The following is a 52,446-nucleotide window of genomic DNA, read 5'->3' on the forward strand; positions in this document are numbered from 1 at the left end:
CGTTTCTTCCCAGATCCAGAAACTCGCCAGTACAACTACCACCAAGAAAAAACACATATCTTGATGAAAGTTGAAACGCACAACCACCCAACGGCAATCTCTCCATGGCCGGGTGCATCAACAGGTTCAGGCGGTGAAATCCGCGATGAAGGCGCAACTGGTATTGGCGGTAAGCCAAAAGCGGGCCTGGTTGCTTTCTCTGTATCTAACCTTAAGATCCCGAACTTCGTTCAACCTTGGGAAACTGACTTTGGTAAGCCAAGCCGTATCGTTACTGCTCTGGATATCATGCTTGAAGGTCCTCTTGGTGGCGCAGCATTCAACAACGAATTTGGTCGTCCAAACCTGTTAGGTTACTTCCGTACTTACGAAGAGAAAGTAAACTCTCACGCAGGTGAAGAAGTACGTGGTTACCACAAACCAATCATGCTGGCTGGTGGTCTTGGTAACATTCGTGATGATCACGTTCAGAAGAAAGAGATCCCAGTAGGTGCAAGCCTGATCGTTCTTGGTGGTCCTGCGATGAACATCGGCCTTGGTGGCGGTGCTGCATCTTCAATGGATTCTGGTTCTTCTTCTGAAGACTTAGATTTTGCTTCTGTACAACGTGAAAACCCAGAGATGGAGCGTCGTTGTCAGGAAGTTATCGACCGTTGTTGGCAGCTTGGTGATGCGAACCCGATCGCATTCATCCACGATGTAGGCGCGGGCGGTATCTCTAATGCACTTCCTGAGCTAGTAGACGACGGTGAGCGTGGCGGTATCTTTAACCTACGTGACGTGCCAAACGATGAGCCGGGCATGAGCCCACTTGAGATCTGGTGTAACGAATCTCAAGAGCGTTACGTAATGGCGGTTGCTGATAAAGACATGGCAACATTCGACGCGATTTGTAAACGTGAACGCGCACCTTACGCAGTGGTTGGTAAAGCAACAGAAGAACGTGATCTGAAACTAGAAGATTCACACTTCGACAATACGCCAATCGACATGCCAATGGACATCCTATTAGGTAAAACACCTAAGATGCACCGTGACGCGAAGACGCTAAAAGCAAACAATCCTGCGATTGACCGTTCTGGTATCGAACTAAACGAAGCGGTTGACCGTATTCTTCGCCTACCAACAGTGGCAGAGAAAACATTCCTTATCACCATCGGTGACCGCTCGGTAACAGGCCTTGTAGCTCGTGACCAAATGGTTGGCCCATGGCAGGTTCCAGTTGCTAACTGCGCAGTAACTGCAGCAAGTTACGACTCTTACCACGGTGAGGCGATGTCTCTTGGTGAGCGTACGCCAGTAGCACTTCTAGACTTTGGCGCGTCAGCTCGTCTAGCGGTTGGTGAAGCAATCACTAACATCGCAGCGACCAACATCGGCGATATCAAACACATTAAATTGTCAGCTAACTGGATGTCTCCAGCAGGTCACCCTGGTGAAGATGCAGGTCTTTACGAAGCGGTTAAAGCCGTGGGTGAAGAGCTATGTCCGGCACTGGGTCTTACTATCCCTGTGGGTAAAGACTCAATGTCGATGAAGACTAAGTGGGAAGAGAACGGCGAGCAGAAAGAAGTAACGTCTCCGCTATCTCTTGTTATCACTGCATTTGCACGTGTTGAAGATGTTCGTAAGACAATTACGCCTCAGCTTCGCACTGACAAAGGTGATACTTCACTAGTTCTTATCGACCTAGGTAACGGCAAAAACCGTATGGGTGCTACAGCACTAGCGCAAGTTTACAAGCAGCTTGGTGACAAGCCAGCAGACGTAGACAATGCAGCACAACTAAAAGGTTTCTACGAAGGCGTTCAAGCACTTGTAGCGAACGACCAAGTTGTCGCTTACCACGATAAAGGCGATGGCGGTCTATTCGTAACGCTAGCTGAAATGGCGTTCGCAGGTCACTGTGGTGTTAACGCTGATATTGCAGCGCTTTTATCTGCATCAGAGAACAGCGAAGATACGCTAGCAGCACTATTCAACGAAGAGCTAGGTGCGGTAATCCAAGTTCGTAACGATGACCTAGACGCAGTACTTTCTACACTTGCTGCAAACGGCCTAGAAGCGTGTTCACACGTAATTGGTTCTGTTGAAGCATCAGACGAAGTAGTGATTAAGTCGGGCGCAGACGTTGTAATCCAACGTAACCGTACTGAACTACGTACTATCTGGGCTGAAACTACGCACAAGATGCAAGGTCTACGTGATAACCCAATCTGTGCAGACCAAGAGCACGAAGCTAAGAAAGACAACTCAGACCCAGGTCTGAACGTGAAACTAAGCTTTGACGTAAATGAAGACATTGCTGCTCCTTACATCAACACGGGCGCTAAGCCTAAAATGGCGATTCTACGTGAGCAGGGTGTTAACTCTCACGTTGAAATGGCAGCCGCATTTGACCGTGCAGGCTTCGAAGCAACTGATATTCACATGAGCGACATCCTAACGGGTCAAGCGGTACTGGAAGAGTACAACGGCCTTGTGGCTTGTGGTGGTTTCTCTTACGGTGACGTACTAGGCGCTGGTGAAGGTTGGGCTAAGTCGGTTCTGTTTAACGACTCTACGCGTGACCAGTTTGAAAACTTCTTCAAGCGTGAAGATACCTTCTCTCTAGGTGTGTGTAACGGTTGTCAGATGCTGTCTAACCTGCGCGAGCTAATCCCTGGTGCTGAGTACTGGCCACGTTTCGTTCGCAACGAATCTGAGCGTTTTGAAGCACGTTTCAGCCTAGTTGAAGTTCAGAAGTCTGATTCTGTATTCTTCAATGGCATGGAAGGCTCTCGTATGCCAATCGCTGTTTCTCACGGTGAAGGTCGCGTAGAAGTGCGTGACAACGACCACCTAAACGCGATTGAAAACTCAGGTACAGTTGCCCTACGTTACGTTGACAACAACGGTAACCAAACGCAGCAATACCCGAACAACCCGAACGGTTCGCCAAATGCTATCACTGGTTTAACAACGACGGATGGCCGTGTGACTATCATGATGCCTCACCCAGAGCGTGTATTCCGTACGGTTGCTAACTCTTGGTCTCCAGAAGGTTGGGGCGAGAATGGCGCTTGGATGCGTATGTTCCAAAACGCACGTAAGAATGTGGGTTAATCTGGTTCACAAAACCGAATAGTTTTAAAAACTAATAAAAGCGCAGACTGAAAGGTCTGCGCTTTTTTATTGGCAACTCTTTAGGAACCAGAGCGAAACAATTAACGTTTGCAGTTTGCTGTTCTAAAAAACTCCACTACGCTAAATGTTATGGAATCAATTTGTTAGGCCATGAATTTCTGTACGTGAACAGGAAGACTGCTGTTTGGCTATGCAAAAACCGAATCAATCATCGTGGCATAAGAGGGATCTATGAAAACAACAATCACAAAAGCAGTTGCAGTGGCAGCGATTGTCATGTCGTTAGCTGGGTGTGTCGGTAGTAATGCCGTTACTGGGAAATTAATGAAGTTCAACGTTGAGGTTGTAGATAACCGTTACGCTCGTGCTGGGGTCAACTTCTTGCTTGCTCCCGTTTACGCTTTAACATTCGCAGCCGATTACATCGTGTTTAACTCGATCGAATTCTGGGCGGGGAAAAACCCACTCACAGGCGCGCCTCATATCTTCGATAGTAAAGTCGATACCATGATTGATGTGAACGACAGCCTCGATGATTCACTGAAAGATGCACCACTTGGCTTTAATAATCGTCAGATCGAATGGGGTGAGATGAAACAAATCGATGAGAATACGATTCGTATGGACATCACCTACAATGATGGTCAGAAAGCCGTTTTGACGGGGGTTCGTGATGGCGACAAGGTCAGTTACTACATGGATGGTACGTTAGTATCAGAAACCTCTATTCAAGCGCTTGAGCAGTTAGCTGCCGAGAAAGTGTAACGCTTTCCGTTTTATATAGATAAAAGAAAAGCCGCTGGATTTACCTCCAGCGGCTTCGTGTTTTTTAGTATCTAGTAATTTAGCATCTAGTGCGTAGATTAGTTGTTGCTGTGTAGCTCGCTGTTCAGTTCAACAGCTGACTTGTTCGCTAGACATTCAATTTGGCCAGTAATCGAGTTACGACGGAACAGAAGATCAGAAACGCCAGCAAGGTCACGAGCTTTAATGATTTCTACTTCGTTGCCTTCTTTATCTAACATGCGAACCTTAGTACCCGCAGTCACGTAAAGACCTGACTCAACCGTACAACGGTCGCCCATTGGGAAACCAAGACCCGCATTTGCGCCTAGTAGGCAGTTTTCGCCGATAGAGATAACCATAGTACCGCCACCCGACAGAGTACCCATGATAGAAGCGCCGCCGCCGATATCAGAACCGTTACCTACAACCACACCTGCAGAGATACGACCTTCAACCATGCTTACGCCAGTTGTACCAGCATTGAAGTTGATGAAACCTTCGTGCATTACTGTTGTGCCTTCGCCTACGTGTGCGCCAAGACGAACACGAGAAGTGTCAGCAATACGAATGCCTGTTGGTACTACGTAGTCCACCATTTTAGGGAACTTGTCTACGCAATCTACAGACAGAGCACGACCCGCTAGGCGAGCTTCGATTTGACGCTCAGCCAGCTCAGGAAGATCGATAGGGCCTTCGTTAGTCCATGCGATGTTGTGCAGTAGACCGAAGATACCATCTAGTACCGTACCGTGTGGTTGAACTAGGCGGTTAGAGATCAGTTGCAGCTTAAGGAAGCCTTCAGCAACTGATGCTGGCTTCTCGTCAGTCGCAAGAACAACAAGAACAAGAGGTTGCTCAGATGCTGCTGCTTTTTCTGCGAAAGATGCGTTTGCTGCATCGTCGTTTGCTGCGAATGCTTTCGCGAGTTCTGCGCTTTGTGCTGCAGAGATTTCGATAGCTTGGTTGCCTTCAGTGTAACCTGCAACTTCACCAACAGCCGCAACAAGAGCGTCGCTTGGGTTTAGAAGTGGGTTAGGGAAGAACGCTTCAATGATTTTATTGTCGCGGTTTTTGGTTGCCGTACCGAAGGCTAGTGAAAAGTAAGCCATGTTGAATCTCCATGTGTTGAGTCTTGATTTTGCTATTTCATAACAGCGGCTCGAATAACAAGCGCTGCCGTTAGCAAAGTTAATTTAATTGCGTTCATCATAAAGAGAGCGCCCTCGTTATGAAAGGGCGCATCGGGATAAAGTCTGTAAAATGATATTGCTTGTCTTTCTGGAGATAGTTTTCTGCAATGAGAAAATGATGCAATTCAACAAAATTTGATATCAAAGTTAGATAACCAACGTTCTTTAAATGAACAACACTCTTTAGATAAATAGCGCTTTATAAGCCTGCTCAATCCCTTCAATCAACATCTGCATACCGATAACGGCGAGTATTAAACCCATCATTCGGGTTATCACGTTCAATGCACTTGGTCCGACAGCTTTAACAAATCGCTCGCCGAATACAAATAAGACATAGGTTAGGGTACATAGTAGGCCGAAAGCGACGATGGTTATGATGGTTTCATAGACCCCCTCGGTACTGGCAAAGTTCATCGCAGTGGCAATGGTGCCGGGGCCAGCGAGAATTGGCATTGCAAGTGGTGAGACGGCGATACTTAGAGCTGCGTCTTTCTGGGCGTCTGAGTTCACTTTCTCTTTTGCTTTGGCGTGTGTTGAATCGCCTTGCAGCATGTGGAAGCCAATCAAAAAGACCAAAATGCCGCCTGTGATGCGAAGTGCGTAAAGTGTGATACCAAATAGGTCAAAGATCAGTTTGCCAGAGAGTGCAAAAGTACTGACGATGATGAATGCGATAAACACTGAACGGAAAGCGATAGATTTAACGGTTTCCCTGTCATTGTCACCGGTTAATCCAAGAAAAATTGGCGTATTAGCGATTGGGTTCATGATGGCAAAAAAGCCCATGAACACAGTAATGGTATGAATGATGAGCTCTTTCATATTATTCCTTTGAAAAGATGCAGTTAAATACAAATAATTATTAGAAATAGATAGTAGAGTAAGTGTGAATAAAAAACAGCCAGCATAAGGCTGGCTGTTTGGTTTTAGTGATAGGTGTAGAGTTTTGGTCGTCTGTTATTGCTTGTTTCTCAGTTAACGGACTCTATTCTATGGATAGATCGTGGCGCTCAACGTTGTCGTTATGCGTTTTGAGATTCGCTTACTGCTACAGCCAATGCAACCGTCGCGCCGACCATTGGGTTGTTACCCATACCGATGAAGCCCATCATTGCCACGTGAGCCGGAACAGAAGAGCTACCTGCGAACTGAGCATCAGCGTGCATTCTACCCATAGTATCTGTCATGCCGTAAGACGCAGGGCCTGCTGCCACGTTATCTGGGTGCAATGTTCTACCTGTACCGCCGCCTGAAGCAACTGAGAAGTAAGGTAAACCTTGGCGAGTACGTTCTGCTTTGTAGATACCTGCAACAGGGTGTTGGAAGCGCGTTGGGTTAGTTGAGTTACCCGTAATACTCACATCCACTTCTTCTCTGTGCATGATTGCCACGCCTTCACGTACATCATCAGCGCCGTAACACAAAATCTCTCCGCGAGGGCCTTGTGAGAAGCGGCGGCGTTCTGTTTCAACAAGCTCACCTGTTTGGTAATCGTATTGAGTGCGAACATAGGTAAAACCATTGATGCGAGAAATTAAGTAAGCCGCATCTTTACCTAGACCATTGAGTATTACCTTCAATGGGTTGTGACGTGATTTGTTGACGTTGAGTGCGATTTTAATCGCACCTTCTGCAGCAGCAAAAGATTCATGGCCCGCAAGGAAAGCAAAGCAGTGACTTTCTTCATTTAGAAGACGTGCAGCCAATGCACCGTGGCCAATACCGACCTGGCGTTGCTCAGCAACACTGCCGGGTTTGGTGAATGCTTGAAGGCCTTCACCAATGATATTCGCAGCTTGTTCTGCGCTGGTGGCTTTGCGAAATAGCGCCAGTGCTGAGCCAAGGATATAGGCATCGGCAGCGCTTTCGAAAGCAATAGGTTGGGTATCCATCACTAGCGCTTTTGGGGCGACATTGTGTGATAGACAGTATTGGTTCGCTTGCTCTAAAGAGTCGAAGTTCATTTCTGCCAATACGCGAGTTACTGATTCATTAAATTGAGTGTTCATCATATCTTTCCTCTAAATTGGCAAAATTAGTGTTGGCGTGGGTTAATGGTGGTAACGGCTTCATCGAAGCGACCATAAGTCCCCGTCGCAAGGTCAGCAGCTTCATTAGCTGGCATGCCTTGGTTAATCGCCTTCATCATTTTGCCGAGGTTGAGATATTCGTAGCCAATCACTTCGCTGTGATCATCAAGTGCAAGCTTGGTCACGTAGCCTTCTGCAAGCTCTAGGTAACGAACGCCTTTAGCTGAGGTTGAATAGCTGGTGCCTACTTGGCTACGTTGTGTTTGACCTAAGTCTTCCAATGCTGCGCCAATTTCTAGGCCGCCTTCAGAGAATGCGGATTGAGTTCGACCGTAAACGAATTGCAGAAAGATTTCACGCATGGCTACGTTAATAGCGTCACACACCAAGTCAGTATTCAGAGCTTCAAGAATGGTTCTTCCTGTGAGGATTTCGGCTGCCATCGCGGCTGATTGAGTCATGCCTGAACAACCAATCGTTTCGATTAGCGCTTCTTCGATGATGCCGTTTTTTACGTTCAGCGTTAGTTTTGCTGCACCTTGTTGTGGTGCACAAGTGCCGACGCCATGGCTTAAACCAGAAATAGCGATGACATCTTTTGGGCTAACCATGGCGCCTTCAACTGGAATTGGAGCTGAAGTGTGAAGATCACCCCTTTGAATAGGGCACATTGATTGAATTTCTGAAGAGTAGTGCATAATGTTTTCTCACTGATAGAGCCATTTAAGACCTAGGGCGTTGAGAAAACAGGACGTGTTGGAAGAGGTGTGGCTAATTCACTACAGATCTTGAGTATCGATCATCCAAAGGTGTCATGAAGCTCGGTCTTAATAGACTAAGTCCATTCCAAAATGGAGGAGTAGCGATACATCCAACAGTATTACCTGTTTTCGATTCTGTAGGAGTCATTAGCACGGTTCAAAAGAACGGGCGGTTGAAGCAAAAGCTTAGGTGGAACCCCATCACCTGATGGCTATAGATTAGATCTTAATCACACTTTTGTGCAAGCGAATGTTTAGAGCGATTTCGACTATAAACAGAGTTCATTATATTTCGATAAGTATAAAAAAACGCCAATAACGAGCTCTGATTAGAGACATTATTGACGTTTTTTAGAAAACTTCAGCTAATTAAGCGGCATCTTCTTCTGCGTCTTCAACTGCTTCAAGCTTCTTTTCTTTTTTCGGAGCTGGTTTACGCTTAGCACCTAATGCGTAAAGAACTTCTTCTTTGTTCTTCGCTAGGTACATAGCAAGCTCTTCTTGCTTGCCTTCATCTTCAACTAAATCGCTTTTGCTTAATAGTTCAAAAAGCTCATCAGCCATATCCAGCATTTTGTCGTATGCGTCAGCTTCGGCTTTAGAGGTAAAAGTCATTTTCTCTTCTCCGTTGCGTTCGACCACGTACTTGACGATAACAGCCATGGTTAATCCTCTAAGTTTGATAAAATTTTACTGGCTTTTTATACAGTTTCTGATGTTAAAAGTCCAGTTGGAGCCCTAACAATGCGGCCTCAATCTTGATGTGTAGCCCAGTCTTCACAATAACTCATGAAAGATTTCAGCAGCGGGCTCTGGTATTTGTCTTTGTGTACCAGCATCCAGAAACGTCGTTTCATGTCGAGTGGGACATCGAGTGCTTTCACTCGGCCTGAGTCAATTGCTCGTTGCGCCGCCAGTCGTGATAAACACGCGAATCCAAGATTGGCAGAAACTGAATTGATGATCGCCTCGGTGGTGTTGAGTTCAAAGGATTCATACCAGTGTTCGATACGCGGTGCGACGGCACGAAGGAAAAACTCGCGAGTGCCTGAACCAGACTCACGTAAAATCCAATGACTATCTTCTAAATCGCTTAAAATCACTTTTTCTTTTGAATTGAGAGGGTGTTGATTACTAACAATAATACACATTTCATCGCTACTGAACTGGCTAGAGATCAACTCCGGATGGAGTGTTTTTCCTTCAATTAACGCGATATCCAGTTCATAATCCACCAACTTTTGGCAGATCAGCGCACTGTTTGAAATGAATAAGCTCTGATCTTGATGCTGAGTTAGCTCGCGAAAGCCAGACAGAATAAACGGTGCGACCTGATTACCAATTGTGTCACTCGCACCGACCTTTAGATTGCCACTTAAAGGCTGGTCGTCACGGAACAAAACATCAATACCAGCAGCACGATGTAATATCTCATCCGCCAAAGGAAGAAGCTTTTGTCCTTCTTGATTGAGAATTAATCGGTTATTAACCCGGTCAAATAGAGAGTGACCGAGTTGTTTCTCCATTTCGCCTAGCGCCATGCTGACAGCGGCCTTAGACAGAAACAGAGCCTCAGAGGCTGCGGTCAATGTCGAATGCTGGGTAATAGTGACAAACACTTTGAGTTGTTTGATTGAAATATTAGCCATCAGGTTCCTAGTTTTACGCTGCTGGTGGAAAGGTATCGTTCAGTATTAATGAACATTTGTTATATATAATTGGATATTGTTTAACGAAGCGCAAGCGTATTATGGCTTCAACAAGCTGATGAGTTCACAAGTTTAGTGAATTAAGTTTAAGAGAGGCTGACATGATTCAACGTATTAAATATAGATTAACAGGAGCTCCAACTCCCATGGCAGGGTTAGCACTCGCAATTGCAAGTTTAGGCTGGTGTTGGGATGGTGTTTTAGTCGCACAAGGTATTTTGCACACACCGGGTTTGGTGCAGTGGGTCAGTGCTGGTATTGCGGCGGTATTGCTTCTTGTTTTAGCTGTGAAATTTTTGATTCACGGCCACTTATTACGTGCAGATCTTGCTCACCCTGTTGTCGGCAGTGTTGTACCCACATTCGCAATGGGTTGTATGGTGGTGTCTGCTTCGTTGGCTCCAATCTCTCAATTCTTACAAGAAGCTGTGTGGCTCGCTTCGGTAGCGTTACATGTCGTGTTCTTGGTGAGCTTCTTATACCACAGAGCTAAAAACTTTGAGATTCACCACATGGTGCCAAGCTGGTTTGTGCCACCAATCGGTATTATCGTGGCAGACGTTTCTTTTTCAGGTAACCCGATCTTAGAGCCCGTTGCTCACGCGACTTTAGTCTTTGGCTTATTGGTTTATGCGGTAATGCTACCAATAATGGTTTACCGCTTGATCTTCTCTCACGAAGTGCCTGACGCAGCAAAACCAACGATTGCGATTATGGCGGCACCAGCAAGTCTATCTTTAGCTGGCTACCTAACGGTGACGGCAAATCCTTCGCCAGTGATCATTGGGTTACTCTTTGGCATTGCAGTGTTGATGACGTTTATTATCTACATCGCGTTTTTCAAACTACTTCGTCTGCCATTCAGCCCTGGCTATGCGGCGTTTACATTCCCAATCGTGATTGGTGCAACGGCGCTATTCAAATTGGCGGCTTGGATGCAAACTGTTGGTGTGGAAACTCACTATGTGGATCAAGTCTTCAACCTAGCGTATCTAGAATTGATTGTGGCAACGTTTGTAGTGGGTTATGTGGCGGTTCGTTATTACATGAATTACAAACCTCACCGTGTTCTAAGTGCGGTAGGCAGTAGATTGTAAGAAGCAATAGTTCAAAAGATAAACGGACCTTAAGTTTTCAGTATTTCATAAGCTTATATTCCTAATCCAAACACGGCACTTATGCTAATCTGGCTTTATATTGTGGCAAGATTAGCGTGAGTGCACTTTGTTTACTGTTTACCATTCCAATAAAGTCGATACTTTAAAAATCCTTCTCGTTCACTTAATTAAAAGTGACCCTTTGGCCAATCCTTTCGAAAAAGAGCAGATCTTGGTTCAGAGCCCAGGCATGTCTCAATGGCTTAAGATGGAACTCGCCAAAGAGTTTGGCGTAGCAGCAAATATCGATTTCCCACTTCCAGCAACCTTCATTTGGGATATGTTTACCCAAGTGCTTCCTGATGTACCTAAACGCAGTGCTTTTAACAAGGAAGCGATGACATGGAAGCTGATGAGTTTGCTACCCGCTAAGCTTGACCACCCTGATTTTTTACCTCTACAACGCTACCTTGAAAACGACGAAGATGATTCGAAGCTGTACCAATTGGCAGAGAAAATTGCCGATATCTTCGATGGCTACTTGGTGTATCGACCTGAATGGATGGCGATGTGGGAAGCGGGAGAGCCCGTTGCTGAATTGGTCGATGATGAAGGGCAGCAAGCTCACCCTTGGCAACCGATTTTGTGGCAAGCACTCTATGAGCAAACCCTGTCTCAAGGCCAATCAAAATACCACCGTGGGAACTTGTACCACGACTTCATTGAAGCGCTAGCTAATCAACAAGGTAAATTGCAACATCTGCCTAAACGCTTATTTGTGTTTGGTATCTCTTCGTTGCCTCCTCGTTACATGGATGCGTTGAAAGCACTCGGTGAGCAGATTGATGTGCACTTGATGTTTACCAACCCTTGCCAACATTACTGGGGCGATATTCGCGACCGTAAATATTTGGCAAGAGTTGAAGCCCAGCGTCGTAAGCAGTTTGTGTTGGTTGATGGTTTACCTAAATTGGAGGGTGAAACTTCACCATTGAAAGATGGCATTGAAGCTAATATTGAAGACGAACTGCATACCAGCCAAGCCGTGGGTAATAGTTTACTTGCGTCTATGGGGAAACTGGGCAGAGATAACCTGTTTTTACTATCTCAATCAGACTGCGAAGAGCATGAGTTCTTTATTGATGTTGAGAGAGATAACCTATTGCATCAACTGCAAGCCGATATTCTCCAGTTAGAAGAACATCAAGACGACCACATATTAGATTCCAGTAACCATAAACAGGTTGTTGAACTTGGCGATCGCTCTCTAACCGTACATGCGTGTCATAGCCCAATGCGTGAGGTTGAAGTCCTTCATGATCAGTTGTTGGCGATGTTTGATACCAACCCGACTCTGAAACCACGCGATATCATCGTGATGGTGTCTGACATTAATGCTTATAGCCCAGCGATTCAGGCGGTATTTGGTAATGCACCGGGTGAGCGTTATATCCCTTACTCGATCTCTGATAGAACCGCAGACCAAGAAAGCCCAATTCTGACCGCCTTCATGCAGTTAGTCGCGCTACCAAACACGCGCTGTCTAGCTTCTGAGTTGCTAGAGCTGTTAGAAATTCCTGCGATGATGGCACGCTTTGGTATTGACGAGTTTCAATTCGAGCAAGCCAAGCAATGGGTTGAAGAAGCGGGTATCCGTTGGGGTGTCGATGCTTCAACGGCGACAGAATTTGATTTACCTGCGACCGAGCAAAATACTTGGCTATTCGGCATTCAGCGCATGCTATTGGGTTATGCGATGTCAGACTCTGCAGGTTTGTTTGAAACTGAACACTCTCCGATTGCCGCTTATAACGAAGTTCAAGGCATTAACGCCGAACTTGCAGGTAAGTTAGCTCACTTTATCGATCGTATTGCCCATTACCGTCAACGCTTAACTGAAACTCAATCTATCGATATGTGGCGTGAAATCTTGCTGCAAATGATTGATGATTTCTTTGCGGTTGAACTGGAAGGCGAGGTGGTGCTTAAGTCGATACGTGATGCGCTTTCGCAACTGAATGAACAGCTTGATGATGCCTTGTATGAACAAGAGTTGTCGCCAAGCATTATCTATCAGTACCTCAATAATAAGTTATCGGGTGCACGTATTAGTCAGCGTTTTTTAGCAGGCCAAGTTAACTTTTGTACCTTGATGCCGATGCGTTCTATTCCTTTCAAAACCGTTTGTCTATTGGGAATGAACGATGGTGTTTACCCTCGCTCAATGCCACCAGAAGGTTTTGATCTAATGAACGGACGCACACGACCAGGGGATCGTTCTCGCCGTGATGATGACCGCTATCTATTCTTAGAGGCGATGATGTCAGCACAAGAGTGTTTGTACATCAGCTATGTCGGCCGTTCGATTAAGGATAATACTGAGCGAGTGCCATCGGTATTGGTTTCAGAGTTGATTGAATACTGCCAACAGAACTACTGTTTGAGTGACGATCAAGCCTTACCAAGTGATGATTCAGGCATCAAGCTGACTCAAGCGATCAGCTTTGAACACACCATGACACCGTTCAGCCCTGCTGCGTTTACTCAAGGTGATGCGAGCCATGTGCTGAGTTACGCCAAAGAGTGGCTTCCAGCGGCTAACCGTACCGGTGAACGCAGTGGTGAATTCAATCGTGCATTGGATGACTATTTGTTGGGTGCGACGTACCCGTTAGAACTCGATTTGGTTGAGTTACAGCGTTTTTGGCGTTTGCCAGTGCAGTACTTCTTTAATCGCCGCCTAAAAGTGGTATTTGAGCCGCCACTTCCTGTGATGGAAGACGATGAGCCATTTGTACTTAATGGTTTAGAGAGTTTCCAACTTAAGGATGCTTTGCTGCAAGTGCTGCTAGACCACCCTGAAGGCGCAGACGAAGCAGTGCGACTGTTTGTCTCTGAGCAAAAAGCACAGGGCCGATTACCGGTTGGCGCCTTTGGTGATATCGAGTTTGAAACCAACCGTGTTCAAGCGGAAGACTTAGCTAAAGAGATTCGATTTGTGAGCGGATCACCGCAACAAGATCTCGAAGTGAATATCGAATTTGATGTGTTAGGCGAAGGCAAACCTGTTCGCTTGATGGGTTGGTTAACTCAAAACTACCAATCAGGTCTAGTGCGTTTCCGTAGCGGCAAAATACGCTCTCAAGATTACTTAGCAGCATGGATCGATCATTTATGTTGCGCAGTGATGGGACACGGGAAAACGACCCATATTATTGGCTATGACAGAAAAGAGGGCGTTGTTCACCAGACGCTACAGCCTATCGGCGATGCGCAGCAGGTGAAGAGCTTGTTGGCTGAATTAGTGCGACTGTTTTATCAAGGCATGACTGCACCATTGCCTTATTTCCCGAAAACCGCATTGGCTGGTGTTGAAGCGGGCTTTAGCCGTGGTAAGTGGGTCGATGACGAAGAAAAGTCGCTCAAGAAAATGGCCGATACCTTTAATGACAGCTTCGCCTTTACGGGTGAGGGGAGAGATACTTACATCTCACGTATTTGGCCTAAGTGGGACGATGAGCTGGCTGTTGAGTCGCGTATGTATTCAACGCTTGTGTTACAGGCGGCAAGGTTGGCTGCTGCCGATCTGGAAGATCAGGAGTAAGTGGTTGTGATCGACAAGATCAATAGCGAGTGCGCTGAATTAATGAAAAACGAAAGAGAGTCGCTGGTCAGCATTTGGGATACCTGCTTTCAAGGTGAAGAGAAGCAAAGTACAGGAAATAAAGTGGCCGCCAGTAAATCATTATTAGTGTAGGGCGTTCGCTGTACGGCCACAGGTCAGAGGGACCATTATTCTGTGGTTCAAAGTAACGCATGAGTATAAAACTCGTACGCGCACCTGAACTCGTGGGCGCATAGTAGCGAGGCGATCTGAATTGATCCGTGAGAGAGATCGCACTAACTATTAACAAATCAGCGTAGGACGTAAATTGAATGACGTTTTCCACGCTAGGTCACATTTGTAACAACACATTTATCAGAAGGCAGTAAGGCATGACGACCACAAGCAGTGTTCAGGTAATCACTCCACAGACACTCGATACCATGACGTTTCCACTTCATGGCGCGCGTTTAATTGAAGCATCAGCGGGTACGGGTAAAACATTTACCATCGCTGGCTTGTACTTGCGCCTACTGCTCGGGCACGGCACGGCCGCTCCACAAGGCGACCTGACTGAAGCCACTCGACACCATGAGCCGTTAACCGTAGACCAAATCTTGGTGGTGACCTTTACTGAAGCGGCAACGGCAGAGCTGCGAGATCGTATCCGTGCTCGAATCCATGATGCACGTATCGCGTTTGCACGTGGGCAAAGTGACGATCCAGTGATTGCTCCTTTGTTACAAGCCATTGATGATCATGCTGGTGCTGCGAAAACTTTGCTTAACGCTGAAAGACAAATGGATGAGGCGGCGGTATACACCATTCACGGTTTCTGTCAGCGTATGTTGACTCAAAATGCCTTCGAGTCAGGAAGCCGTTTTGATAATGAATTTGTGACCGATGAAAGCCACCTAAAAGCACAAGTGGTCGCCGACTATTGGCGTAAGCAGTTTTACCCGCTGCCAATTCAACTGGCGGGTGAAGTGCGAAATATTTGGGGCTCTCCCGCTTCGTTATTGGCTGACGTAAATCGCTACCTGACGGGTTCTCCACTAAAGCTAACTGTGGAAGCAATGTCGGGTGACTTGCAAACTCTGCACAATCAAAACCTAGATAAAGTGAAGCAACTTAAGGCGTTGTGGTGTGAATCTGAAGCGGACTTTTTGGCTTTGATTTCAGGTTCAGATGTGAACAAGCGCAGCTACACCAAGAAGTCTTTGCCGACTTGGTTAGAAGCGGTAACAGCATGGGCGCAGAGCGACACCCATGATTACCAGTTCCCAGATAAATTAGAGAAGTTCTCTCAAGCTACTCTGATTGAAAAAACACCGAAAGGCACTGCTCCACAGCACGCTGTGTTTGAGGCTATTGAGAATTTCTTAAACTCTCCTGCAAATCTAAAAGCTCCATTGCTGGCGCATGCGATTACTCATTGTCGAACCATGTTAGCTAAGGCTAAACAGCAGAAGCAGTGGTTATCGTTTGATGATTTGCTGACCCAGTTATCCGCGTCGATTGATGTGGATGAGCAATCACTGCTGGTGGAGAGAATCCGCACCTTATACCCAGTGGCGATGATTGATGAATTCCAAGATACCGATCCGCTGCAATACAGTATTTTTAGCCGAATCTATCTCGATAATCCGCAGTGCGGCTTGTTTATGATCGGTGACCCAAAGCAGGCTATTTATGGCTTCCGTGGCGCAGATATCTTTACCTATATCAAGGCGAGAAACCAAGTTAGTGCTCACTATACGTTAGGCACTAACTGGCGTTCGAGTGCTGATATGGTCAGCGCGGTAAACCAAGTGTTTATGAATTCGGATAGCCCGTTTATCTACGACCAAGACATTCCATTTTTGCCCGTCGCAGCCAGTCCATCGGCTGACAAACGCCAATGGGTGATGAACGGAGAAACCCAGCATGCACTGACCTTTTGGCTACAAGAAGCGGAAGATAAGCCCTTACCGAAAGGCGAATATCACAAAGCCATGGCCGAGGCGACAGCGAGTCAAATTCAAACCATTCTGACCGCTTCTCAAAACCAACAAGCCTATTTTGATAACGGCAAAAAACAACATGCCGTGAATGCGGGTGATATTGCTGTCTTGGTTCGAACCGGTAGTGAAGGTCGCCTGATTAAGAACGCGTTGTCGGAACAAGGCATTGCGAGTGTGTATTTGTCTAACCGAGATAGCGTGTTCACCAGCTTGGTTGCACAAGATATTCAACGTTTGTTGCAGGCGGTGCTGACACCTGAAAATGACCGAGCATTACGTGCCAGTTTAGCGTCGGAATTGTTTGCTCTGGATGCCGCATCATTGGATGAACTCAACAACGATGAAGTGGTGTGGGAAAACGTCGTTAACGAGTTTAGAGAATATCGTAAGTTGTGGCTGCAACGTGGCGTATTACCAATGCTTCGCAGCGTGATCAGTAAACGACATCTCGCGGAACGCTTACTGGAAGAAGAAAATGGTGAGCGCTCACTCACTGATTTGATGCACATTGGCGAACTGTTGCAACAAGCTAGGCAGGAGCTCGACAGCGACTATGGTTTGTTACGTTGGCTAGCAGAAGCGATATCAGATGCGCAAAATGGTTTAGGTGGCAGTGAAGATGACATTCAACGCCTTGAATCAGAGAGAAACTTAGTTCAAATCGTCACTATTCATAAATCGAAAGGTTTGGAATATGACCTAGTATTCCTGCCGTTCGTGGCGAGTTATCGTGAAGCGAGTGAAGGTAAGTTCTACGATCACGACTCAGATACTACAGTGCTTGATATTACGGGCAGTGATAGTGCCTTAGCGCAAGCCGATAAAGAGCGATTGGCGGAAGACTTACGTTTGATTTATGTGGCGCTTACTCGTGCGGTTTATGGATGTTTCATTGGCATGGCACCGCTACGTAAAGGGCGTTCAACCAAAGAGCCGACCGGCGTTCATTTGAGTGCCATGGGCTACTTGGTTCAAAACGGACAAGAGCAAGGTATTGCTGAGTTGAATCAAGCTTTGTCAGCGATTGAGGGTAAGAATTCAAGCGTATTACTGTCTGAAACTCCGACTGCTCACGAGCACGTTTTTGTACAGACAGAGCAAGTGAGTGAAGACTTACATGCAAGTGAACTTAAAGCTTCAATTGACCGAGCTTGGCGAATCACCAGTTACTCGGGGCTTGTAAAACAAGGCAGTCACGGCTCAAGTCATGACGCGACTATTGAGGTGTCTGGTTTCGATATTGACTCGGCTGATGAACAAGACGAGTCGGAATTGATTGAACCTGAACGTTCTATATTCACCTTCCCTCGTGGCGCTCGTCCAGGTACCTTCTTACATACCTTGTTTGAGGATGTTGAATTTACCGAGCCAGCAACCAGCGAACATAACACGCAAGTAATCACTCACCTATTAGAGTCAGAGCAATACGAACTAGAGTGGTTACCTGTGCTTCAACAACTGGTCGATACGGTGCTGAACACCGCGCTGGATGGTAAGAACTTAAAGCTAAGCGAGAAAGACTCAACGCAACGCTTAGTTGAGATGGAATTCTTACTACCGATCGAAGTGCTTGCCGCATCGGAATTGAATCAAACCATTCAATATCATGACCCGTTGTCGGCTAAAGCGGGCGACCTAGGTTTCCAAACCGTGCAAGGCATGTTGAAAGGCTTCATCGATTTGGTGTTCGAGCACCAAGGTAAATACTATGTGCTCGACTGGAAATCGAACCATTTAGGTGATGACGTTGCCGTCTACCATGGAGAAGCATTAAAATCGGCGATGGCAGACCACCGCTACGATCTGCAATATCAAATCTATGCGTTGGCATTACATCGCTTCTTACGCAGCCGTGTTGCGGATTACAGTTATGAACAACATTTCGGTGGCGTTTATTACTTGTTTTTAAGAGGAATGGACGGCCAATCTCAACAAGGTATTTTCTCGGCGAAACCTATATTGGCTTTGCTCGATGAAATGGATCAATTGATTGACGGTAAAGTGATAGACAGACGTTCAGCGCAATTGAATGACGATGAAACTGGACAGATGGGGCTTCTATAATGACAACGACGACCACTAATACCAGCATAGAAACAGCGAATTCTGTAAAGCCAGTTTCACTTATCCCTGAGCAGCTCATGGATGTACTCAAGTTCCTTGCGGATAAGGGCTCGATTCGTCAGTTGGATTATCAATTTGCCCGTTTTATTGCGCAGCAAGCGACGAGTCACTCTCAAGAGATCGGTTTTCTCGCTGGGTTGGTGAGCCATGAGTTGGGCAAGGGGCATATTTGTACTCAGCTTATACAGCAGCATACGGCAGGCCATGAGCAAACGGCGGATCTTGCTCAGTTACTTGGTTTGTATGGTGAGACGGCACTGCAACTGAACCAAAAATTGCTAGGTATTGATTGGGCTACTGTTCTGCAATCATCTAACTTAGTGGGTACGACCAATGATTGTGTTAAGCCGCTGATGTTTGATGGACAGCGTGTCTACTTACAGCGTTATTGGAACTACGAAGTTGTGTTGGCTGAGACCTTAAACCGTTTAAGTAAGCCAGTAGAGTTCAACTCTGAGCAGAAAAAAGCGCTAACCGAAACGTTGAATCAGTTATTCGCACGCAGTTACCATTTTCTGTTTAATGCCTTAGCCAAGGCTGAAGCAAACCAACAAACGTCTCAGGTATTACGCCAACAACTGGTGTGTGACCATCTAGATATTGTCGACGAACATGTTTTGGATTGGGGTGCGATAGACCAAGTGATTGTTCAAGCCAAGCAAGTGACAGATTTAGATGCGCTGGATAGCCTCGTGCCGTTATCTGTCTGTTTGAATTGGCAAAAGGTCGCGGCAGCGGTGGCGTTAAGTCGACGTTTTGCTGTTATTTCTGGCGGACCGGGCACCGGTAAAACGACCACGGTAACTAAGTTACTTTCGGCTATGGTCGAGCAATCGCTAAGCCAAGGTAAAACACCGACGATCAAGCTAGTGGCACCGACAGGTAAAGCGGCAGCACGTTTAACTGAGTCGATTGGTAAAGCGATTGAGCAGCTGCCATTAGCACCTGAGGTAAAGGCCAACATACCGACTGAATCCAGTACTTTACATAGGTTACTCGGCGCGATTCCTAATCGAGCGGAATTTAGACATAACCGACGTAATCCACTTCACCTTGATATCTTGGTAGTGGATGAAGCATCGATGGTCGACTTATCCATGATGTATAAGCTGGTGGATGCACTCCCTGAACACGCAAGGTTGATTCTGCTTGGTGATAAAGACCAGCTCGCTTCAGTAGAGGCAGGTGCTGTGTTGGGTGATATCTGCTCGTTTAACTCTACAGGCTACAGCACAGCGCAAGGTAACTTGATTGCTGAAATGACAGGCTTTGATGCGATAGCTAAACCAAGACAAGTCAAAACAGGATCGATTAACCCTCCTGCGATTGCAGATAGCTTGTGTATGCTGCAGAAGAGTTACCGTTTTGATGCACGTTCAGGTATCGGGCAGTTGGCAAAGGCGATCAATAACGGCTCTGCAAATCAAGTAGATCAAGTGTTCGGCAAAGGGTTTGAGGATATCGAAAATCATCCCCTGTCGAGTGACAGCTATAATTTGATGCTACGTACTTTAGTCAATGAATATGGTGCGTATCTGAACCGAATGAATGTGCCATTGGAAGAGCTAGAAACTCAAGAAGCGAGAGCGAAATCGGTTCTCGATTTGTTTAGCCAGTGTCGATTACTGTGTTCTATTCGTGAAGGGGATTTTGGTGTTAAAGGCCTCAACCACAGAATCGAAAGGGCGCTTGCCGCAAGACGTTTGGTGAGCCCTCATAATGATGAACTGTGGTATCACGGGCGACCAGTCATGGTGACGCGTAATGATCATGGTTTAGGTTTGTACAATGGTGATATTGGTATCTGTATGCTCGAAGCCGATTCAACGACTTTAGAGTCAAATAGTGCGAATTCCACACCTAGACTGAAGGTGTATTTTGAGTTGCCCGATGGCAGTGTGAAAGCCGTGCTTCCAAGCAGAGTCCCCGATCATGAGACCGCTTATGCGATGACGATACACAAATCTCAAGGCAGTGAGTTTGATCTGACCTTAATGATCTTACCGCCAGACTTCAGCCCTATTTTAACGCGAGAGCTTATCTATACCGGTATTACACGTGCTAAGAAACGACTGATGATGCTCAGCGACACAAATGTGTTGAAGCGTGGGATTAAGGTGAAAACAGAGCGAGTGAGTGGTTTAGGAAGTCGATTAACTAACTGACGGTCAGTGGTTTTAGTGGAGGTGTTGCTGGAAGTAAAACTACGAAATAGCAGGGTAAATCGTATACACAAAGCAACCATCCGTGGTTGCTCTGAACGCTATCAGGAATCAGTACCCAAAAACGCTCGAGTAAACGATATATGGTTTATCTTGTATTTTGGTTGGCAATTCAAAATAAACTCTTTTAGATTTTCGCTCACAGGGAACACGCAGTGTACGTCTAACCCTTCTAAGAATTGGTTATCAGCCATATCCCAAAAACTTTGCAGCGAGTTACAAACAATGGTTCTCATATCAATGTTGCTCTTTTGCTGTTTATATTAACGAGCAGACTGACTACTAGCATGCTGATCGTTAACGGGTATAGCAATCCGTGCAGTGACCACCTAAATGTCATAGGTTAAACATTCGGCGGCATTCCAATAAAAACGCTTGTCGATATTCATAAAGCGTGCAAATTCTATACAATTATAGCTGTGAATGAAAGTGCATATTTAATAAATATCACATGAGAAACGATTACATTTGCAATGAATTCCTCATAAAAGTGAGATTTTACTCCAAATTTAATTTACACATTTAACGCTAAGATCTTGGAATTCCTTTGATAGTTGTACAGACCTTGCTTTTCCATTGGTAATTCATCAACAGTAATCTCATAAAAACCCTGTTCACGGAACCAATGAAGGCTGTGTGTGGTAAGAACAAAGATTTGGTCGATATCACGAGATTTGGACTGATGACGCATGTAATCAAGCAGTAACTGCCCACGGTTTCCATCTCGGTAGTCAGGGTGAATTGCCACGCAGGCCATCTCTGCCATGTGATCTTCTGGATAAGCGTACAGCGCAGCGCAACCAATGATCAGACCGTCTTTTTCGATGATAGTAAAACGATGGACTTCTTGTTCTAACTGCTCTCTTGAGCGACGAACAAGAATGCCTTGTTCTTCAAGAGGGCGAATGAGGTCAAAGATACCACCGATGTCATCAATCTGAGCTTGTCTGACTTGTTCGGCACTCGCCATGACCACTTGGGTTCCAATACCATCAAAAGAGAATAGCTCTTGGATCAATGCGCCATCGGCTTTGTAGCTGATCAAGTGACAACGAGGCACGCCTGCTCGGCAAGCGGAGATCGCTCCTTTCAAGAAGCGCAGTGTTCCGGTGCTCATGTCTTCGGCGGGGTTCTGGGATTCCGTTAAGCGTTCAAGAATTTGCTTGGCATCTTTAGGGAAGAGTTCGGCGAGTACATTACCGCTTTCGTCAGTCACCCCTTGCTCAGAACAAAAGCCAATCAGTTTGTCGGCTTTCAAACGAATGGCCACTTGAGTTGCGACCTCTTCCGAAAGCAGGTTAAAGCTTTCGCCAGTGACTGAACTGGCAATAGGCCCAAGAAGGACGATGGAACCTTGGTCAAGGGTGCGATTGATCCCTTCGATGTCTATTCGACGAATGCGTCCGCTGTGGCAGTAATCTGTACCATCATCGACGCCTAAGGGTTGAGCGGTAATAAAGTTACCACTCATAACATTCAGTTGAGTTCCTGCCATTGGGGTGTTGTTCAAACTCATTGAAAGGCGAGCGGTGATCGCAAGTTGCAGTTGTCCAGCCGCCTGCATTGCAACACCTAAAGAATATTCATCTGTGACTCTAATATTTTTATGGTAAGGCGTATGGCAGTCTTGCTTCTCTAACAGTTGGTTGATCTGTGGTCTTGCCCCATGAACGAGAACAATCTTAACCCCAAGGCTATGAAGCAGGGCTATATCACTAATAATGTTGCCAAAGTTTCTATCGGCAACGGCTTCACCTCCCAACATAATCACCATGGTTTTACCACGGTGAGCATTTACATAAGGGGTCGATTGCCTAAAGCCTTTGACTAGCGCCGTACTTCTTAATTTCACAGAATAAGTCTTCCTTGTTTATTTATTCGATAATTTAGCATTTAAATTCAAACCTGAACAACAACTTTTTGGAATGAAGCGCAAACTATTCTCATCTAGGCTTCGTTTTATAAACTGTCTCAGTGTACAATGCGTACAGCATCCTTATGAGTCGTAAACGAATGCAAAAAAATCCAGTAAGAAAGAGTAAGATTGATGAGATCGCAAAAGGTCTCTACAGTGGAGCAGAGCAGCGCAACAAACCTAAATTGAGACGTAAGCTCATTGAACGCAGTTTAATGGTTTTAGCTTTGGTGGGTTCGTTTGCCGTCGCTTCCTTGTTCGCCGATGTGTTTTATAGAGTGCAAGATGCGATAACACCTAATAGTCAAATATATGGAACTTGGGTCGAGCAAGATGTCGCTCGTTATGCTGCGGACGAGTTTGTGCTGAGTGAAAATGGTGTGTCAGTGCGAGGCTCTGTTGTGTCGACTCATTTTGATTTTGATGGCAAGTACTTCGAATATAAGGCAGGTAATAAAACGTATCACTTTCGCCTAACGAATTCTGATAAAACAGAAATGATGCTTGTATCGGATAATCACTATAATCCAGTCTTTCGCCTCAAAGGTTATATCGATAACTCAGTTCGATAGGTTATCTTACTGTAAACATTTACAATCTAAGATTGTGTTATCTGATCGTTTTTGTCATCCTCGATGCATAGAATATTTAGGATGACTCTTGTGATTAAAAAATGGCTTCCCCTTGTTGCTGCCTCTTTCTTATTTGGCTGTGCTCAACCCACTGATCTTGCCCAACAACACCTTGATGGTGAATTTCCCCGAACCTTAAATAAGGTCGATTTGGTTGAATCTAATAAACCAAGAGACTTCACCGCATTTGCAGAGCAAGCTGAGATGGTGGTTTCTAAATCCCCTTCGATGGCTAAAATCTATGAGCCGCTTTATCAGCAACTCAATGAATGGGCGGTGCTGAGTGGAGAGCCGAGCGAGCTAGCGAATTTTGGTGTTCAAACTGCTCAATTAGGTGGTGGTGATAAACAAGGTAATGTTTTATTCACGGGTTACTTTTCTCCTGTAATGGAACTGCGACATGAAGCAAACGAAGAATACCGATTCCCTGTTTATGGGCTTCCAGAGTGTGATAAAGAGTGTCCAACACGCGAAGAGATCTACAACGGTGCATTAGAAGGCCAAGGTCTTGAGTTAGGTTATTCAGCAAACCGTATCGACCCATTTATGATGGAAGTACAGGGCAGCGGCTTTGTGCATTTCGGAGATGATGACACGCTGCAGTATTTTGCATACGCGGGTAAGAACAATAAAGCTTACGTGAGTATTGGCCGTGTTTTGATCGAAAGAGGTTTAGTGCCACGCGAAAAAATGTCATTGAAAGCTATCAAAGAGTGGGTCTTGGCAAACGATCCTGAAGTGGTAAAAGAACTGCTTGAGCAAAACCCATCTTTCGTCTTCTTTAGCGCGAGAGATGATCTATCCGTAATGGGAAGTGCTGGCATTCCTTTATTACCGATGGCGGCGGTAGCGGGCGATCGCTCTATCTTACCAATGGGAACACCTATCCTGGCTGAGGTTCCGTTACTGAATGCTGATGGTACTTGGAGCGGCGCGCACCAACTAAGACTACTATTGGTTTTAGATACCGGTGGTGCGGTTAAGCAAAACCATTTGGACCTCTACCATGGTATGGGCCCACGAGCAGGAACTGAAGCGGGTCATTACAAGCATTTTGGTCGGGTGTGGAAGCTAGGTCTAGATGGCAGCGCAACCGAAGCGCCTTGGGCTTTGCCTCCTGAAAAGGTCGAGTAAACAACAATAAAATGGGGCATTGAAAGCGAATCGCTAATCCCCTAGACTTTTAATTCAAGAGTGCGTATAAAACGCACTCTTTTCTTTTTCTCAGAAATAAATTGGCGGCAACAATGCGTGAATTGACCACTCCAGCTTCAGAAAACTATGACCAACGATTTGGTGGCACTCGTCGCCTGTATGGCAATAGTGAAGTCGACATACTTAGAGCAGCACACGTGTGTGTGATCGGTATTGGCGGTGTCGGTTCATGGGCGGTTGAAGCGCTTGCTCGTACTGGTTTAGGTGAGCTGACATTGATCGATATGGATGATGTGTGCGTGACGAACATCAACCGTCAGATCCACGCTATGTCGGGTACGGTTGGCAAGAGCAAAATCGAAGTGATGGCAGAGCGCGTTAAGCTGATTAACCCTGAGTGTAAAGTGAACCTGATTGATGACTTTATCGGGCCAGATAATCAGGCTGAATACCTATCGAAAGAGTTCGACTTTGTGCTCGATGCGATTGATAGCATGAAAGCTAAGGCTTCGCTGTTGGCGTATTGCCGTAGCAACAAAATTAAAGTGATCACCACCGGTGGCGCGGGTGGACAAATCGATCCGACTCAAATCAAAGTGGCTGATCTGACTAAAACGATTCAAGATCCGTTAGCGAAGAAATTGAAAGACACATTGCGTCGTCATCATAATTTCCCTAAGAATCCAGCGCGTAAGTTTGGTATCGATTGTGTGTTCTCGACTGAGCAACTTAAATACCCTCAAGCCGACGGCAGTGTATGTGCTGCGAAAGCAACCGCAGAAGGTCCAAAACGCATGGATTGTGCGACGGGTTTTGGTGCAGCAACGGTTGTCACGGCTACCTTTGGTTTTGTGGCGGTTTCACGTATCGTAGAAAAGATCGTTCAAAAGCACGCTAAGTAACGTCTTCTTCTCAATTAACAATCGACTGGATATTAAAATGACCACATTCCCAAGCTTTCCATTCGGCAAAGAAATTACCAGTGATGATATTGTCGCAAAAATGCAGACTTTCAGCGGCTGGGAAGATCGTTATCGCCAGGTGATTCAGTGGGGTAAGAAACTGCCTAGCATGCCTGATGAACTGAAAAGTGAACAGGTTGTCGTATCTGGTTGTGAAAGCCAAGTGTGGTTGGTTTCTCAAAATATCGACGGTGTTTGGCGCTTTTGTGCTGATTCTGATGCGCGTATCGTTCGCGGTCTGATTGCATTAGTGATGGCTGCGTATGATGGAAAAACATCAGAGCAGATTCAAGCGTTCGATATCGATGGATACTTTGAACAAATCGGTTTAATTACCCATCTAAGCCCATCTCGCGGCAATGGATTAAAAGCGATTGTTGCTCAAATCCAAGAGCTAAGTGCTTAACATTTCTTAGATACACAGAAACAAAAAGGGTTGACGCTAAACGCCAACCCTACATAATTTCGCTACTCGCTACTCGCTACTCGCTACTCGCTACTCGCTACTCGCTACTCGCTACTCGCTACTCGCTACAGCATATCAACGGCTTTTTCTATCGCCGCTACGAGCTTTTCAACATCATCTAGATTGTTATAAATACCAAATGAAATACGAACCGTTCCTTTCACATTAAGTGCATCCATTAATGGGTGAGCACAATGATGTCCAGCACGTACTGCGATACCTTGTTGATCCAACAGGGTTGCAATATCTTGGTGGTGAACGCCATCCATCACAAAAGTAATCACACTTGCGTTGGGTTGATAACCCAATACCTGAATATCATCCAGTTTACTGAGTGCAAGATAAGTCTCGTGCTGCAGCTGGTGGATATGATTTTCGACATCTCGTTGAGCAAAATCACTTAACCATTCTATTGCGGTACTTAATGCTATCGCTCCTGCTACATTTGGCGTGCCCGCTTCAAACTTCCCCGGCAGTTCAGAAAATGTAGTGCCAGAGAAAGACACGCGCTCAACCATCTTGCCACCACCATGCCAAGGTGGCATCGCTTCGAGCAATTCAAGCTTGCCATAAAGCACCCCAATACCAGCTGGAGCATAGAGCTTATGCCCAGAGAACACGTAGAAATCAGCCCCTAAAGCAGCAACATCAACGGGCTCATGAACAATACCTTGCGCTCCATCGACCACAACAATCGCATTCATCTTGTGTGCTTTCTCGATCACTTCTTCGATGGGCTGACGAGAACCAGTCACATTAGTTATCTGAGCCAGAGCAACAATCTTGGTTCGATCATTTAATAGAGCGTCAAAGGCAGCAAGATCAAATTCACAATCTGACGTCATCGGTACTTTTACGACTTTCGCTCCGGTTTGTTCTGCCACAATTTGCCAAGGTACGATGTTGGCGTGATGCTCCATTTCGCTAACCAAAATCTCATCACCAGCTTGAAGCGTACTTCTTGCGTGCGTTTGAGCTATCAGGTTGAGTGCTTCGGTTGCACCGCGAGTCCAAATGATCTCTTTTGAAGAAGCCGCGCCAATAAACTGAGCGACCTTATCTCTTGCGGCTTCAAATTGACTGGTCGCGTTCGCGGTTAAGCTGTGACTGCCACGGTGAACATTGGCATTTTGTTTGGAGTAGTATTGGCTAATGGCATCAATAACCACCTGAGGTTTTTGTGTCGTTGCTGCGCTGTCTAAATAAATCAACGGTTGTTGATTGATGGTTTGTGATAGCGCAGGAAACTGCTCTCGGATGTGATTGATATCAAGCATCTATTCTTACCTAAAATCTTGGAAATTGTTGCTAGCGTTATGCTGAGCGGTATCGTTATTTTATCGCGACTTGTTAATCGTTGCTGACTAATCTTGATGATTCCAGCGATTTTCTCGTTCTTTAACCTGCGTAAACAGCTTTTGGTTAACAGGAACCTCTATCTGATGCTTAAGTGCTGTTTTTATCAAGTGTCCGGTAATGAAGTCGATCTCTGTCTTTCGTTGGTAAAACATATCTTGCTTCATTGATGAATTGTTCTTTGCTGTCGCTTGAATAACCTTGTTGACGCTTGTTTCTAATTCGTCGAATGAACAAGTAATGCCTTCCGCCAGCATCACTTGCGTGAGTTCTTTAACTATAGAACTCAAAATATCGTTAAACCTTTGGTCAGCAAGCTCTCCATTTTTGATTTGTTCCAGCCCAGTCAGTGGGTTGATTGCACAATTTATGGCGAGTTTAGCCCACAGCGCCGTTGTTATTTCTGGATTCCAACTCACGGCAGGGAAGGCATGTTCCAACACATCAACTAAAAAAGTGCACTGTTGCCCCTTGAGGTTAAAAGCACCCAATTGAGTTTGGCCGATTCCGGTGTGGGATACATTGTTGCTATTGGGTTTGAATGCTGCTTGAGTCGTGGTCGCCAATACTACTGGGTGAGCGTCAATTTGATTAGCAATGTTATCGACCGCTCCCATACCGTTGTGCATGAACATGAGAATAGTGTCAGGGTCGAGATATTGAAGCAGTGGGGTGGTTGCTTCTTCTACTTGCCAAGCTTTGACCGTGAAGATCACTAGATCACTTTCTGGTAGCTTCTCAATATTGTTGTTACTGAAGGAAAGTGAAGTTTGTTCATCAAGCGATAAGTCAATTGAGTTATCTGCGGAACGACTCCACAAAGCCACATTATGACCCGCTTGAAGTAGTTTTATCGCCCACAAAGAGCCGATAGCCCCAGGCCCAACAATAGTGATGTTCACAGCAATACCGAGATAAGAAAGTGGTGCTGCAAGGATAGCGAGGCATTAAATGAAAGCAATAAAAAATGGCACCCGAGGGTGCCATTTTGGAAACTTTCTTAGAAGTTCGATTAGAACTTGTAAGTTACTGCGAAGTAGTGACCTACGCCTGAAGTAGAGAACTGGCCGTATTGTGGGTTAGCACTATCAATTTGAGCACCATCTCTTAGACCGTATACATCTTGGTATAATTTAAGACCGTAACCTACAGCAAATTGGTCATTGTGCCAGTAAATACCATTGAACATAGCTCCGCCGTTGCTCGACTGGTTGTATGAACTATCACGACCAAACTCGTAATCGATGTAACCTTGGTAAGCAATGAATGAACCGTTATCGAAGTTTACGAATGGCTTAAACCAGTTTGTAGAAAATTGGTAACCGTTCCAATCTTTCGTATTTAGATCGTACGTAGCGTAAAGATTGAATTGCATTTTACCAAACCAAGGTACCATTACGTCTGAACCGATACCTGTTTTAGTTGCGTAACCACCGTCAGCTTTGCCATCGATAGTTGTGTAGTTTGCAACGTATAGTTCTTGTACTGGACCAAAAGAAAGGTCTTTACCAGTTAGGCCATCGATAGACATACGAGGCGCAAATTTAACAAACAGTTGATCGTCTTTTGCTTTATCGCTGCCGCTATCGTTAGTTAGGTTGAATACATCAATGTAACCGTAAAGATCGAAGATACCAGAGCGTCCACCAAACTCCATTTCAAGATAAGTATGATCTTTGTCCTGAGGCTTCTCATCGATAGTGTGCATGATATTAAACTGCATCCAGTTGTAATCATTCTTGTGAGTATCGCCGTCAGAATAATCAGCCGCCATTACTGGAGCAGAAGCTGCTGCAAGTAGGCCAAGAGTTAAAAGTGATTTACGCATAATGGAACTCTCTATGTTTGAAATAAGTAACCCGCTAATCCGTGCGTGTTTATATGTCCGAATGCCGAGCATAATAGCGATTTTGTTCTCAAATAAAAGTGAGACAGAGTGAAAACTATGATTATTATGGTGAGCGTGATCACACTAACGATCTAAATGATGGAACTTTAATGTTGCTATGCATCTTGATGAATCCCCACTTCTATTGATTTTGTGAAATTCGATTATTTTGTGTATAAATTGGTGAAATACCGCTCTAAGCAAACGATTATACCAAAAAGTGTGACATGCATATCAAAATCAACAGTATTTCTTTCTAAGCGTTTTCTCGTAAAAAACACCTCACTCAGCGAACGTTTCGATCCTGCCTTTGATCCATTTCCAAGCAACTCCGTACTGAAGTTTGAATCAATTGATGAACAATTCATGTGATGATTAACCTGACTTTTAACTCTGGTTGTTTTTTCATCGCTGACAATATTGAGACCGTTTATTGCACCAATTTTGAGGCAACATTTAAAGATCTGCTCGTGAGCTTATCTTCTGTGTGACGAACTGGTCGAACTTTTTGGAGAGAAGACCAATGAAATATTCACCTATACTCGCTGTAGCGTTGTCAGCCCTATTCATTGTAGGGTGTAATGATGACGATCAACCAACAACCCAGCTGCAAGCTGTTCACGCATCGCCAGATGCTCCACTAGCTAATGTGCTAATTAATAGTCAGGCTCGTTGGACTGGGGTTGATTATGCTCAGGCATCTGGATATACCTCGGTCAATCAAGGCCAGACAACTCTACAGGTCGATGTTCAACTCCCTGGAGATGGTGTGGCGACAGTGATTCCGCCAAGCCAGTTCGATTTAAGCGGTGATTTAGATTACACGGTGATGGTGGTCGGTGATGCTGACGGTTCCAACAACCCAGTTGAGGCTCTCGTTGTGACACGACCTGCAGCAGGCACGGCGACGAGTTCGAGTTTGGATGTGCAAGTTGTTCACGCGGCAACTGGAGTTGGTGATGTGAATCTATACGTTACAGCACCGAATGATCCTCTAGGCGCACCGATTGGAACTTTGGGATACAAAGGATTTACCGATGTGCTCAATATTCCTGCTGGTCAATATCGTGTGAGATTAGAAACCGTGAGTGGAAGTGCTATTGCTTTTGACTCTGGAGAAATCACTCTGTCTGGCGGTAGCGAGTTAACTATTGCGGCAGTTCCAAGAGCGGATTCAACCAGTACGTCTCCGGTGAAGCTGATGGTAATGGATGGCAAAAGTTCATCTATAATTTACGACATGGCAGAATCTGCAGAAGTGAGAGTAGGGCATTTAGTTGATGGTGCACCCTCTGTGGATGTGTTTGTAAACTCGGCTAAGTTTGCTCCTCTTGATGCTCTAATGTTTAAAGAAGTTCGTGGCTTCTTAGATTTGGCAGCAGGCAGTTACGATATCGATATTTATGAAACAGCAACCACCTCTCCAACATTCATTGATGTTGACGGTTTAGCGGTGTTTGCCGGAATGGATTACAGCATCTATGCCGTGGGGACGGTAAGTCCTCTCAATTTGGAAGCGCTAGTTGTTCCAGAAAATCGACGCTCTGTTGCAACCAGTGCAGTATTGAACATTACTCATGCTGCAGCTAATCCAATTGCAGCTTCGGTTGATATTTATTTAACCGAGAACGTGGGAATTTCTGGAAGTACGCCTGCGTTGAGTAATGTGAAATTCAAAGATTTCGCGAATGGTATTTATGTAGCTGCGGGAACTTACTATGTGACGATTACGGTGGCTGGCGATCCATCTACTGTTGCTATTGACTCCGCGCCTGCGACCTTAGTTAACGGTGTTGTGTATCAAGTAGTGGCGATTGATGATTCGATGGGAACGGGATTTAACTTAATAGTAAGTGAAACTACAGATTAATCCGTTAAGCGTCTGCAAATAGAAAATAGAAAATAGAAAAGAGAAGAGGGTAGCTCAATGCTCCCCTCTTCTCTTTTGCTTTCTTTTTCTTTTATTCGTGGTTGTTTTTCGCTTTTTCTAATAAATTAGTGAAAAAGTGGCGTAGCGAATAGAGCATGATCAAACTCGGAATCACCATTAATGACGTCAGTATAAAGAAGGTTGACCAATCATTGAGGTAATCGACGAGCTCGCCACTGAATGAAGCCAGTGTTGTTCTACCGAAATTGCCTAAGGATGCTAATAAGGCATATTGCGTTGCTGAGAAAGCTTGACCAGTCAGTAAGGTTAAGAAAGAGACAAATGCTACCGTCGAAAAGGCGGTTGTGAAGTTGTCGACAATGATAGTTGCCAAGAACAGAGTTTCACTAGGGCCTGCCTGAGCGATCCACGCAAACATTAGGTTGCTGGCTGCCATTGCGATGCCACCAATCATTAGCCCGCGTACAATACCGAATTTCACATTGAAGATACTGCCTAGCAAGGTGAAGAATATCGTCGCGCCCCAACCGATTAACTTAGAGTAGTGGCCAATCTGTTCATTGCTAAAGCCTATCTCTTTATAGAAGGTGATAGACATTCTACCCAAGAAGGCTTCACCTATCTTAAATAGGAACACAAACAGTAGAAGGGTGATGGCAACTTGAACTCCGTTTCGTTTGAAGAAATCATAAAACGGTTCTAGCACTGTAACGCTGAACCAAGCGACGACTTTTGAACCGACAACTCTGTTGTGACGTTGTTGTGCTTGCTCTTGCAATGCTTCACGTTGTGTATTGGGTTCTCCGACAAAAAGAGTAAACAGCATTAACACGACAACCACACCAGCCATACCGTAATACACACCATTCCAACCGATTGAGTCAGCATTGATAAAAGCAAGATAACCTGGAAGAGAATAGCCAGTCCACCATCCCATCACGGCCATTGCGGATGCTTGTGGCAACTTTGATGCTTCCGATTTTGGAAATGAATCAATACGGAAGGCATCTATTGCGACATCTTGAGTTGCTGAGGCGATAGCTATTCCGAGAGCAAGCATAGAGGTGAACATCAAGTCATTGGCTGGGTTTACTCCAGCAATGAACAGGGTACAGATCAATACCAAGCTTTGGCACAAGAATATCCAACTGCGTCGTTGGCCTAATATCGCGTGTAAAACTGGCAGTTTGACTCGGTCTACCAACGGTGCCCATAAAAAGTTAATAGCATAGACAGCAAACACACTGCCGAAATAACCGATCGCAGCACGAGTTAAACCGGCATCTTTTAGCCAACCAGACATGTTGGATCCAATCAGAACCCATGGGAAGCCACTCGAACAACCGAGCATAAACACCCAAAGTAGACGTTTGTCTAAGTAGCTGCGGAAAGTTTGCATCCAAGAAAGAGAGGGGGTGCCTGATGACATGGGGCGTCCTTGTATAGAAAACGCCCTTAAGAATAAGGGCGTTACATTGGATTACTTAAGAAGGGTCACTTTAGTGATGACGATTGGGTCGACAGGAATGTCTGACATGCGGCCCATTCGCTTGGTTGGAATTGTTGCCATCTTCTGAACAACGTCAAAACCATCGGTTACTTTACCAAACACAGCGTAACCAGGATTACCGCCTTTCGCGTTTAAGAAATCGTTGTCTGCAAAGTTAATGAAGAACTGGCGAGTTGCAGAATCTGGTGCATTGGTGCGAGCCATTGCGATCGTTGCAGTATCATTCTTCAGGCCATTACTGCCTTCATTTTTGATAGGCGCATAAGTTGCTAATTGCTTCATATCTTGATCGAAGCCACCACCCTGAGCCATAAAGCCCGGGATCACACGGTGAAACTGAGTGCCTTCGTAGCTACCGTCAGCAACATATTTCAGAAAGTTATCAACACTAACCGGTGCTTGCTCTTGGTTTAGCTCGATAGTGAAGCCGCCTAATGTTGTTTCTACGTTCACTTTAGGACCAGCCCAAACGCTCACGCTCACCAGCATCAATGCGATAGAAGATAGAATGCGCCCCATTAGAAACGTTCCTTCATGTAAGTTTGCAGCTCTTGGTCATTGGCAATCTCTTTAAGAACTAAGTCGATAACATCGTTTAGTACCATTGCGATATCGTCATTTGATGCACTTAATGCACCTGTGCGAGTTGCTGTACCATTGAATGTCTTAACTAGCTTGCCTTCAGGCGTTTCAGCGGTTACTTCAAGTGTTACTTTACCATCCATTTGGTTTTCCATGATGGTGTGCTTGACGGTAACAAGCGCTTCTTGAATCTCTAAAACAATTGAGTTTTCACTGTTTACGCTTGCACGAAAACCTTGAGACTCCAATTGTTGAGCAATAGCGTTTTCTAGAGAAATACGCATGTTTTGCTTAGCGTGAATTGGCTGAATGTTTGAACGGCCACTATCAACCAATGCAACATATTGAGCGGCACGAACATCTTTACTGGTTAGTGTGTATGTTTTGCCTTGTACAAGGTTGCTTGAGCTTAGTGAAGCTTCTGGCATTACGTTGATCTGTTCTTGCTGAGGGGCTGAACATGCTGTCAAAGCCAAAATAGAAGCAGCCAAAATCAGTTTTTTCATTCCTTTATCCTTTCTAAATTCACACCAGGAGCTCGGTATCTTAAATTCTTGTGACGTCATTTCTGCTTATTTATTAAAATTCGCAGGTTCTCTTGTTGCTTGTAATATCTCAAATTTCTGGTTCAGTTCAAGCGTTTCAACGTTTGCTTCACCAAATAGTCTTGCTAGTTTGACATCGTATCCGAGGTGTCGGTTACCAATAACAATTAATTTGCCTCCGTTGCTAAGAACATGCTTTGCATCACAGAACATTTGCCATGCAATGTGATCTGTAATCGCTTGTTGTTGGTGGAACGGAGGGTTACACATAACTAAGTAAGTGCTGTTTTTCTTAAAACCATCTAAACAGTTATTGGCGATGAACTGGAAATTACCTTCTTCGCCAAGGTTATCCTTAATATTTTGGCGCGCTGATTCCACTGCCATAAAGCTTTCATCAACACAGGTGATACGTGCTTGTGGGTTTAATTGCCCAGCTTTTACACTCAATACACCGTTGCCACAACCTAGGTCGATGATATGACGCAGTTCAGGATCTTGAGGGATGTGCTCTAGCATATAGCGAGCGCCTTGATCGAGTGCCTCGCCTGAGTAAACGTTCGGTAAATTTTTCAGGCGAATATCTTCACCGTCGACATCCCATTCAACAAAAGGTTCGACCGTTTGAAGCGGCTGACAATTTGGTGAAGAGAAAACCAAGCGATGTTTCTTCTTCGCTAGAGAAGTTTTGGTTTCACCTAGGTATTTTTCGAAAATATTAAGTGTAGATGTGTGGATGTCTTTTACTTTGTTTACACTGATGACTTGGCAGCCTTCTGGCAACGCTTGGCGTAGTTGGCTCAATTGCCATACTAGATGACGGTTTGTTTTCGGTAGTTGCATGATCACAAGGTCGATACCGTGTGGGATATCATCCATCGTATTCAGGAAGTTCACACGGTTACTTTGATTGCGCTGCAAGTTTTTTAGCGCACCGCGATGAGAGATAAACGAGTCGCTCATCATGGTGACATCATGATCTTTAGAGAACCATGCCGACAGGGCACCAAAGCTATCGTTCATGATCAGGATGTGTTTGCCAGGTTCAAGATTCATCTCTTCAACGTGACTAATAATGTATTCGTCGCCCGCATCCCAAGCTTGAAGGGTTTCATTTGAACGGTTGGGGAAACGATGTAAGGTCAAAGTTCTATCGAGAAGAGTAAGTTCGGTTTTCATAGCTTGAGATACTTATGTAAGAAATAACAAAGATATTGTCTCAAATGCAGCCTGAACAAGATAGAAAAAACTCAACCAAACCTAAGTCGTTCGTTATGAAATACTCAGACAGTCGACCAGTTAGGGTTTATACTTCCCCCACAGATAATGCCAATACGTTATTAAGGAATCATAATGATCCAAGAAGTTATCGAAACAAAATTGCACAATGAGTTTTCACCAAGTCATTTAAACGTGGTCAATGAGAGCTACATGCACAATGTTCCGGCTGGTTCTGAGAGTCATTTTAAAGTGATTGTTGTCAGCGATGCGTTTGAAGGCTTGCGCCTTATTGGTCGTCATCGAGCGGTAAATAAAGCACTTTCAGAAGAGCTAGCGAATAATATTCACGCACTATCTATTCACACTTATACAAAAGATGAATGGATGAAGCAACTCGATAACGTGCCAGACAGCCCTATGTGTATGGGCGGTGGTAAGTAATAAAACTAACTGATAGAAGAGGTGGCGATGCTGCCTTTTTTATCGCCAGGCTGATGTGTTTTTAGGGTTTATATCACTCAAATTGATGTCAAATTAGGCGTCTTTAAATACCCACAATGAGTAATGTTTTTATTAACAGTGTTTCAACATAACTCGTAAAATATTAGTTTGTGACAGAGTATTAATCTCTTGTTTAAAACACGATTCAAAAGCCATTTTATCTGTGCGGCTCGTCAAATTTATACATATTTGAGAGTCCATATGCTTCAAATCTCACCAAATTAAGGCCGTATTCAAGTTATTGGTCATGGCATCAAGTTGTCAAAAAATGCTAGAATACGGCACCTGATAAATCTCACATAATCTTTGTGATGAGTTTATTAATGTAATGTTGCGATTTTGGTATCTCTAATTTACCAAAACCGGACACTGTAATGTCGTGTCTAAGGGCGATTTTAAAACGTCCCGAATTTACGCAATTAAAAGAATCTTTTTCCCGATAAAGTAGTGCAAGTGCGTATGATTACAATAAAGAAGGGTTTGGATCTTCCTATCGCAGGAACTCCATCCCAGGTGATTAATGATGGTAAGTCCATCACTAAAGTCGCCTTGCTTGGCGAAGAGTACGTTGGTATGCGTCCTACGATGCATGCTCGCGTTGGTGATGAAGTGAAGAAAGGCCAAGTTCTTTTTGCAGATAAAAAGAACCCAGGTGTTGTATTTACTTCTCCAGCAAGCGGTAAAGTTATTGAAGTGAACCGTGGTGCTAAGCGTGTTCTTCAATCAGTAGTGATTGAAGTAGCAGGCAATGAGCAAATCACGTTCAATAGCTATGAAGCTAACCAACTAGTAAGTCTTGACCGTGAAACGGTTAAAACTCAGTTAGTTGAGTCTGGCGCATGGACCGCTTTGCGAACTCGTCCGTTCAGCAAGGTTCCAGCAGTTGATTCTGAAACTCAGGCTATTTTCGTTACTGCTATGGATACTAATCCGCTAGCAGCTGAGCCAGAATTAATCATTAACGAGCAGTCTGATGCTTTCGTTGCTGGTTTAGATCTTCTTTCAACTCTGACTAACGGTAAAGTGTACGTTTGTAAAAAAGGTACTAGCTTACCTCGTTCAGCTCAGTCTAACGTTGAAGAACATGTTTTTGATGGCCCACACCCTGCAGGTCTTGCAGGCACGCATATGCATTACCTATATCCGGTAAATGCACAAAATGTAGCGTGGAGCATTAACTACCAAGATGTTATCGCATTCGGTAAGCTTTTCCTTACTGGTGAGATTTACTCTGAGCGTGTTGTTTCTCTGGCTGGTCCAGTGGTGAATAACCCACGTCTAGTTCGTACTCAAATTGGTGCTAGCCTTGAAGAGTTGACAGACAGCGAGTTAATGCCAGGCGAAGTTCGTGTGATTTCTGGTTCTGTACTTACGGGTACTGAAGCAACAGGTCCACATGCTTTCCTTGGTCGTTACCATCAGCAAGTTTCTGTTCTACGTGAAGGTCGTGATAAAGAGCTATTCGGCTGGGCTATGCCTGGTAAGAACAAGTTCTCTGTTACTCGTTCATTCCTTGGTCACCTGTTTAAAGGTCAGTTGTTCAACATGACAACGACGACAAACGGTAGTGACCGCTCAATGGTTCCAATTGGTAACTACGAGCGCGTAATGCCTCTAGATATGGAACCTACATTGCTGCTTCGTGATCTATGTGCAGGCGACATTGATAGTGCTCAAGCACTTGGTGCGCTAGAACTAGACGAAGAAGATGTAGCATTGTGTACCTTTGTATGTCCAGGTAAGTACGAGTACGGTCAACTACTTCGTGAATGCCTAGATACGATTGAGAAGGAAGGGTAATTTTCATGGGCCTTAAAAAGTTTCTTGAAGACATCGAGCATCATTTTGAGCCAGGTGGTAAACACGAGAAGTGGTTTGCGCTTTACGAAGCAGCAGCGACAGTGTTTTACACGCCAGGTCTTATCACAAAGAAAAGCTCACACGTTCGTGATAGCGTTGATTTAAAACGTATCATGATCATGGTTTGGTTCGCGGTATTCCCAGCAATGTTCTGGGGTATGTACAACGCGGGTGGCCAAGCTATCGCTGCACTTAACCATATGTACGCAGGCGCTGAACTAGCATCTGTTATCAGTGGTAACTGGCACTACTGGCTAACCGAAATGCTTGGAGCCTCCTTAGGGCCCGATGCAGGTGTTGGCAGCAAGATGCTACTTGGTGCTACATACTTCCTACCTATCTACGCAACGGTATTCATCGTTGGTGGTTTCTGGGAAGTTCTGTTCTGTATGGTGCGTAAGCACGAAGTAAACGAAGGTTTCTTTGTTACTTCTATCTTATTTGCGCTTATCGTTCCGCCAACGCTTCCTCTATGGCAAGCAGCACTAGGTATTACCTTCGGTGTTGTAGTAGCGAAAGAGATCTTCGGTGGTACGGGTCGTAACTTCCTGAACCCTGCACTTGCTGGCCGTGCGTTCCTATTCTTTGCATACCCTGCACAGATTTCAGGTGACGTAGTTTGGACTGCTGCAGATGGTTTCTCTGGTGCAACTGCTCTTAGCCAATGGGCTCAAGGCGGCGGTAGCGCACTAATGAACGTGACATCAGGTGAAGCAATCACTTGGATGGACGCATTCATTGGTAACATCCCAGGTTCTATCGGTGAAGTATCAACTCTAGCACTTATGATTGGTGCAGCGATGATCGTTTACATGCGTATCGCTTCATGGCGCATCATTGCTGGTGTAATGATCGGTATGATTGCTGTGTCTACACTGTTCAACGTGATCGGTTCTGATACTAACGCAATGTTCAGCATGCCTTGGCATTGGCACCTAGTTCTAGGTGGCTTCGCATTCGGTATGTTCTTCATGGCGACTGACCCAGTATCAGCTTCATTTACCAATAAAGGTAAGTGGTGGTACGGCATCCTAATCGGCGCAATGTGTGTAATGATTCGTGTAGTTAACCCTGCATACCCAGAAGGCATGATGCTTGCGATTCTATTCGCAAACCTATTTGCTCCTCTGTTTGACCACGTTGTAATCGAGAAGAACATTAAGCGGAGACTAGCGCGCTATGGCAAGTAATAACGATAGCATTAAAAAGACGCTGTTTGTTGTTATCGCATTGAGCCTAGTGTGCTCAATCATCGTTTCAACAGCTGCAGTTGTTCTTAAACCTAAGCAGCAAGCTAACGCAGTTCTGGATCAGCAAACTAAGATCCTTGAAGTTGCGGGTATTGAGCTTGCAGGTGATATCCCAGCACTCTACGCAGAGAACATCGAACCTCGTCTAGTTGATTTCGCTACTGGCGATTTCGTTGACGGCGACGCTGCTGCATACGACCAACGTAAAGCGGCAAAAGATCCAGCTCAGTCAATCAAGCTTTCAGCTGAAGATGACATCGCTAAGATCATTCGTCGTGCTAACACGGGTACTGTATACCTAGTGAAAGATGGCGCTGAAACTTCTAAAGTTATCATCCCTGTTCACGGTAACGGCCTATGGTCAATGATGTACGCATTCGTTGCGGTAGAAACTGATGGCAACACGGTTTCTGGTATCACTTACTACGAGCAAGGTGAAACTCCTGGACTTGGTGGTGAAGTTGAGAACCCATCTTGGCGCGCTCAATTCGTTGGTAAGAAATTATTCGACGAAAACCACAAACCTGCTATTCAGGTTGTTAAAGGTGGCGCTCCTCAAGGTTCTGAGCACGGTGTAGATGGCCTTTCTGGTGCAACACTAACAAGTGTTGGTGTTCAACATACATTTGACTTCTGGTTAGGTGATATGGGCTTTGGTCCGTTCCTAGCAAAAGTTCGTGACGGAGGTCTGAACTAATGTCTAGTGCAAAAGAAATTAAAAAGAGCATCTTAGCGCCGGTGTTGGACAACAACCCAATCGCGCTACAGGTTCTTGGTGTGTGTTCTGCTCTTGCGGTAACCACTAAACTAGAAACAGCGTTTGTTATGACTATCGCGGTAATGTTCGTTACTGCTCTGTCTAACTTCTTCGTTTCTTTGATCCGTAACCACATTCCGAACAGTGTGCGTATCATCGTTCAGATGGCAATTATCGCATCATTAGTAATCGTGGTAGACCAAGTGCTTAAAGCATACCTATACGATATCTCTAAGCAGCTATCTGTATTCGTTGGCCTAATCATTACTAACTGTATTGTAATGGGCCGTGCTGAAGCATTCGCAATGAAGTCTGCACCAATCCCATCTTTCATCGATGGCCTTGGTAACGGTCTTGGTTACGGTTTCGTATTGATCACTGTTGGTTTCTTCCGTGAGCTTCTTGGCTCTGGCAAACTATTTGATATGGAAGTACTACCTCTAGTGAGCAACGGTGGTTGGTATCAGCCAAACGGCTTGATGCTTCTAGCACCTTCAGCATTCTTCCTAATTGGTTTCTTGATTTGGGCAATTCGTGTGTTCAAACCAGAACAAGTAGAAGCGAAGGGGTAAGGTAGTCATGGAACATTATATTAGTCTGCTAGTTAAATCGATTTTCATCGAAAACATGGCGCTTTCTTTCTTCCTAGGTATGTGTACATTCCTAGCGGTTTCTAAGAAAGTTAAAACTTCTTTTGGTCTTGGTGTTGCGGTAGTTGTAGTACTTACAATCGCTGTTCCTGTAAACAACCTTGTTTACACACACATCCTGAAAGAAAACGCGCTTGTTGAAGGTGTCGATTTAAGTTTCCTTAACTTCATCGCATTCATCGGTGTTATCGCGGCACTTGTACAAATCCTAGAGATGGTTTTAGACCGTTTCTTCCCACCTTTGTATAACGCACTAGGTATCTTCCTTCCACTGATCACAGTTAACTGTGCAATCTTTGGTGGTGTATCTTTCATGGTAACTCGCGACTACAACTTTGCTGAATCTGTTGTTTACGGCTTCGGTTCTGGTGTGGGTTGGATGTTAGCTATCGTTGCTCTTGCGGGTATCCGTGAGAAGATGAAGTACTCTGACGTACCTCCAGGTCTTCGTGGCCTTGGTATCACGTTCATTACTGTTGGTCTGATGGCGTTAGGCTTTATGTCTTTCTCTGGTGTTCAACTGTAGGGTAAGCACCCAGTAATAAGGAATAACAAATGCAAAGCATTATTCTTGGCGTAGCGATGTTTACCATTATTGTATTGGCTCTAGTACTAGTGATTCTTTTCGCTAAGTCTAAGCTAGTACCATCAGGTGACATCACTATTGCTGTAAACGGCGACCCTGAAAAGGCGATCGTTACTCAGCCTGGTAGCAAGCTACTTGGTGCCCTAGCTGGCGCTGGTATCTTCGTATCTTCTGCTTGTGGTGGCGGTGGCTCTTGTGGTCAGTGTCGGGTAAAAGTTAAGTCTGGTGGTGGCGACATCCTTCCAACTGAACTTGATCACATCACAAAAGGTGAAGCTCGCGAAGGCGAACGTCTAGCATGTCAAGTTGCTATGAAAACTGACATGGAGATTGAACTAGACGAAGATATCTTTGGTGTGAAGAAGTGGGAATGTACTGTTATCTCTAACGATAACGAAGCTACTTTCATCAAAGAATTGGCTCTAGCTATCCCTGAAGGTGAAGAAGTTCCGTTCCGCGCGGGTGGTTACATTCAGATTGAAGCTGAACCACATCACGTGAAATACGCAGATTACGATATTCCTGAGGAATACCGTGGTGACTGGGATAAGTTCAACTTGTTCCGTTACGAGTCTATCGTTAAAGAGCATTCGATCCGTGCTTACTCTATGGCTTCATACCCAGAAGAGAAAGGCATCATCAAGCTTAACGTGCGTATCGCAACTCCGCCGCCAAACAACCCTGACGTAGCTCCTGGTGTGATGTCTTCATATATCTGGTCTCTTAAAGAAGGCGACAAATGTACTATTTCTGGTCCATTTGGTGAGTTCTTTGCTAAAGACACAGACAATGAAATGGTATTCATCGGTGGTGGTGCAGGTATGGCGCCAATGCGTTCACATATCTTCGACCAACTTAAGCGTCTTAACTCTACTCGTAAGATGTCTTACTGGTACGGTGCACGTTCTAAGCGTGAGATGTTCTACATTGAAGACTTCGACGGCCTAGCGGCTGCAAACGAAAACTTCGTGTGGCATTGTGCTCTGTCTGATCCTCAACCTGAGGACAACTGGGACGGTTACACTGGTTTCATCCACAACGTATTGTACGAAAACTACCTGAAGGATCACGAAGCTCCTGAAGACTGTGAGTACTACATGTGTGGTCCACCAATGATGAACGCGGCTGTGATCGGCATGCTGAAAGATCTTGGTGTAGAAGATGAAAACATCCTACTAGATGACTTCGGTGGTTAATCCATTTAAGTGATTGATATTATGGCTGACTCTTACGAGTCAGCCATTTGTTTTTCTAAGACTACTCGTGACAACAAACTGGCTTATATAAGAAAGAGTAAGGCATTTAAAATACCTATTTTTCACTCTTATTTTTCCTTATATAAATCCTCAACATTAGACAGGAGTAAGCAAGTGAGAATTTGGCTTGTTGCATTAACTTCTTTGATTTTTCTTGCGGGCTGTGAGCAGGCAAGAGAGCAAGTGCATTTAAGTGGTCCGACAATGGGGACCAGTTATAACATTAAGTACATCAATGGCGATGAATTTCCTGAGTCTAAAGAAGTTCATACCGAGATCGATCGTCTACTTGAAGAAGTTAATGATCAAATGTCGACTTACCGTGAAGATTCAGAGCTGAGCCGTTTCAACCAACACAAAGGTGCGGACGCATTCGAAGTATCTGAACAAACCGCTATCGTTGTGAAAGAAGCGATTCGTTTGAACGGTCTTACTGAAGGTGCGTTGGATGTGACGGTTGGTCCATTAGTTAACTTGTGGGGTTTTGGTCCAGAAGCACGTCCTGAAGTGGTTCCATCAGACGAAGAGCTTGCGGCTCGTAAGGCTAAGATTGGTATTCACCACTTAAGCGTTGAAGGTAATAAGCTAAGCAAAGATTTGCCTAACTTGTATGTTGACCTTTCGACTATCGCAAAAGGTTGGGGCGTGGATGTCGTTGCTGACTACCTCGATTCAATTGGCATTCATAACTACATGGTAGAAGTGGGCGGTGAAATCCGTTTGAAGGGCTTAAACCGTGAAAGTGTGGGTTGGCGTATCGCCATCGAGAAGCCAAGTGTTGACGAGCGCAACATTCAAGAGATCATCGAGCCTGGTGATATGGCGATCGCAACGTCTGGCGACTACCGAAACTATTTTGAGCGTGATGGTGTTCGTTATTCACACATCATCAACCCAGAAACAGGTAAGCCGCTTCATCACAAAGTGGTTTCAGTGACTGTTTTAAACCCGTCTTCAATGACTGCAGACGGTTTATCTACTGGCCTTATGGTCTTAGGTGAAGAAAAAGGACTGGAAGTCGCAAACCAACATAACATCCCAGTGTTCATGGTGGTAAAAACAGCTGATGGCTTTAAAGAAATTGCTTCAGAAGCATTTAAGCCATACTTAGGTAAATAAGGTAAGCGAGATAATTATGAATACATTTCTGATTACATTTGGTGTTTTTCTTGCAGTAATCGCAGCGATGTCAATTGGCTATATTATCCAAAAGAAAGTTGTGAAAGGTAGCTGTGGTGGCTTAGGTGCTGTTGGTATTGATAAAGTATGTAACTGCCCTGAACCTTGTGATGCGCGTAAAAAACGTGAAGCACGTGAAGCATACCGTGAAGAGAAACTGGCAGAACGTCAACAAAAAGAAGCGGCTTGGAGTAAAGACCGTATCGCTTAATTGGTGACAGTCATAGGGGAATAGAGTTGTCTATGCCCTTAGAATAAGAAGCTCAAGATTATCGTCTTGAGCTTTTTTTGTTTGAGTGAACTGTCTATTTTGGAATGCTAAAAACGGAAACAAAAACGAATTTCTAGTGGTCGATTTGCATGTTATTGCGCGCAAAGACCAGTTGGTTCCTACCTTGTTCTTTTGCAGTATAAAGTAGTTCGTCCGCGGCTTTTATTTGCTCATCCAAACTGCCAACTAAGTCGCTTAACCCGATACTCATGCTGACTTTAATCCGTTGTGAGTCATGAATAACTTCTTGGTTTTGTATCGCAATCCTCATTGACTCTAGCGTGTCGACAAATTCTTCAAATGGTCGGCATGATTGAATGCAGAACTCTTCACCGCCGAAACGAACGGCGACATCATCTTTAAAATGATTTTTGATGATCTTTCCGACTTCAATGAGTACCGCATCGCCACCATCATGACCGTAGGTATCATTCACCTTTTTAAAGAAGTCTATATCCATCATGGCGATGCTGCGATGTTCGCAGCCTTTACATGTTTGATTGAATAGATAACGACGGTTCCAAAGCCCGGTCAGAGCATCTTCATTTGCATGACGAAATAGTTCATTGGTGGCCTCTTTCATATCGAGTAGCTGATGAATACGGCAGAAAAACTCTTCTTGGTTAAATGGCTTGTAAAGGAAGTCGTTGGCACCAGCCTTAAGGAAACGAGCTGTCATGGTTCGGTCGTCACTGCCAGATAGCCCAAGAATAGCGAGTTGATTACGATCATGGTGTACTCGAATGTCACGGGTCATCGAAATGCCATCTTTGTTTGGCATGTCATGATCGGTAACGACGAAAGTGATGTCGGGGTCGTTTTGGAGAAGCTCTAGTGCTTGTTCGCCATCTTCCGCTTGAATCGTTTGAATATATTGGTGCTCAAGAAGTTGCACTACATATCGACGAACAACCGCAGAATCATCAACAACCAAGGCTTTATGATATCGGTTATTTGAGATTCGATTAACCAAAGGAAGCAAATAACTGACTGATGACATGCTGTCTTTGAGGATGTAATCAATCACACCCTTCGCGAGTACTTGTTCTCGAAGTGTGTTGTTGAACATGCCGGTTAGGACTATGATTTTTTGTTGATAGCCGAGTACCAAATCAATGATCTCGCCATCTTGACCATCTGGTAAGCAGTAATCGAGCACCGCGCACAAGAAATCCGTATCTTGTTCTAAGATAGCTTTAGCTTCAGCCACTGATTCAGCCAGCGCAACCTCATAGCCATCATTTTTAAATTGCTGGTACAGGTAGTTTCTGAATGCACGACTATCTTCGACTACTAGTATTTTATCACTCAAAAGTTATCCCTACTTATAGGTTAAATACTCTCTAACAATACTATCAGAATAGTAAGTGGCTAATGAAGTTAAAGCTATTTAGCTGGGCTCCAGATCATTTTAAATCTGAGAATAATTGATTATACTGTTTATAAATACAGTTGTAAGGTTGGGTTATTCCTAGATGTGTAGTGCGAGTGAAGAGAAAGTAAGAAAGATAATCCACGTTGATATGGACTGTTTTTACGCAGCTGTTGAAATGAGAGATAATCCTGCTTACCGAAATCGACCACTTGCAGTTGGGGGGCATGAAAAGCAGCGTGGCGTTTTGAGTACCTGTAATTACGAAGCTCGCAAGTTTGGTATTCGTTCTGCAATGCCGACGGGAAAGGCGCTGCAGCTTTGTCCCAATCTGTTGGTTGTTCCTGGGAGGATGTCGGTCTACGTCGAGATATCGAAAAAGATTCGCGAGATTTTTTCTCGATATACATCCATCATTGAACCCCTGTCTTTAGATGAAGCTTTTCTTGATGTCACGGATTCGACGCTGTGTCGTGGTTCGGCAACACTGATTGCCGAAGCAATTCGTCGTGATATCTGGAATGAACTTAACCTGACCGCTTCTGCTGGTATTGCGCCGATTAAATTTTTGGCGAAGGTGGCCTCGGATCTAAACAAGCCCAATGGTCAGTTTGTTATTCCTCCACAAGATGTTCAATCAGTGATTGATGAGCTGCCACTCGAAAAAATCCCAGGCGTTGGCAAGGTCAGTATTGAAAAGCTCCATCAAGCTGGCTTCTTTACTTGTAAGGACATTAAGGAATCTGACTATCGAGATCTATTGCTCCGGTTTGGCCGTCAAGGCGCATCACTCTGGAAGCGCAGCCATGGTATTGATGACAGAGAAGTTATTATTGAGCGTGAACGAAAATCGGTAGGCGTGGAGCGAACTTTTACTCAGAATATTTCTACTTACGCAGAATGTTGGCAGGTAATTGAAGACAAGCTTTTTCCTGAGCTTGAAGCACGTCTAGAGAAAGCTAGCCCAAGTAAAGCTATCATCAAGCAGGGCATTAAGCTCAAGTTTGCCGACTTCCAGCAAACCACTATTGAGCACATACACGCCTCTCTCGATCGAGAGCACTTTAAAAAACTGTTGAGTGAGATACTTAAAAGGCAGCAAGGGCGAGAAATACGCCTGCTTGGTTTAAGCGTAATGCTACAACCCAAAGACCAGATGCGTCAGTTGAGTTTCTTTTAGGCTGTCTAGTTTAGAGGGGAATCCGAATAGAGGGGCGTCAAAATAGATGGTATTGAGAAGCACCGACTAGACTTGGTAGTCTAGTCAGTTTCTATATCAATACGTAAGATGCCTTATCTAGGAAGTTGTTTTACTCGCGCTAGCGTATCACTGAATGGTTGTTGCTCTAGCTTCCCGTATCCAACCATTTTGCTGGCTTTAAGCTTAGTTGAAAGTGGAGTTGCGATTCCGCATAGAAAACGAGTAATGGCTTCGTCGGTGATCAATTGTTGGCTTGCGGAAATGAATTCATGGGTCCATGTCATTACGGTCTCGTCGTCAACGGGTTCAACATCGACGGTTGGTAAAATTGCCACTTCACCACGGCATACAGAGCAATGACCGCAGTTTGTTGGTGCCTTATCATCGGCAAAGTAACTCGCTAGGCGTGAGCTTAGGCAGGTATCAGCCTCAAAGAAGCTCAGCATTTGGTTAAGGCGGTTTATCTCACTGTTCTCTTTTTCCTTAAACAATTCAGTTAGACGTTCCGATAACTGCATCATGCCTTCAGTGGTGTTGTGGATCGCATACACATCTGTGATCTGCTTACTTTCCAACTCAATCCAACCTTGTTCATTGAAATAATCGATTGCCGCAATCACACGCTGACGATCAGTCTGGAAGTGTGTCCACAGTGCGTCGAAGTCGACTTGGCACCATACTCTTGCTTGAGGAGAGCATTGGAAAATCGCTTCCACAAAATGGCGACGTTCGCCTTGGAATTGTTCGGTGATCTGCTGCTTAGTACGTATGAATTTAAATTTGTAGTCAGCAAAGTAGCTGTATTTAGGCTCAATCACGCCTTCAATTTCAAGATACACCAATAGCGTTTTTAGTGGTAACTGACGAATGTTGGACTCACGCGATAGTTGGTTGAGCATGATTTCCCATTGGTTTGTGCCAGAAGCCGCAATGTTTTGGTTTTCGTATATTTCTTTTAAGACCGTTTGAATTGATATGTTGTCTGGCGTGTCGCCAAAGACGAAGTTCTCTAGTGTACTTAGACCATATTTGTTGGCGAGAAGAATACATTCTGAAGGCTGACCATCTCTGCCGGCTCTGCCTATCTCTTGCGAGTAGTTTTCGATCGATTTCGGTAAGTCAAAGTGAATCACTCGGCGAATGTTGGACTTATCGACACCCATACCAAAAGCAATGGTTGCCACGATGCAGTTCACGTCATCGTTCATGAATTGATGCTGAATGGCATCTCTGTTTTCAGGCTTAAGACCGGCATGGTAAGCCACGGCATTAACGCCAGCATTACGGAGTTGCTGAGCCACCATCTCTGCTGTCTGTTGAAGGGTGACATAAACAATAGTCGGAGCTAGAGAAGCTTGGTTAACGACATTGCACAAGGTTTCTAGTTTGCTGGTTTGTTCGCAAGGTTGAATCGACAGGTCGAGGTTTTGACGATAGAAACCCGTAACCACAACGCGTTCCTCATCAATTTCAAACTTCGACTTCATATCTTGGATAACCGATGTCGTCGCAGTAGCTGTCAGTAGCAGTACTTGTGGAATATTGAGCTGCTTTTGGTATTGGGGAAGCTTCAGGTAGTCTGGTCTGAAGTTGTGCCCCCATTCTGAAATACAGTGCGCTTCATCGACCACCAGTAAAGAGATTGGTACTTGGGAGATAAACTGACGAAAGCGTTCATTCTTCAAGCGCTCAACAGAGATCATTAGGATTTTGGTGTCCCCGTTACGCACGGATTGCATCACCTGTTGTGTGGTTTGTCTGTCTTGGCTTGATTCGATTGCAGCCGCGCTTATTCCCTTACTGTGTAAGAAGCTGAGCTGGTCTTTCATTAAGGCTAACAATGGTGATATCACTAAGGTTAAGTGCGGCAACTCTAATGCTGGCAATTGGTAGCAAAGCGACTTGCCTGAGCCTGTTGGGAATATAGCGGCAGTCGAGTGACCAGATAGAACATTATCAATGACTTGCTTTTGCCCATTACGCAGTGAGTCGAATCCGAATACTTGTTTTAGCTTCTGCTCAATCATTTATGTTCTACCTGAGTTATTAAGTGTCGTATTGATGTTAAAGCGGGCGCCTATTGATGATTGCGTCGCTTGATGAATCAAATGTCTTGCACCTGATTGTACCTAATTCTATTCTGTAGCTCCTATACAAAAGCACCCCAATAGTATGAATAAGTCTGAGCTTCGCCAAATAATCATAGAGCAACTTGAATCCCGATTACGTATCGCACAATCTGCTACTCAACGCGCTATTGATGCGGCGACCGATGAAGAGACAGTGCCTGAGCATAAGTACGATACATTGGCACTAGAAGCTTCGTATCTTGCTCACGGTCAAGCAGTAAGAGTGCAAGAGTGTGAAGGTGACATTCAGTGTTATCGTAACTTAGTGCTGCGTGATAGTGAGAAGATTACAGTGAGCAGCTATGTTGTGGTCATTGACGAGCATGATCAATATAAACACTTTTTCATGGGGCCGAGAGTCGGTGGGCTTTCTGTTACGTGGAATAACAATGAAGTTGCTATCGTGACGGAAAATGCACCTTTTGGTCAGGCTCTAATGGGGAAAGAAGTCGGTGATGAGATTGAGTTTAAGGTCGCAGATAAACAGTTTTGCTATGAAGTAATATCTATCGACTAACTGAGTAACGGATATATATAAAACGTTTCTCTGACAAAGAAGCATATACCAAGGGTATAGTAATCTGTCAGATTGATGAGAGGATGTTATGAAAAACAATGTATTTATGAAAAACAAAATGTTTATGAAGAACAGTGTATTAATCGCATCGTTAACAGCGGTAATCTCTGTTGTGAGCCTGCCAACTTTTGCTGCTCAGTGTCGAGTTGATTTGAAAAATGAATTGCGAATCGATGACCAGAAAGTCGAAATCCACCAAGTGAATGGTGATACTGCCGTTTTTGATGGTAACAACGATTTATATATCCATGGTGAGAAGGTTGAGCTTGATGCCGACCAACAAGCGGCGATTGAGAAATACCGCGAAAAAGTGAGTGAGTACTTGCCACGAGCGAAACAAATGGCTAACGATGGCTTAGCGTTAGCGAATGACGTTATTGATGACATTGCTGCTAGCCTAGATTCACCGGAATCATTTGATAATGTAAAAGAGTCAATGAAAACCTACTTTGATGAACTGGAAGCTCGTTACTACAAAGATGGCGAGTTAGTGTTACCAGCAGACAGTTTTGATTCGATGGCCAATGGTTGGTCTGAAGATTTCGAGAAGGCTAAGGAGATCTTTAACCAAGAATTTATCTCTAGCGCTTTTAATGCGATGTCAGAAAAAATGAAACAAGATGGTGGCTTAAATCTTACTGAATTGGCTGACAGCATGGCTGCATTAAAGCTTAAAGTTGAAGAGCGCATGAAAGAACACTCTCAACAAGTGCAAGAGGAAGCGAATGAGTTCTGTGATTCTCTTGATGAGATGGCAGAACAAGAGCAACAGCTGCATGAAATCATTCCGAACCTAAAAGACTATCAAGTCTTCACGATCTAATCTGAATCTAACTATAAGTCACAAGAGCACCATTTGGTGCTCTTTTTGTTCGTATAAATTGAACAATACGACGAGTAATCATCTCAATTCAATCAATTGTCTCTCTAGTCCTGAACCTTGCTTTACTGCTTATAAGTAAACGATAAGACCGGTCATTTGTTAATTTAATGGTTCTAAATAGCGCATTTGTTGTAAAAACTAGAAGATTGCTCATTTATTAGTTGTACCTATCATTGCTTTTGATTACTGTACTTCCCAACTAGTTCACTGATTTTTGATGCGGGCAATATGGACCAACAATCTTCCTCTTCAAGAGAGCACTTTAGCTCTCGTTTGGGTTTTATTTTAGCAGCGGCGGGTGCAGCTGTTGGCTTAGGTAATATTTGGGGTTTCCCAACCCAAGTCGCCAGTAACGGCGGTGGTGCTTTTCTGCTTGTTTACCTAATTATGATTTTCGTGGTTGCTTTCCCGATGCTGGTGGTTGAGATGGCTATTGGTCGACATGGCCAAGCAAATCCTGTCGATAGTATGCGTTCTTTGACTACAAACCCATTAGGCAAGAGAGTCGGTGAATTTGTCGGTTGGATTGGGTTGAGTGTTCCAAGTGCAGTGCTAGCGTTTTATAGCATTGTCGGTGGTTGGTTGATCTGCTTCCTAATTGGTGCTGTCGCTGACCTGATTGGTCTAGAGGCTGCTGCTGATTGGTTTAAAGGCTTCAGTGTTGAGCGCAATGTTTTTGGTACCGTCGCATTCTATGTACTGACTATCTTGATTGTTCAGGGCGGTGTTAAGCAGGGGATCGAGAAATGGTCGACCCGTTTGATGCCTGCGCTATTTGTGTTATTTGGCTTATTGTTTGTTTACATCATGACGCAATCTGGCGCGATGGAAGGCCTAAAGCATTACCTAGTTCCAGACTTTGAGAAAGTGTGGGATAGAAAACTGATTCTAGCGGCTATGGGGCAGGGCTTCTTCTCGCTCACTATTGGTGGTTGCTCGATGTTGGTTTATGGCTCTTACTTAAGTAAGAAAGAGAACCTGCCAAAAATGGCAATGAATGTTACCTTAGTTGATACCGCGGTTGCTTTTATTGCAGGCTTAGTCGTGATGCCTGCGATGTTTGTTGCGATGCAAAAAGGTGTTCAAATCTATGCTGAAGATGGCTCATTACTGAGCTCTGATACCCTAGTATTTACGGTTCTGCCTTTGATGTTTGATAGCTTAGGTATGCTGGGTCAGGTCTTCGCAATTGTATTCTTCTTATTGCTAACGATTGCTGCACTTACTTCATCGATTTCAATGTTGGAAGCCCCTGTCGCTCTTGTTAGTGAGCGTTTCAAGACCAGACGAACGCCAACAAGTTGGGTAATTGGTGGTGCTATCGCATTGTTCAGTGTGGTGATTGTTTACAACTTTGCTGCGATGTTTGGCATGGTAGCGATGATTGCGACTCAGTACCTTCAACCAGTCGCTGCACTGATGTTCTGTGTGTTTGGTGGTTGGGTATGGAGCCGAGCGTCAAAAGTGAAAGAGCTTGAGCAAGGTTGTCCTGACTTTCAACTTGGTTGGTTTGGTAAGGTTTGGCCAATGTATGTGAAGTTCGTGTGCCCAATTTTAGTCGCAACGGTTATCTGGGCATCTTTTGGCTAGTAGACCATTTAACATCTAGATGATTAGACTTGCAGTTCAAGGCCACTCTTAATGAGTGGCTTTGTTGTTTTTGTATCGAACAAGCTTGTTCGATACAAAAAAGGCGCTGAACATAAAATTCAGCGCCTTTGTATTGTTCGTTAAGCAATCGTGATTACTTAATTTCCATACCTTGTGCTTGCAAGTCTGCATGGTAAGAAGAACGTACAAACGGACCACATGCTGCGTGAGTGAAGCCTAGCTCTAGAGCAATCTCTTTCAACTCATCAAACTCAGAAGGCGGCACGTAGCGTTCAACTGGCAAGTGGTGACGGCTTGGTGCTAGGTACTGGCCTAGTGTCAGCATTGTTACGCCATGTTCACGAAGATCTTTCAATACTTGAACGATCTCTTCTTTCGTCTCACCAAGGCCCATCATCACACCTGATTTGGTTGGGATGTTTGGATGCTGCTCTTTGAATTTTCTTAACAGATCAAGAGACCACTTGTAGTTCGCACCTGGACGCGCTTTACGGTATAGACGCGGCGCCGTCTCTAGGTTGTGGTTGAAAACATCTGGTGGATTGTCTTTCATTAGTTCAAGCGCAACGTCCATACGACCACGGAAGTCCGGAACCAGTGTTTCGATACGAATGTTTGGGTTTTGCTCGCGAATTTCACGGTTACAATCAGCAAAGTGTTGAGCACCGCCATCACGTAAGTCATCGCGGTCCACTGAAGTGATTACAACGTACTTCAGTTTCATGTCTTTAATCGTCTTAGCCAGTTTCTTCGGCTCTTCGGCTTCTGGAGCATTTGGTCGACCATGGGCAACATCACAGAACGGGCAGCGACGAGTACAGATAGCGCCAAGAATCATAAACGTTGCCGTGCCGTGGTTAAAACACTCAGCTAGGTTAGGGCAAGACGCTTCTTCACAAACTGAGTGCAGGTTGTTTTTGCGCATTGCAGATTTGATTTCTTGAATACGATGGCTGTCTGAAGGAAGTTTAATCTTCATCCATGCAGGCTTACGTAAAACTTCTTTCTGTTCAGCAGGCATATTCTTTACGGGAATTAATGCCATTTTGTCAGCGTCACGATATTTAACGCCTTTTTCCATTTGGATTGGTTTGCTCATGATTTTATGCTTCTGCTGTAATGTTACTGGTGGCTTGAATGTCTACTTGGTCATAGCCGAGTAGTTCTACGAGCTCTTGTATTAACTGTTGCTCAACGTTTTCTAGTTCACTTGGACCGCCGAGTTGGCTTACTTGCGCCATTTCCATTCCTTGGTAACCACATGGGTTAATACGTTGGAATGGAGACAAGTCCATATCGACGTTGAGTGCTAGCCCGTGGAACGAGCAGCCGCGTCGAATTCGTAATCCAAGTGAACAGATTTTCTTGCCATCGACATAAACACCAGGAGCGTCAGGTCGGGCAGTTGAATCTATATTGTAAGCTTTCAGAGTATTGATTACGAGGTTCTCAATATGAGTAACCAAATCACGCACTCCGAATTTCTTGCGGCGGATGTTTATCAGGAAGTAAGCGACTAACTGACCGGGCCCGTGGTACGTCACTTGGCCACCGCGATCGCTTTGTATCACAGGGATATCACCAG

The 52,446-nt window shown here is 44.7% G+C and carries 44 protein-coding genes and 1 riboswitch (1 of these 45 only partly in view); of the genes, 25 read left to right on the forward strand and 19 right to left on the reverse strand.

Annotated features, from left to right (window positions below):
• Both purL and MED222_RS03495 read left to right on the forward strand, forming a co-directional pair.
• Window positions 1-3,105, forward strand: the 3' portion of a protein-coding gene (purL, locus tag MED222_RS03500) for a phosphoribosylformylglycinamidine synthase (RefSeq protein ID WP_009848344.1). Its footprint begins 810 nt before the window's first position; only the last 3,105 of its 3,915 coding nucleotides appear in the window; its start codon lies beyond the left edge, outside the window; it ends in the stop codon at window positions 3,103-3,105.
• Window positions 3,106-3,357: 252 nt separating this feature from the next.
• Window positions 3,358-3,891, forward strand: coding sequence for a DUF3332 domain-containing protein (locus MED222_RS03495; protein WP_009848345.1), 534 nt, complete (start codon window positions 3,358-3,360; stop codon window positions 3,889-3,891).
• A 98-nt stretch (window positions 3,892-3,989) separates the two neighbouring features.
• Here MED222_RS03495 and dapD read toward each other — a convergent pair whose 3' ends face one another.
• The 6 genes from dapD to MED222_RS03465 form a co-directional block, all read right to left on the reverse strand.
• A complete protein-coding gene (gene dapD / locus MED222_RS03490; RefSeq protein WP_009848346.1) occupies window positions 3,990-5,021 on the reverse strand; it encodes a 2,3,4,5-tetrahydropyridine-2,6-dicarboxylate N-succinyltransferase in 1,032 nt (343 codons plus the stop codon).
• A gap of 264 nt (window positions 5,022-5,285) precedes the next feature.
• On the reverse strand, window positions 5,286-5,927 hold the full coding sequence (locus MED222_RS03485) for a MarC family protein (RefSeq protein ID WP_009848347.1): 642 nt from the start codon (window positions 5,925-5,927) through the stop codon (window positions 5,286-5,288).
• A gap of 200 nt (window positions 5,928-6,127) precedes the next feature.
• Window positions 6,128-7,117 (reverse strand): GGGtGRT protein, encoded by a 990-nt coding sequence (locus tag MED222_RS03480; protein ID WP_032555326.1) that lies wholly within the window; start codon window positions 7,115-7,117, stop codon window positions 6,128-6,130.
• 23 nt (window positions 7,118-7,140) lie between these two features.
• Window positions 7,141-7,833 carry an iron-sulfur cluster assembly scaffold protein gene (locus MED222_RS03475; protein ID WP_009848349.1) on the reverse strand — a complete coding sequence of 231 codons (693 nt, stop codon included), beginning with the start codon at window positions 7,831-7,833 and terminating at the stop codon, window positions 7,141-7,143.
• 194 nt (window positions 7,834-8,027) lie between these two features.
• A riboswitch (Fluoride riboswitch) is annotated at window positions 8,028-8,111 on the reverse strand.
• Between the two features lie 154 nt (window positions 8,112-8,265).
• On the reverse strand, window positions 8,266-8,559 hold the full coding sequence (locus tag MED222_RS03470) for a YebG family protein (protein ID WP_004735185.1): 294 nt from the start codon (window positions 8,557-8,559) through the stop codon (window positions 8,266-8,268).
• A gap of 89 nt (window positions 8,560-8,648) precedes the next feature.
• Complete coding sequence (locus MED222_RS03465; RefSeq protein WP_009848350.1) at window positions 8,649-9,545, reverse strand: LysR family transcriptional regulator; 897 nt, start codon at window positions 9,543-9,545, stop codon at window positions 8,649-8,651.
• 161 nt (window positions 9,546-9,706) lie between these two features.
• Here MED222_RS03465 and MED222_RS03460 point away from each other — a divergent pair, with 161 nt between their 5' ends.
• The 5 genes from MED222_RS03460 to recD all read left to right on the forward strand — a co-directional run bounded on the left by MED222_RS03460 (window position 9,707) and on the right by recD (window position 20,598).
• Window positions 9,707-10,702: a TDT family transporter gene (locus MED222_RS03460; RefSeq protein WP_032555327.1), complete on the forward strand. Its 996-nt coding sequence runs from the start codon at window positions 9,707-9,709 to the stop codon at window positions 10,700-10,702.
• 127 nt (window positions 10,703-10,829) lie between these two features.
• Window positions 10,830-14,306: an exodeoxyribonuclease V subunit gamma gene (recC, locus tag MED222_RS03455; protein ID WP_009848352.1), complete on the forward strand. Its 3,477-nt coding sequence runs from the start codon at window positions 10,830-10,832 to the stop codon at window positions 14,304-14,306.
• A 6-nt stretch (window positions 14,307-14,312) separates the two neighbouring features.
• Window positions 14,313-14,459, forward strand: coding sequence for a hypothetical protein (locus tag MED222_RS22540; protein ID WP_170962724.1), 147 nt, complete (start codon window positions 14,313-14,315; stop codon window positions 14,457-14,459).
• A gap of 239 nt (window positions 14,460-14,698) precedes the next feature.
• Window positions 14,699-18,373 carry an exodeoxyribonuclease V subunit beta gene (gene recB, locus MED222_RS03450; RefSeq protein WP_009848354.1) on the forward strand — a complete coding sequence of 1,225 codons (3,675 nt, stop codon included), beginning with the start codon at window positions 14,699-14,701 and terminating at the stop codon, window positions 18,371-18,373.
• A complete protein-coding gene (gene recD / locus MED222_RS03445) occupies window positions 18,373-20,598 on the forward strand; it encodes an exodeoxyribonuclease V subunit alpha (RefSeq protein ID WP_009848355.1) in 2,226 nt (741 codons plus the stop codon). The genes recB and recD overlap by 1 nt, the downstream gene beginning before the upstream one ends.
• 101 nt (window positions 20,599-20,699) lie before the next feature.
• Here the strand turns inward: recD and MED222_RS22125 are convergent, their stop codons facing one another.
• A complete protein-coding gene (locus MED222_RS22125; RefSeq protein ID WP_009848356.1) occupies window positions 20,700-20,891 on the reverse strand; it encodes a hypothetical protein in 192 nt (63 codons plus the stop codon).
• 278 nt (window positions 20,892-21,169) lie between these two features.
• Entirely contained in the window at window positions 21,170-22,507 is a 1,338-nt protein-coding gene (argA, locus tag MED222_RS03440) for an amino-acid N-acetyltransferase (protein ID WP_009848357.1), read from the reverse strand.
• Between the two features lie 161 nt (window positions 22,508-22,668).
• Here argA and MED222_RS03435 point away from each other — a divergent pair, with 161 nt between their 5' ends.
• From MED222_RS03435 to csdE, 4 genes are all read left to right on the forward strand, one after another.
• Window positions 22,669-23,142: a DUF2850 domain-containing protein gene (locus MED222_RS03435; protein WP_009848358.1), complete on the forward strand. Its 474-nt coding sequence runs from the start codon at window positions 22,669-22,671 to the stop codon at window positions 23,140-23,142.
• Window positions 23,143-23,223: 81 nt separating this feature from the next.
• Window positions 23,224-24,336 carry a murein transglycosylase A gene (gene mltA, locus MED222_RS03430; protein ID WP_009848359.1) on the forward strand — a complete coding sequence of 371 codons (1,113 nt, stop codon included), beginning with the start codon at window positions 23,224-23,226 and terminating at the stop codon, window positions 24,334-24,336.
• Window positions 24,337-24,449: 113 nt separating this feature from the next.
• Window positions 24,450-25,259, forward strand: coding sequence for a tRNA cyclic N6-threonylcarbamoyladenosine(37) synthase TcdA (gene tcdA, locus MED222_RS03425; protein ID WP_009848360.1), 810 nt, complete (start codon window positions 24,450-24,452; stop codon window positions 25,257-25,259).
• A gap of 37 nt (window positions 25,260-25,296) precedes the next feature.
• Window positions 25,297-25,725 (forward strand): cysteine desulfurase sulfur acceptor subunit CsdE, encoded by a 429-nt coding sequence (gene csdE, locus MED222_RS03420; RefSeq protein WP_009848361.1) that lies wholly within the window; start codon window positions 25,297-25,299, stop codon window positions 25,723-25,725.
• Between the two features lie 125 nt (window positions 25,726-25,850).
• Here the strand turns inward: csdE and csdA are convergent, their stop codons facing one another.
• The 3 genes from csdA to MED222_RS03405 all read right to left on the reverse strand — a co-directional run bounded on the left by csdA (window position 25,851) and on the right by MED222_RS03405 (window position 29,041).
• Complete coding sequence (csdA, locus tag MED222_RS03415) at window positions 25,851-27,062, reverse strand: cysteine desulfurase CsdA (protein WP_009848362.1); 1,212 nt, start codon at window positions 27,060-27,062, stop codon at window positions 25,851-25,853.
• An 87-nt stretch (window positions 27,063-27,149) separates the two neighbouring features.
• Window positions 27,150-28,043, reverse strand: a complete 894-nt coding sequence (gene panE / locus MED222_RS03410) for a 2-dehydropantoate 2-reductase (RefSeq protein ID WP_009848363.1) — start codon at window positions 28,041-28,043, stop codon at window positions 27,150-27,152.
• 110 nt (window positions 28,044-28,153) lie between these two features.
• Window positions 28,154-29,041 carry a nucleoside-specific channel-forming Tsx family protein gene (locus MED222_RS03405; RefSeq protein WP_012603361.1) on the reverse strand — a complete coding sequence of 296 codons (888 nt, stop codon included), beginning with the start codon at window positions 29,039-29,041 and terminating at the stop codon, window positions 28,154-28,156.
• 511 nt (window positions 29,042-29,552) lie between these two features.
• On the opposite strand from MED222_RS03405, the gene MED222_RS03400 reads away from it, so the two are divergent.
• A complete protein-coding gene (locus tag MED222_RS03400) occupies window positions 29,553-30,899 on the forward strand; it encodes a DUF4397 domain-containing protein (RefSeq protein WP_009848365.1) in 1,347 nt (448 codons plus the stop codon).
• A gap of 91 nt (window positions 30,900-30,990) precedes the next feature.
• Here the strand turns inward: MED222_RS03400 and MED222_RS03395 are convergent, their stop codons facing one another.
• From MED222_RS03395 to MED222_RS03380, 4 genes are all read right to left on the reverse strand, one after another.
• Window positions 30,991-32,349 (reverse strand): AmpG family muropeptide MFS transporter, encoded by a 1,359-nt coding sequence (locus MED222_RS03395; RefSeq protein ID WP_009848366.1) that lies wholly within the window; start codon window positions 32,347-32,349, stop codon window positions 30,991-30,993.
• A gap of 51 nt (window positions 32,350-32,400) precedes the next feature.
• Window positions 32,401-32,949, reverse strand: coding sequence for a peptidylprolyl isomerase (locus tag MED222_RS03390; protein WP_009848367.1), 549 nt, complete (start codon window positions 32,947-32,949; stop codon window positions 32,401-32,403).
• Window positions 32,949-33,518, reverse strand: coding sequence for a YajG family lipoprotein (locus MED222_RS03385; RefSeq protein WP_009848368.1), 570 nt, complete (start codon window positions 33,516-33,518; stop codon window positions 32,949-32,951). The genes MED222_RS03390 and MED222_RS03385 overlap by 1 nt, the downstream gene beginning before the upstream one ends.
• Before the next feature lie 66 nt (window positions 33,519-33,584).
• Window positions 33,585-34,736, reverse strand: a complete 1,152-nt coding sequence (locus MED222_RS03380) for a methyltransferase (RefSeq protein WP_009848369.1) — start codon at window positions 34,734-34,736, stop codon at window positions 33,585-33,587.
• Between the two features lie 174 nt (window positions 34,737-34,910).
• On the opposite strand from MED222_RS03380, the gene bolA reads away from it, so the two are divergent.
• The 9 genes from bolA to nqrM all read left to right on the forward strand — a co-directional run bounded on the left by bolA (window position 34,911) and on the right by nqrM (window position 43,028).
• Window positions 34,911-35,219, forward strand: a complete 309-nt coding sequence (gene bolA, locus MED222_RS03375; protein WP_009848370.1) for a transcriptional regulator BolA — start codon at window positions 34,911-34,913, stop codon at window positions 35,217-35,219.
• Between the two features lie 519 nt (window positions 35,220-35,738).
• Window positions 35,739-37,079: a Na(+)-translocating NADH-quinone reductase subunit A gene (locus MED222_RS03370; protein WP_009848371.1), complete on the forward strand. Its 1,341-nt coding sequence runs from the start codon at window positions 35,739-35,741 to the stop codon at window positions 37,077-37,079.
• 5 nt (window positions 37,080-37,084) lie between these two features.
• Entirely contained in the window at window positions 37,085-38,329 is a 1,245-nt protein-coding gene (locus MED222_RS03365) for an NADH:ubiquinone reductase (Na(+)-transporting) subunit B (protein ID WP_009848372.1), read from the forward strand.
• Window positions 38,319-39,086, forward strand: coding sequence for a Na(+)-translocating NADH-quinone reductase subunit C (locus MED222_RS03360; RefSeq protein ID WP_009848373.1), 768 nt, complete (start codon window positions 38,319-38,321; stop codon window positions 39,084-39,086). Before MED222_RS03365 ends, MED222_RS03360 begins: the two co-directional genes overlap by 11 nt.
• The gene (locus MED222_RS03355) at window positions 39,086-39,718 is read left to right on the forward strand and encodes an NADH:ubiquinone reductase (Na(+)-transporting) subunit D (RefSeq protein ID WP_009848374.1); all 633 of its coding nucleotides are present in this window, start codon (window positions 39,086-39,088) and stop codon (window positions 39,716-39,718) included. The genes MED222_RS03360 and MED222_RS03355 overlap by 1 nt, the downstream gene beginning before the upstream one ends.
• A gap of 7 nt (window positions 39,719-39,725) precedes the next feature.
• On the forward strand, window positions 39,726-40,322 hold the full coding sequence (gene nqrE, locus MED222_RS03350; RefSeq protein ID WP_009848375.1) for an NADH:ubiquinone reductase (Na(+)-transporting) subunit E: 597 nt from the start codon (window positions 39,726-39,728) through the stop codon (window positions 40,320-40,322).
• Between the two features lie 29 nt (window positions 40,323-40,351).
• Window positions 40,352-41,578: an NADH:ubiquinone reductase (Na(+)-transporting) subunit F gene (gene nqrF, locus MED222_RS03345; protein ID WP_009848376.1), complete on the forward strand. Its 1,227-nt coding sequence runs from the start codon at window positions 40,352-40,354 to the stop codon at window positions 41,576-41,578.
• 174 nt (window positions 41,579-41,752) lie between these two features.
• A complete protein-coding gene (locus MED222_RS03340; protein WP_009848377.1) occupies window positions 41,753-42,757 on the forward strand; it encodes an FAD:protein FMN transferase in 1,005 nt (334 codons plus the stop codon).
• 16 nt (window positions 42,758-42,773) lie between these two features.
• Window positions 42,774-43,028 (forward strand): (Na+)-NQR maturation NqrM, encoded by a 255-nt coding sequence (nqrM, locus tag MED222_RS03335; RefSeq protein ID WP_009848378.1) that lies wholly within the window; start codon window positions 42,774-42,776, stop codon window positions 43,026-43,028.
• 133 nt (window positions 43,029-43,161) lie between these two features.
• Here nqrM and MED222_RS03330 read toward each other — a convergent pair whose 3' ends face one another.
• Complete coding sequence (locus MED222_RS03330) at window positions 43,162-44,400, reverse strand: response regulator (RefSeq protein ID WP_009848379.1); 1,239 nt, start codon at window positions 44,398-44,400, stop codon at window positions 43,162-43,164.
• A gap of 163 nt (window positions 44,401-44,563) precedes the next feature.
• Between MED222_RS03330 and dinB the strand changes: the two genes are divergently transcribed.
• Window positions 44,564-45,640 (forward strand): DNA polymerase IV, encoded by a 1,077-nt coding sequence (gene dinB, locus MED222_RS03325; RefSeq protein WP_009848380.1) that lies wholly within the window; start codon window positions 44,564-44,566, stop codon window positions 45,638-45,640.
• 113 nt (window positions 45,641-45,753) lie between these two features.
• On the opposite strand, the gene MED222_RS03320 is transcribed toward dinB, so the two are convergent.
• Window positions 45,754-47,688, reverse strand: coding sequence for a RecQ family ATP-dependent DNA helicase (locus MED222_RS03320; protein WP_009848381.1), 1,935 nt, complete (start codon window positions 47,686-47,688; stop codon window positions 45,754-45,756).
• A gap of 145 nt (window positions 47,689-47,833) precedes the next feature.
• Here MED222_RS03320 and MED222_RS03315 point away from each other — a divergent pair, with 145 nt between their 5' ends.
• The 3 genes from MED222_RS03315 (at window position 47,834) to MED222_RS03305 (ending at window position 50,840) form a co-directional block, all read left to right on the forward strand.
• On the forward strand, window positions 47,834-48,307 hold the full coding sequence (locus tag MED222_RS03315; protein ID WP_009848382.1) for a GreA/GreB family elongation factor: 474 nt from the start codon (window positions 47,834-47,836) through the stop codon (window positions 48,305-48,307).
• An 88-nt stretch (window positions 48,308-48,395) separates the two neighbouring features.
• Window positions 48,396-49,190, forward strand: coding sequence for a YggN family protein (locus MED222_RS03310; protein ID WP_009848383.1), 795 nt, complete (start codon window positions 48,396-48,398; stop codon window positions 49,188-49,190).
• A gap of 288 nt (window positions 49,191-49,478) precedes the next feature.
• Window positions 49,479-50,840: a sodium-dependent transporter gene (locus tag MED222_RS03305; RefSeq protein ID WP_009848384.1), complete on the forward strand. Its 1,362-nt coding sequence runs from the start codon at window positions 49,479-49,481 to the stop codon at window positions 50,838-50,840.
• A 154-nt stretch (window positions 50,841-50,994) separates the two neighbouring features.
• On the opposite strand, the gene lipA is transcribed toward MED222_RS03305, so the two are convergent.
• Both lipA and lipB read right to left on the reverse strand, forming a co-directional pair.
• Complete coding sequence (gene lipA / locus MED222_RS03300; protein ID WP_009848385.1) at window positions 50,995-51,960, reverse strand: lipoyl synthase; 966 nt, start codon at window positions 51,958-51,960, stop codon at window positions 50,995-50,997.
• Window positions 51,961-51,964: 4 nt separating this feature from the next.
• Window positions 51,965-52,446: lipoyl(octanoyl) transferase LipB (gene lipB / locus MED222_RS03295; RefSeq protein ID WP_009848386.1), on the reverse strand; the 482-nt coding region annotated here is incomplete at its 5' end.

It is taken from the genome of Vibrio sp. MED222 (genome assembly GCF_000153005.1).
Taxonomy (GTDB): domain Bacteria; phylum Pseudomonadota; class Gammaproteobacteria; order Enterobacterales; family Vibrionaceae; genus Vibrio; species Vibrio tasmaniensis_A.

What these genes read in the sequence shown, in the direction of transcription:
- MED222_RS03495 (WP_009848345.1), top strand. Translation starts at nt 3,358, where the DNA reads ATGAAAACAACAATCACAAAAGCAGTTGCAGTGGCAGCGATTGTCATG.
- dapD (WP_009848346.1), bottom strand. Translation starts at nt 5,021, where the DNA reads ATGGCTTACTTTTCACTAGCCTTCGGTACGGCAACCAAAAACCGCGAC.
- MED222_RS03485 (WP_009848347.1), bottom strand. Translation starts at nt 5,927, where the DNA reads ATGAAAGAGCTCATCATTCATACCATTACTGTGTTCATGGGCTTTTTT.
- MED222_RS03480 (WP_032555326.1), bottom strand. Translation starts at nt 7,117, where the DNA reads ATGATGAACACTCAATTTAATGAATCAGTAACTCGCGTATTGGCAGAA.
- MED222_RS03475 (WP_009848349.1), bottom strand. Translation starts at nt 7,833, where the DNA reads ATGCACTACTCTTCAGAAATTCAATCAATGTGCCCTATTCAAAGGGGT.
- MED222_RS03470 (WP_004735185.1), bottom strand. Translation starts at nt 8,559, where the DNA reads ATGGCTGTTATCGTCAAGTACGTGGTCGAACGCAACGGAGAAGAGAAA.
- MED222_RS03465 (WP_009848350.1), bottom strand. Translation starts at nt 9,545, where the DNA reads ATGGCTAATATTTCAATCAAACAACTCAAAGTGTTTGTCACTATTACC.
- MED222_RS03460 (WP_032555327.1), top strand. Translation starts at nt 9,707, where the DNA reads ATGATTCAACGTATTAAATATAGATTAACAGGAGCTCCAACTCCCATG.
- recB (WP_009848354.1), top strand. Translation starts at nt 14,699, where the DNA reads ATGACGACCACAAGCAGTGTTCAGGTAATCACTCCACAGACACTCGAT.
- recD (WP_009848355.1), top strand. Translation starts at nt 18,373, where the DNA reads ATGACAACGACGACCACTAATACCAGCATAGAAACAGCGAATTCTGTA.
- MED222_RS22125 (WP_009848356.1), bottom strand. Translation starts at nt 20,891, where the DNA reads ATGAGAACCATTGTTTGTAACTCGCTGCAAAGTTTTTGGGATATGGCT.
- MED222_RS03435 (WP_009848358.1), top strand. Translation starts at nt 22,669, where the DNA reads ATGCAAAAAAATCCAGTAAGAAAGAGTAAGATTGATGAGATCGCAAAA.
- mltA (WP_009848359.1), top strand. Translation starts at nt 23,224, where the DNA reads ATGACTCTTGTGATTAAAAAATGGCTTCCCCTTGTTGCTGCCTCTTTC.
- tcdA (WP_009848360.1), top strand. Translation starts at nt 24,450, where the DNA reads ATGCGTGAATTGACCACTCCAGCTTCAGAAAACTATGACCAACGATTT.
- csdE (WP_009848361.1), top strand. Translation starts at nt 25,297, where the DNA reads ATGACCACATTCCCAAGCTTTCCATTCGGCAAAGAAATTACCAGTGAT.
- csdA (WP_009848362.1), bottom strand. Translation starts at nt 27,062, where the DNA reads ATGCTTGATATCAATCACATCCGAGAGCAGTTTCCTGCGCTATCACAA.
- MED222_RS03405 (WP_012603361.1), bottom strand. Translation starts at nt 29,041, where the DNA reads ATGCTCGGCATTCGGACATATAAACACGCACGGATTAGCGGGTTACTT.
- MED222_RS03400 (WP_009848365.1), top strand. Translation starts at nt 29,553, where the DNA reads ATGAAATATTCACCTATACTCGCTGTAGCGTTGTCAGCCCTATTCATT.
- MED222_RS03395 (WP_009848366.1), bottom strand. Translation starts at nt 32,349, where the DNA reads ATGTCATCAGGCACCCCCTCTCTTTCTTGGATGCAAACTTTCCGCAGC.
- MED222_RS03390 (WP_009848367.1), bottom strand. Translation starts at nt 32,949, where the DNA reads ATGGGGCGCATTCTATCTTCTATCGCATTGATGCTGGTGAGCGTGAGC.
- MED222_RS03385 (WP_009848368.1), bottom strand. Translation starts at nt 33,518, where the DNA reads ATGAAAAAACTGATTTTGGCTGCTTCTATTTTGGCTTTGACAGCATGT.
- MED222_RS03380 (WP_009848369.1), bottom strand. Translation starts at nt 34,736, where the DNA reads ATGAAAACCGAACTTACTCTTCTCGATAGAACTTTGACCTTACATCGT.
- bolA (WP_009848370.1), top strand. Translation starts at nt 34,911, where the DNA reads ATGATCCAAGAAGTTATCGAAACAAAATTGCACAATGAGTTTTCACCA.
- MED222_RS03370 (WP_009848371.1), top strand. Translation starts at nt 35,739, where the DNA reads ATGATTACAATAAAGAAGGGTTTGGATCTTCCTATCGCAGGAACTCCA.
- MED222_RS03365 (WP_009848372.1), top strand. Translation starts at nt 37,085, where the DNA reads ATGGGCCTTAAAAAGTTTCTTGAAGACATCGAGCATCATTTTGAGCCA.
- MED222_RS03360 (WP_009848373.1), top strand. Translation starts at nt 38,319, where the DNA reads ATGGCAAGTAATAACGATAGCATTAAAAAGACGCTGTTTGTTGTTATC.
- MED222_RS03355 (WP_009848374.1), top strand. Translation starts at nt 39,086, where the DNA reads ATGTCTAGTGCAAAAGAAATTAAAAAGAGCATCTTAGCGCCGGTGTTG.
- nqrE (WP_009848375.1), top strand. Translation starts at nt 39,726, where the DNA reads ATGGAACATTATATTAGTCTGCTAGTTAAATCGATTTTCATCGAAAAC.
- nqrF (WP_009848376.1), top strand. Translation starts at nt 40,352, where the DNA reads ATGCAAAGCATTATTCTTGGCGTAGCGATGTTTACCATTATTGTATTG.
- nqrM (WP_009848378.1), top strand. Translation starts at nt 42,774, where the DNA reads ATGAATACATTTCTGATTACATTTGGTGTTTTTCTTGCAGTAATCGCA.
- dinB (WP_009848380.1), top strand. Translation starts at nt 44,564, where the DNA reads ATGTGTAGTGCGAGTGAAGAGAAAGTAAGAAAGATAATCCACGTTGAT.
- MED222_RS03320 (WP_009848381.1), bottom strand. Translation starts at nt 47,688, where the DNA reads ATGATTGAGCAGAAGCTAAAACAAGTATTCGGATTCGACTCACTGCGT.
- MED222_RS03315 (WP_009848382.1), top strand. Translation starts at nt 47,834, where the DNA reads ATGAATAAGTCTGAGCTTCGCCAAATAATCATAGAGCAACTTGAATCC.
- MED222_RS03310 (WP_009848383.1), top strand. Translation starts at nt 48,396, where the DNA reads ATGAAAAACAATGTATTTATGAAAAACAAAATGTTTATGAAGAACAGT.
- MED222_RS03305 (WP_009848384.1), top strand. Translation starts at nt 49,479, where the DNA reads ATGGACCAACAATCTTCCTCTTCAAGAGAGCACTTTAGCTCTCGTTTG.
- lipA (WP_009848385.1), bottom strand. Translation starts at nt 51,960, where the DNA reads ATGAGCAAACCAATCCAAATGGAAAAAGGCGTTAAATATCGTGACGCT.